The organism is Maribacter algae, assembly GCF_047345745.1.
In the GTDB taxonomy this organism is placed as follows: Bacteria; Bacteroidota; Bacteroidia; order Flavobacteriales; family Flavobacteriaceae; genus Maribacter.
Map to the genome: position 1 here is coordinate 57672 of NZ_JBLFES010000002.1, position 57671 is coordinate 115342.

Genomic DNA, 57671 nt, shown 5'->3' on the forward strand with positions numbered 1-57671 from the left:
GGTGGTTACGGAGAAGCAATCGGGTAAATTGGAGCGAATGGGACTTAGTACCGAAGACTTATTCTTAAAACAGAACAGTCTTATCAACAAGAAAATACGTGAAATTTCCAATATCGATATTGATTTTTCCCCGCAGAAAAAGCTTTTGGAAGAACAATTCAAGGAAATGTACGTATTGGCGGAGAAAACGGACAAATCCTTTTTGGGAGCTGTAAAAGCGCAAGAAGTAAAACAAAAAAAAGGACTGGACCATCTTGAAAAACGTCTTTTAAAGGCACAAAAAAAGAAGTTAAGGGAGCACGTTATACGTTTGACCGATATTCAAAACGAACTTTTCCCCGGTCAATCCTTACAGGAACGTAACCTGAATTTCTCGGAATTGTATTTGGAATATGGAGCCGAATTGATTCCCTACTTGATAGAGAACCTTGTCCCGTTAAGCAAATCTTTTACCATTCTTACCAAAAAGTAGCCTAATGGGCCTAAAACATATTTTTTCAAGCAGAATAAATATTCTTGCCCTACTATCTTTTTTTGCCATCACTGGGATACCTTTTTTTAAAAGTGCTATGGAACTGGAGGATGCCGAGCAGGCATACTATTCGCAATGGCTCCGATGGGGTTATGACGACCAACCGCCTTTGTACACTTGGCTTCAATTTGGTGTCAACCGTATTTTCGGAGTGTCTAAATTTTCCTTTTCCTTGTTAAGGGGACTCATTTTTTCAAGTATTTTAATCGCTTTACATCGGTTGGCCAAGCATACGTTATCAAATAGCGCTAAAGCAGAACTTTCTGTACTGTGTTTTGCGTTGGTGCCCGTTTTTATGGATTTTACATTTCGTAGGCTCTCCCATACTTCATTGTTATGCTTACTGATAGTGAGCTCGTTTTTGATCATCCAAAGATTGACGGTTAAAAAATCTATTTTGAACTATTCGGTTTTAGGACTGCTTATAGGTCTGGGTATGTTGTCCAAGTACAATTACGTTTTGTTTTTGGGTGCTTTGATGCTATCGGTGCTTTTTGACCGTAACCTGCGCCAGTTAATAGTACATCGTTATTTTGTAGTGACGATGTTGCTTGCCGCACTGTTGGTAGCTCCCCATTTTTATTGGTTGTTGGGGCCGGAAGGATATTTGGAAATCTTGAAGGAAAGTGTTGTCCTAAAAGTGGAAAGTAGCAATCCAAATACCATCCCCGTTGTTACACCGCTATTTTCCTATACAATGACCATGATAAAGCTTATTGGCATTTTGGGAGTCGGGTTACTCGTTGCTTTCCTGTTCAAAAAATTGAAGTTCATCACTTTTAAAAAGAATTGGTTTTCTAAATTCTTCTGGGCACAATTGGTAGTCTTGGCACTTTTCTTTATCGTATTGAATATTCAAAAAGTTGAACCAAGATGGCTTTTGCCATTGTTTTTGCCTTTTTCGATAGTATTAATGAGAACTATAGATTTTAAATCGATTGAAAAGTGGTCAAGGTTTGGGTTTGTTTTATTTCTAATAGTGATTTTTGGACAAACAGTAAGAACGCCTATTGAAAAGGTTTTGGATATTCCATCTTCCGTGCATTTTGGATTTGAACCGGTATCCGATAAACTGAACAGCAATTATCCCGAAAAAGAGTGGATTCTTCCCAATGTGACCTATGGTGGAAATGTACGCATCTTAAATCCCCAAAAAGAAATTTTCGCCCTAGATGATTTTTCATTGCCCAAATTCAAGTCAACCACAAAAAATAGTGTCAAATTGGTTTTTAAAAAAGAAGATCTTAAAAATGATATTTTGATCGATAGTTTAAAGGGTTTCGGAAAAGAAATGGAAGATTTATATTTTATTGTGGACTAAGGGACTAAAAATTCCCCGTTCCAACCCCTATTTTCTTTTGAAAACCGTACGCGGAGGTGGTTGGGCCGTTTTAATTTTAGATACTCAATCTTAATAGGTTCTATTTCCACCATACAGAAGTAATTTTCGTTTTCAAGATATTCTACATGATCAGGATTGTCTATTTCACTGCCCGGAGCATTTTTGGTGATATAATCCTTTCTACTGCTGGACTGTACACCGTTCCAATATTTATGTAACGTTTCCTTATCCGTGATTGGAGTAGCGGTTCCTTCGATTTTTAGCTGCATTAATTTCTTCGGATGGTAGAATAGCAGACTTACCTTGTTGTTTTCTTTGATATGGATTATTTTTTTGGATCGTCTATCCGTATAAAAGATTAGGCCCAAATCCGCCTTTACTTGTCTAAGCACTACTGTTCTTAAGCGGGCCATATTTCCCAAACCTACTGTAGCCAAAGTGAAATATCGAAAAGGATGTCCTTTTTTGATAGTTGATTTCTTTAGTTCTTCGGTCAGTTCTTGCCAGAAAGTCTCGGTCATAAAAAGTGCTTTTTTTAAAGTTATGAAAAATAAGAGGAAAAAGAAGTAGGGTATTCTTAAAGTGGATTGTTCTATATAAAATTGCGATGAAGAAGATTTAATCCACTTTGAAAAAGATAAGAGTTTAGGTTGGTTTTTGATTTTGATTAATAAGCTCGGGGTGGTTCCCGAGCTTTCCTTTTATAAGATAGTTTGTAAGTAATGGTAAAAATGTCCGTCTAAATTAAAGAATACAGATTGCTATGAAAAAGAATCTCAGATTCAGATTCTTCAACTGTATTCGGTTGTTTGATTGGTTGAATAGAAAGCCCGGCTGGTTACCGGGCTTTTGTGTTTATAAATCCTCTATTTCAGTTGTTCTTTAGGTAAGTGGGATATTTACAAATACAGTATTGCGCGAGGGTCGGTTTTATTGTATCCATTTGAATCATCTTACTTTCATTGATTTTTTCTTCGGTAGTAAATCGTTTTCTTTTGAGATCGATGTTGGAAAAGACAATCTAATTTTTTACGATTTTTGAATTTGTAGGAATAGATTTAAAGCTATAATAACCAATGATTTATATATCATTATATAAAGTTTAAGTTTCATTTTTTAGTTTCTATAAATTATTATAAAGATAATCACCAAATAATTGTTTGGTCGCTATTGGACGAAGTGTATCATGGTATTAATGGATTGTTGTAAATTGTTAACAAACAATATGTTTATTATAATTCTCCCTAACGCCAAAAAAGGAAAACCGATAGAAAACAGGGTAATTTTAAAAATAGAATTTGGTAATCATTTGGATAGTTTTGTATAGGGAAAGTATAGTCAAAATACTATTTCTTGCTCCTTGACCAGTTGTTAAAAAACCGTCACAAATATCCTATAAGATTACTTCCTTAAATTGCTAATTTTCCTATTTTTGCCCATGCAAAATAACGTCCTTATCCTAGATTTTGGTTCGCAGTACACCCAGCTTATTGCAAGACGCGTTCGAGAACTGAATATCTTTTGTGAAATCAAACCCTACAACAAACTACCGGAAGACCTCTCCATATATAAAGCGGTAATTCTTTCGGGTTCTCCATACTCCGTTAGGGCGGAAGATGCTCCCCATGTTAATCTATCAGAGATTAGAGGTAAAAAACCCTTACTTGGGGTGTGCTATGGAGCACAATATTTGGCTTATTTCAATGGAGGCAACGTAGAAGCTTCCAATACGCGGGAATATGGCAGGGCCAACCTATCACATGTTTCAGGAGATGAGCCGTTTTTTAAGGGTGTGTCAAAAGGAAGTCAGGTATGGATGAGCCATGCGGACACTATCAAGGCATTACCGGAGGGAGCGCAATGTTTGGCCAGTACCCACGATGTGGAGTTTGCCGCCTATCGATTTAAAAATGAAGATACCTACTGTATTCAATTTCATCCAGAAGTGTATCACAGTACCGATGGTAAACAAGTCCTTCAAAATTTTCTCGTAGATATAGCAGGTGTGGCACAGACTTGGACACCCGATGCTTTTGTTGAGACTACGGTGGCAGATCTACAATCTAAAATTGGGTCTCAAAAGGTAATTTTAGGATTGTCCGGTGGAGTGGATTCTACCGTGGCAGCAGTTCTTTTGCATAAATCCATCGGTGAAAATCTCCACTGTATTTTTGTCAATAATGGATTATTGCGAAAAAATGAGTTTACAGATGTGTTAAAACAGTATGAGGGGATGGGCCTTAACGTAAAAGGTGTGGATGCTTCGGCACGCTTTTTGGATGCTTTGGCCGGAGAAAGTGACCCGGAAAAAAAACGGAAAATCATTGGCAGGGTCTTTATTGAAGTCTTCGATGATGAATCCCACAAAGTAGAAAACGCACAATGGCTTGCACAAGGTACCATTTATCCGGATGTGATAGAATCGGTTTCCGCAACGGGAGGGCCTTCGGCCACTATAAAAAGTCATCATAATGTTGGTGGTCTGCCGGATTTTATGAAATTGAAAGTAGTGGAACCGTTAAAAATGATTTTCAAGGATGAAGTAAGAAGGGTAGGGGCCAGCCTTGGAATAGATAAAACATTATTGGGAAGACATCCTTTCCCAGGGCCTGGTCTTGGGATTCGTATTTTAGGGGATATAACCCAAGAAAAAGTAACCATTTTGCAGGAAGTTGATGCTATTTTTGTCAATGGATTAAAGGAATGGGGACTTTATGATAAGGTTTGGCAGGCCGGAGCCATGCTTTTGCCCGTAAATAGTGTAGGAGTTATGGGAGACGAAAGAACTTATGAGAAATGTGTAGCTTTAAGAGCCGTAGAAAGTACGGACGGTATGACCGCGGATTGGGTAAATTTACCTTATGAGTTTTTACAGAAAACGTCCAATGAAATTATCAATAAGGTCAGAGGAGTGAACAGGGTAGTTTATGACATAAGTTCTAAACCGCCCGCTACCATAGAATGGGAGTGATTTTAAGTTCTGAGTTAAGAGTTATGAATTGCAGTAATAATCAACGAAAAATAAACAACCAAGATAACACATGAATCGAGTTTTTAAAAATATGCTAGTATTGCTTTTGTTTGTTTTTATAGGTTGCAAAGCAACTGCCCAAAAGTTTACTACACATCCGGTCAAGGAGGGAGAAACGCTGGAAAGTATAGCTCAAAAATATGGGGTTACCGCAGAGAACATCCTAAAATACAATAGGGAGATACGTGCTAACGAACCATTGGAGAAAAATACTATCCTAGTAATTCCCGGAGAAAAGAAAGAAGCTATCGGCACCGATAATTCAGAAGGTGTAACCGATTTGCTAAAAGGTATCGTGCAAGATTCAGTGGTCAAAAGGGAACCGATAGGATTTACGACCCATAAAGTAAGAAAGCGGGAAACGCTTTATGGAATCACCAAGCGCTATAATATTACGGAGGAGGAGCTGAAAAAATACAACAAGCAGCTTTATGCCGCACAACTCAAAAAGAAAATGGAGTTGCGGATTCCGAAATATAGAACGCCCCAAGAAGACGAGGAAGTGCTAAATCCTAACAATTATGAGAAATATGTAGTTGCCCCAAAAGAAACGCGATGGAGCATAGCCCATAAATATGGAATCACAATTGATAGTATGCTGGTCTTGAATCCTAGTCTTTCAAAAACAAGCGATTATTTGGCAGAAGGGTTTGAGCTGTTGCTTCCAAAAATTCCTGGGAGTACGGTAGAAAATCAGGAAACGCAGCTTTTTATCTCTTATACCGTTCCTCCAAAGATGAATTTTTATCGATTGGAAAAGGAATTTGGAGTAAAATCGGATGAAATAGTCCGGTTGAATCCAGAAATAGTGGAAAAAGGAGGATTAAAGGAAGGAATGGTAATCAGAATACCCGAAACGAAAAGAGACCCAGGAGAAATCAATACGGAGAACTATATTTTTTATGAAGTAAAGCCAAAGCAAAATGAATTTCGCCTTACTCGAAAATTTGGAGTTACTTGGCAAGAACTCGTTCAATTAAATCCGGATTTACAGGAAGGTTTAAAAGCGGGCATGATTTTAAAGTTGCCTAAAAATCAGGAAGGTGATTTTGAGGTGAGAAATTCGCTCGTGCTGGACAAAATAAACTTATTGGACAGCATTAATGTGGAAAACAGACCAAAGGTGTTGTTTCTGTTGCCTTTTAGGTTGGATAAATTGGACCTGAGGGATAAGAAAGAAGTTGCCAAAACTATAGGTAATAGAAATAGTCTAAAATACAGTCTTGGTCTGTACTCCGGGGCACTGGTGGCATTGGATTCTGTTAAATCCTTGGGGATTTCCGTTGATGTTAAGACCATGGATAACCAATTGGACTTGGTTAAGACAAAACAAATTTTATTACAAGAAAACATCAATGAATATAATGCCATTTTTGGCCCTTTGGATGTAGCTTCGTTAAAAGAGGTTTCCGTGCAAGCCTCTAGAAATCAGATTCCCGTTATTGCTCCAGTTCCGGCCAAAAGCGATATTAGTTTAGATAACGTGTTTTTCTCCTATACGAATGAGGAGGTGCTGCGTGCACATATGCTAAAATTCGTTCAAGACAAAAGAGTGGACCAAAATATTCTGGTCATTGCCGAAGAATCCAAGAAAGCGGTATCCGATTCCATTGTGGCTCTTTTTCCGGACGCCAAAGTGGTCAGCGTAAAAGAAGAAGAGAAAAACATTGGCATTAATCGCGATAAGATGGCCACTTTATTATCGGAAGATGTCGAAAACTGGGTATTCGTAGAATCACGGAATTTCAAATTGATTTCCAGTGTCGTCTCCATCTTAAACGCATTTAATGGAACTCCTTTGGACCCCGAGAAATCAGATAAGGAGATAAAATTGAGAATGTTCACTACGGACATGAACAATGCCTTTGAAAATGATGTTATATCCAGTACACATCTGTCCAATTTAAATTTCACTTATCCGTCAGTATATAGAGAAGTACAAAGCAATGCTTTTGTAGAGCGGTATAGAAAAAGATTTGGTGACGATCCGGATAGATACGCCGTTAGAGGATTTGATCTTATGTACGATCTTTTGCTTAAACTTGCCTATAAAAAAGATTTGATGTATGTATCCAAATATGTTGGCTCTACGGAGTATAACGGAAATAAGTTCGATTATGAAAAAGATGCGACATCAGGTTATTTTAACCAAGCATGTTACATCATGTCTTATGAAGATATGAAAATTAAAGAAATAGAATAGAAATGACTTCTAAGGTTACTTACAACGGAGAATTAAGAACTTCATGCGTTCATTTAAAGTCCGGGGATACTTTCGTAACGGATGCCCCAACGGATAATAATGGTCTAGGTCAGGCTTTTTCACCTACGGATACCGTTGCAACAGGCCTGGCGAGCTGTATGCTTACCATGATGGGCATAAAAGCCCGCAATCTGGAAGTAGATATCAAGAACGCTACGGCAGAAGTGACCAAACATATGGCCTCCGCTCCGAGAAGGATTTCAAAAATTGAAGTAATACTTACTTTACCCGCATCCGTCTCCGAAAAGAACAGAAAAATATTGGAAAATACGGCCAATACATGCCCCGTGCATTATAGTTTGCATCCGGACATAGAAAAAGTGATTACGTTCCATTGGACTTCTTGAAAATTTGTACATGTATTTTTGTTTGCCTTCTGATAGGTTCGCAAAGCGTGTTCTGTCAGGAAGAAATGGCGTGGAATGAAGATAGGAGGCTACGTTGGGAAGATTTTAAAGGTAACGTTCCATTAGGCTCTTCCGCTGCGGCTACTACCGCTAGCGGAATAAGCTATCAATTTTCGACATATTATGAAAACGATGAATTAAAGTTAGACTACGAAGTAAACTCTTTTTTTTATCCAACGAAATCTTGGTACAAACCACAAATTTCCAATGAGATTATACTGGCCCACGAGCAACTCCATTTTGATATTACGGAAGTTTTCACTCGAAAAATGCGAAAAGAATTGGCTCAAAAACAGTTCACAAAAAATGTCAAGAAAGAAGTAAGGACCATTTACAAAAGAATATTAAAGGAACTCAACGACTATCAAAACGATTACGATAAAGAAACCGATTTCTCCCGAAATATTGAAAAGCAGGATGCTTGGGTCAAGAAAATTAAAAAGATTCTAGCTCAAAAATAATATTTGACCGCTTGTTTAATTTGCGGCAGCACAGGCCTCACGGAGCTCGTTGAACTGTTCTCTGTTGCTTTCGGAAATAATATCGCCACAGACCCTTTCTATCTCATCAATGTCCGCAATTACCTCATCGCACGAGCGATCTGGATTATTGTCGGTTCTTTCATCCAATGCTACGACAAGATTTGCGCATCTAACGGATAACGCAGTATCGTCAATGGCATCTTTAACACCACATTGAGTGTTGAGCATTAAAATCAATAAAAGACTACTGAGCAATAAAATTCTGTTTTTCATGGTAAAATATATTAAACGATTTATAATTTTTCTAGTTATACTTAACAAATAAGAAAAACCTGTTTTAATAACCCTAATTTTTCTCATGATACATTTTAAACACCTATCTCGAAATTACTTCGATGGATGTTTTGAAAAATATCTTTAATAAAAGTGTTTGTGTTTCTAAGTTAAATTTATTCGTGTTTTTTAAAGGTTAGATGTTCCATATCTACTTCCGATACCTTTTCCAAAAGATCTAATTTCGTATATACTTCTATAATGGGGTCGGTATAGTGGTAAGTATATGAAGGCCTATCTAAATATAGATTTCCTTTATATATTTCTTTAAAAACCAATTTGGTCTTTGTGGCAAAATATAAGGTTTTCGTATTCCATTCGCTCAATTGTGATTCAGCGATTTCAGGGTCTATTTTTACCAATACAATAGCATTGTAATATTCTGGTTCACTTATCTTGTTAAACAAAGTATTACCATACGTGGTCTGGGGGAGATACTCAAAGAAATAATTGCTATGATCAGAATCTTCTATACCACTAATGTGTTGCCGCATGGGTAGGGATACCCAATATCCCATATTGTCAAAATCATAATTACTGATTTTGTGGCTAGTTACGCTATATACTTCTTCGCCATCGTCCTCAAAGAAGGCATCGCTCCATTTTAGGATTGTGTCCAAATGCTCGTCTAGGAAAGCTATGTATTTTTCATTTTCAGTAAAGCTGTCGGCATCTTTTCCGCCCCACTTACCACTAAAAGTGCAGCTACCATCTGTACGAGGCTGGCTGCAAAAATATTTTAAGATAGTTTCTTGTGTGGCCATATTTGAAGCAAAACGAAGTATAAGTTGTTGTGCAATGTAAGATTCAACATCAACTTTCTTTGGACTTCTGCTTTGAGCGGTAAGGGCTGTTTTATCCATATTTTTAAAATAGTCTTTCATAAAATGGATTTTTACCAATTTCTCAAAACCATTATAGTCTATTCTTTGCAGCTTTTCTCCTATCTCGCGAGACCTATCCGGGTTTTGATAATCTGACATATAACGATTTTGTAAGCCAAATCTTGGCAGGCCATTGAACTTTTGAATTACAATATCCTTGAATGCTGTGGTGGGAGACTTAAAAACCAACAAGTCGGAATTATCTGTAATAACTGTGTTATGCCTGCCCTTTTTTTTGTTGATCGTTTGTGATTTAGAATTACTTTCCTTTGAAGTTTGGGACGTATGTTGCTGTTCATGGTCAGTGTTGTTCTTCTGTTTTGATTTTTCCCCGTTCAAGATTTCGTCCGTTTTCGTATCTGCCTTTTTAACTACTTTATCCTCTATTTTTTTCTTAAACTTTTTAAGAATTTGGGCATCAACGGGTTGGTATGCTAAAATGCTCATTAGAAGAAAAAGACCGAAGTAATATTTATTTTGATTTTGCATCTTTCTATTTATTTGACAATTAAGTTGTTAGTGTCTAACTCCCCAATTTTTTCGGTGAGGGCGATATCCTTGAATAGTTCAATTTTTGAATTTTCCAATTCATATTCAAACTGCACGTTAGTTTTATCTTGACCGGGTTCCCTATACCTGACTTTTACTTTGAAAACCGTATAAACAGATATTTTTCCTTTGATTTGACGTTCTTCCAGTTGTAAGGTTTTGGCTTTTGTTGGAGACATGGGAAGAAAAATAAGTTCTGAATCGTTTTTTAATAGTTTTTCTCCACTGGTATAGGCTAAAAAATTGGAGGGATGTATCAAAAACCCCCTAGTACTATGTTTTAGATTAGAGACCCAATATCCTTTCTTTTTGAAATCGTATTTTGCATTTATCCAACCTCGGTCAACATAATAAGCAACTTCATATCCGTTTTTGAAAAACGTAGCGGCCCAAGTCTGTAATTCTTCAAGATGATTTTTTACGAAGCCGGTATAACTACGCATTTGTTGAAATTGATTTTGTTGATTACCGCCCCAAGTGTTAGGAAGTATTCTATCCCCGTAGCGCCCAAAAAATTCGCAATTGGTCCCGGATTCAGAATCACAGGCATATTTTATCAATAATTTTTCCGAACCGATATTTGCTAAAATGTTGAATAAGTGCCGCTGCGCGAAGATGGAATGTTTTACGCTCGCATTTTGTTCGGAACTGTTCCTACTGCCTTTGGTCAATGTAGTGCGGTCCATATCGGCATACACATCGGTCAGATATTTAAGTTCCAACAGGGATTGATAACCTTTGTTGTTAGTGGGTGCGGTAACGTTCCTCCGAAAATAGAGGTCTCCAAATCTGGGCAAGCCATTGTGTGATTGTATGACTATATCGGTAAAATTTTCCGAAGGTGCTTTACAAGTGATGATATTGGCATCATTTACCGCAACTTCGTTACGCTCCAATGTATTTGTAGAGTCCTTGGTGTTTTGGTTTTTGGAAGCTGTATTGGCTTGCTTATGAACCAATTTTTGGTCATCCTCTTTTTCACCTTTGCCGTTTAAAAGTTGGTCGGTCTTTTCGTCCGCTTTTTTCTCCAATTTTTGTTCCATTTTTTTCTTTAAATTCTTGAGCAGCTGTCCATTGGCATTTTGAACGCCGCCTATCAGAAAGGAACCTATGAGTAGTGTGTGTACGATTCTTCTTTGTAACATTTTATAAGATTATCTTGTTCTTGTGGTCATATTGGTGATGTCCAATTCCCCAATATTTAGAGTAAGACTATCATCTGTATATAGATTTATTATTGGACTGTTAAGGCTGTAGGATGTTTTGAGGGTATCATTGCGATAACTTTTCACTCCCTTGATTTTTGCCTTTATATCAAAGACCATAAATATATATTCATGGTTTTTAGAAAATGATTCTGCCACTTCAGGCGACATTTTCAATAAAATTTGCGTCCCGTTTTTATGCAATAGTTTTCTTTCATAGGAATCAACAGGTTCCAGATTATAAAAGTTTACCAGAAAATTATTGCTTCCGTGAAAATCCCGTAACCAGTACCCTTTCGCCTTAAAATCATATTTTCCCAAAATGGATTTTGCCACAAAATAGCCGTCTACAACGTTATCGGGTATCACCTCTGCACTCCATTGCTGCAAGGTTTTTAAATTGGCGTTCACAAATTCTTTATAATTGCGCAATCGTTGAAATTCATTGGCGCCCATACCGCCCCAGTATATCTCTTGGCCAATAGAACGGTAGGAGTAGTTATCGTCCCCATATGTTCTTTCACATTTCTCCTTGGTAAGATCACTATTGCAGAAATAGCGTTTCATCTCTTTTCTGGTGGAAAGAGAATTGGCCGCTTTTAGTATGTGATTTTGTGCAGTGTAGGATTTCAAATCCTCTTCATACATATTGTTGGTTCTTTCGGTAAAATATTCTTTATCCATATTGTCAAAGAGATCAGCTTGAAATTTCATTTTCAAAAGCGTGATAAAACCTTGTCTTCCATACGCTACCTCGACTGTTTTCATGTCAACTTTCAGGTACTCCTCAGCCTTTGCATTTATGTAATCTCCGTGCGGTGTTATAAAGTAGTTATCTTGTTCGCCGAACCGTAGTTTTTGCTTATGGGTTTGTAGAGCCAGCGAAATCAGGTTGGGCGATGGGGATTTAAAAATTAACAGGTTTTCATTGACGGATTCACCTTGACCATGAGCAGAAATCCCAATTAATAAAATAATCAGCATATATTTTCTAAACATATTTGATCGTTATTTTTTGAGTATTAATTCTTCGAAAGAAATACTGGTTATTTTTTGTGTCAATGCCGCATCTTGGTATATATCTATTATAGGGCTTTCATGATAATAAGAGAATTTTAATAAGCTCAGGTTTTCCCTTGGTTCTGATGGTATGGAAAGCTTTATTTTGCGAACTAGGTAAAGCATATTCTTATTTTTTTGAAAGCTTTCGGCAACGGCCACATCTATAGGAATCAAAAACTGAATATTCTTGTATGGGCCAAGGTTATCGTTTATAGTACTTTCATACTGCGCTTTAGGTTCAAAATGCGACTCTAATTTAAGATTTCCTGATTGTCTTGGTCCAAATAAATTAAAAGACAAACTACCCCAAAAACCCTTTTTTTCAAAATCGTAAGATCTTGGGGTAACTCTGGATACGTAGTAGATGATCTGACTATCTTCTTTAAAAAATGTTTTAGACCATTTCAAAAGATCAGGAAGAACTTCTTTAGTGAAATTCCTATAATTTCTTAAAAGTTCAAATTCATTATCCCCTAAATACATATTCTTACAGGCATCAGAATTGCAAAAATTCGGGGCCACCATATTTCTAAGCATATGTTGTACCTCTTCATTATTTCTTGTTTTTTGATCACTGCTTGAAGGGCGATTTGTAGTAGGCTTTTCGGTATCCAGATTTTTCATAAATGTATCTGAATATTTTAGATTCACCAGACTTTTGAAACACTGAAAGCCGGTATTTATAAGTTTCATTTTTTTATGATACTCCTTTTCTTCGGCATAGCCTTTGTTGGCAGGATTGTAAAGATTCAAATCACCAAATCTGGGCGTTCCCTTATGGGTCAACAGAACAAAATCATTAAAATGCTCAGAAGGCGATGCATAGGTGATTATGCTCGGGTCCTTGGAGAAATCTTTGTTATTCTTTGATTTCTTTTGAACGGGCTCGACCGTTTTTTGTGTTTTATTTTCGGATGGTGTTTTAGTGGTAGGATTTTCTTCTTTTGATTTTATAGTTTTCTTGTCTTTTCCGTTCAGGAGTTCATCGGTTTTTTCATCAGCTTTTTGCTCTACTTTTTGCTCAATTTTTTTTTGAAGCTTTTTAAGGAATTGCGCTTGGGTATTTTGAACATTGCCCAATAGGAAAAAGGCAATAATCAATGTAAGGACAAATGAGTCTTTCATATATGATAATTAAATAATTACTTACGATAACTATCGTAGGTGTCAAACTAAACATTTACGAAGTTCTGTGCCACTATCAATTATTTAACGTCCCGTTTTTAGCGTTAACTGTTATCAAGTTCATAATGAATGTTTTTTGTGATATATTAAAACATGTATCATGAATAGTAAAAAACTATGTAGATTTGATTTTCAGTAAGACCAAATGATTACGGAAACCATCCAAAAGACTATACTTTCCTTTTTATTTTTTTTTGTTTCATTTTTGGGTATTTCCCAAGAAAAAGAACTGGATTCACTCTTAAGGGAACTAAAATTAAATCAAGAACAAGACTCTAGTAAAGTAAACATTTTGTTGGGTATTGCTCAAAAAATGCGGCATTCAAATCCGGGAGCCGCCTTTTTGCATGTGGATAAAGCCATTGATATTTCGTCTGATTTAAATTGGCAAAAGGGCTTGGGCCTTTCATATACTCAAAAAGGAAATTTATATTACATTGTTGCGGACAACTTAAATGCGCTGGACGCGTTTCAAAAAGCATTGGACATAGGTCAAAAAACCGGAGACGAGTCATTAAAGCTCAGCATGCTCAACAATTTGGCCAATATTCACGCTGATTTAAAGGAATACGATGAAGCCTTGGAAAAATATGGTACTTTTCTCTCTACCTCCGAAAATCTAGGAAATGTACCGAACCAAATACGGGGCTTGACAAATATTGCGATAGTGTACACGGACTCGGATAGACATGAAGAAGCAGTGTCCTATTTAAAGAAAGCGCTAAGACTTTCAAAAGAAGAAAAAAACGATTTTTTCATAGCCGCTATCACAAACAACCTGGCTTTGGCATATAAGGGTATGGGAGCTTACCAAAAGGCACTTGAATTTTATCAAATCGCCGTGGATATTTCAAGAAAAATAGAGAACAATTATATAGAAGCTTCGGCCCTAAATAGTATAGGTAAGGTAAACATATTGTTGAAAAATTATGACAAGGCCCTTATAAGTGGTGAAGAAGCCTTAAAACTTTCAGAAGAAATAGGTGCCGTAGAATGGCAGGCAGATTCTTGGAAGGTATTAAGTACGGTGTATGAAGAACAAAATAAAATGGAAGATGCACTTACGGCCTATAAAAACCACATAAAATTTAGGGACAGTGTTTTGAACGAGGAAAAAAAATCGGAAATCACCAAAAAGGAAATGCAGTTTAAGATGAAAATGCAACAAGATGTTGCAAATGAAGAGATCAAACAACAAAAAATAGTAAAAAACGGATATTTAGTCGGTGCCGTTCTTTTGATGATTTTCGCGATAGCCGGATATTTTTTCTACAAACGTAGACGTGACATTTTAGAAGAAAAAAAGATAGCCGATTTTAATACCAAGGTGGCAGAAACTGAACTCAAAGCACTTAGGTCGCAAATGAACCCTCATTTTATCTTCAATTCCTTAAGCTCCATTAGCGATTTTATGGTTAAAAACGATATAGAAAAGGCAAACGAGTATCTTATTAAATTTGCAAAGCTTACACGTTCCATATTGGAAAATTCTGAAAAAAAATGGATAACGCTCAAAGAAGATCTTGAGTTGATGGAGCTTTACATACAAATTGAGGCCATCCGCTTAAAGAACAAGCTTACCCATACCATAAGTGTTGGCAGGGAAATAGATGTAGAGAATACCTTGGTGCCACCTTTAATGTTACAGCCTTTCATAGAAAACAGTATCTGGCACGGTATTGCAAAAAATCAAAACGGCGGCCACATAAATATTGAAACCAAAAAGGAAGGGGATTTGTTGGTCTGTAGTGTAGATGACAATGGAGTAGGGAGAACTAAAAATGTAAAACTTAAAAGTGAAAATACCTCAATGGGCATAAGGATTACCAAAAATAGGCTGGATATTCTAAGCCGATTAAAAGAAACGAAGGGCAATGTCGTATTGATAGATAAAACTCAGGGATTAAGAGTTGAATTAAAATTACCGCTAGAACTTCAATTTTAAAACATATTATGTTAAAAGCCATTATTGTTGATGATGAGGAACATTGCAGGAACCGTTTGGTTCACTTACTGGCCAATTATGAAAATAAAATAATCTTGGTCGCGGTATGTAGCACGCTTACCGAAGCAAAAGAACAAATCGAATCAAAAACACCCGATATTGTTTTTTTGGACGTGCACCTGAATGATGAGACCGGCTTTGATCTTCTTAAACAATTGACCAAGATAAACTTCGAAGTGATTTTTACAACGGCATACGATACCTATGCCGTAGAGGCCTTTCGTTTTTCGGCGTTGGATTATCTTTTAAAACCTTTGGATGTTGATGAATTTGCAACAACAATACAAAAGTTAGTTGAAAAAACCGATCAAAAAGAAATAGCCAAAAAACTAGAAACGCTTTTCCATAACTTTGAACATAAGTTCAATGGAACAAAAAAGCTTGCCATTCCAAGACTATACGGGCATAGTTTTGTCAAGGTAGATGATATCGTTAGATGTCAATCCGATGGTAACTACACGGATATTTATTTGAATTCGAATAGAAAAATAACCGCAACCCGTACACTCAAATATTTTGAGGAATTATTGAACGCTCCACAATTCTTCAGGGCGCATAAATCTCATTATATCAATATGGATTACGTAGATAAATACGTAAAAGGTAAAGGAAGTTATGTTCAAATGGCAGATGGCGCCTCCGTAGAGATTGCAACACGTCGTAGAGAGGAATTTCTTAAGAAAATGAATTCTTAAAAAAATCTTTTTCAATACGGGAAGGCTTTTAAAACTTAAAATTTAAATATCACAAATAGTAAAAGCTGTCTTTAAAGAAGAAATTTTATCCTCTTTGGCAGGTATAAATTCCTGTGCCACATATCCCTGATATCCAGTTTTTAGGATGGCCTTCATAATAGCAGGGTAGTAAAGTTCTTGCGTGTCATCAATTTCGTGCCTTCCGGGGACTCCCGCAGTATGGTAATGACCAAAATACTGGTGATTATCCTGTATGGACCGTATGATATCACCTTCCTGTATTTGCATGTGATAGATATCATAAAGTAATTTAAAATTTTCGGAACCTAACGCTTTACAAAGCGCAATCCCCCACGCGGAAGTATCACACATGTAGTCGGGATGGTTTATTTGGTTGAAAAGTTCCATTTGTATGACAACGCCGTGTTTTTCTGCCAAAGGGAGTATCTGTTTTAAGCCTACCACGCAATTGGCCAAACCCGTTTCATCATCCATGCCCCTTCTATTGCCACTAAAACAAATTAGATTTTTATAGCCGGCCTCCGCTACTTTTGGAATAATTTCAGTATAATTTTTTATAAGTTCCTCGTGATATTTCGGGTCGTTCCACCCTTCTGTCAAACTAATTTCCGCACCGTTGCACATGGCGCAATGAATATCGTACTTTTTGAGCAATGGCCATTCGTTTGGCCCCATCAGATCTACGGACTTTATACCAAGTTCGTTCAATGTTTTTAGAAAATCCTCTAAGGGAATATCGTTAAAACACCAATGGCAAACACTGTGATTGATGTTGTTTTTTAGTTCAAATTTTTTGGAGATTTCCATTGCATTTCCAGTTTTACAGGCCAACAATCCCACAGAGGCCGCAGCGGATGTTCCAATAAAATTACGTCTTTTCATTTTGGATTTTTAAAAGGTTTCTAAAGATATATTTTTTAGTTTTAAAAATGGAAATTAAACCGGATAAGCAGAAATTAATTGAATTGGCACATTATAGGATGCCCTTTGGAAAATATAAAGGGGATTATTTGGTAAATCTGCCTGAAGCATATTTGATATGGTTTCGTCAAAAAGGATTTCCTGATGGTAAATTGGGCGATTTATTGCAAGCTATGCTGGAAATTAAAGTAAATAATCTGGAATCCATAATTTGGAAGATACAGAAAGATTTTCCCAGAGAAAACGGCTGATTTCCTTGGGCAATTTGTATTTTTGTTTCCCGTAACATAGAAACCCACAAATGGCACAAACCAAATACATCTTCGTTACGGGCGGTGTAACTTCTTCGTTAGGAAAAGGAATTATAGCGGCATCACTGGCAAAACTTTTACAGGCCAGGGGCTATAAGACCACCATCCAAAAACTGGACCCATATATTAACGTAGATCCCGGAACATTGAACCCATACGAGCATGGGGAGTGTTATGTTACGGATGACGGTGCCGAAACCGATTTGGATTTAGGCCACTATGAACGATTTTTAAATGTAAATACTTCACAGGCCAATAATGTGACCACGGGCAGAATCTATCAAAGTGTCATCGAAAAAGAACGAAGAGGTGAATTTCTGGGAAAAACGGTTCAAGTGGTACCCCATATCACCAATGAAATAAAGGAACGGGTACAGCTATTGGGAAATAGTGGGGACTATGATATTGTAATTACGGAAATTGGTGGAACCGTGGGTGATATAGAATCGCTTCCCTACATTGAAGCGGTGAGACAACTTTTATGGGAGTTGGGCGATAACAACGCCATTGTGATACATTTGACTTTAGTGCCATTTTTATCAGCTGCGGGCGAGTTGAAAACAAAACCCACACAGCATTCGGTAAAGACCTTAATGGAAAGCGGAATCAAAGCTGATATTTTGGTCTGTAGGACCGAACATGAGATTTCCGATGAGATAAAGGACAAATTGGCACTTTTCTGTAACGTTAAGAGAGAAGCTGTAATCCAAAGCATTGATGCATCCACCATTTATGATGTACCAGTATTGATGCAGGAAGAAGGTTTGGACACCGTAACGCTTCAGAAACTGAACCTGAAAAACAGCAATGAGCCAGATTTGACCCAATGGAAAGAATTTTTGAAGCGACATAAAAATCCAAAGAACGAAGTTGTCATCGGTTTAATTGGAAAATATGTGGAACTACAAGATTCGTATAAATCCATTTTGGAAGCTTTTATTCATGCCGGAGCCGTTAATGAGGTAATGGTCAAGGTGCGCTCTATCCATTCCGAATACATCACCGATAAGAATTATGAAAGCAAGCTCAAAGGGTTGGACGGTATTTTGGTCGCCCCCGGTTTTGGGGAAAGAGGAATAGAAGGGAAGATAAAAGCGGTGCGCCATGCACGTGAAAATGATATTCCGTTTTTAGGAATTTGTCTGGGCATGCAAATGGCAGTTATCGAGTATTCCAGAAACGTATTGGGTATAGCGGATGCCAGCTCAACGGAAATGGATGAAACAACAGCGCATCCGGTCATCAATTTAATGGAAGCTCAAAAAACTATAACCAATAAAGGGGGTACCATGCGTTTGGGGGCTTGGGATTGTACCTTGTCAGATGGCAGTCTGGCCCAAAAAATCTATGATGGCGCTCAAAATATTTCTGAACGTCACCGTCATCGTTATGAATTCAATAACGAGTATAAAACGCAACTGGAAGAAGCGGGACTTAAAGCATCCGGGATTAATTCTGTGACCAATTTGGTGGAAATAGTCGAAATTCAAGATCATCCTTGGTTCATTGGGGTGCAGTATCATCCGGAATATAAGAGTACGGTTGCCAATCCACACCCACTTTTTGTGAGCTTTGTAAAGGCTTCTTTAGCGCATAAAAAAACACAAACTAATGCCACTATGGCATAAAAACCACATTTGGGTATATATTTGCACATCGTAAATCGGTTTTAGGGCAAAAGCTGACCATTACCTTATTATTAATAGAATTTTAGATGGAAGAAAAGAAATTAGATGTTAAGTCTATCATCGGTTTTGTACTGATTTTTGGAATACTCATCTACATGTTTTACCAGAACAAACCTACTCCAGAAGCGTTGGAGGAACAGAAAGCCAAACAAGAACAGGTAGAAGCTAATGAAGCGGAAAAAACTGATTCCAATATTGTTGAAGAGACCAAACCGCCAACATTAAATCTTCAGGATTCCGTGGCGGTCGCTAATTATAAAAGCCAAATAGGTGCTTTTGGATTTACCGCCCCGAACGAAGGAAGCACGGTTTTGGAAAACGATGTACTTTACTTAAAAATAAGTAACAAGGGAGGGCATGTAGTAGAAGCGAAAATGAAGCATTTCGTCACCTATGATTCTGTGCCCGTTTATTTGATAAAAGATGGGAACGGTTCTTTTGGGTTGAATTTCTCGACATCGGATAATAGGTCGCTCAACACGAAGGATTTATTTTTTGAACCTTCATTGACCAATGAAAACGGAAATAAAGTACTTTCACTAAAAGCGAAGACTTCCAATAATCAATTTTTAGAATATCGATATGAAATGAAACCGGGCGAATACCTGGTAGACTTTACCGTTCGTAGCCAAGGTTTGGATAGAATAATCAATGAAAGTAAACCTGTAACCTTGGATTGGAGATTAAAGGGAATACGCCACTCCAAAAGTATTGCATATGAAAACAGGTACACACGTTTGACCTATAACCATGAAGACGATAAAATAAGCAAGCTTTCCGAGGGTAGTGACGATGAGGAAACGGAGGAATCCCTAAAATGGATATCCTATAGGCAACACTTTTTCAGTTCTATTTTGGCAACGGACGAGCCGTTCAAAACTGGGGAGCTAAGCTCTAAAAATTTGGTAGAGGAAGAAAGTCGCACTTTTGGTTTTACTAAAGATTATGCTTCCGTATTACCATTGGAAGTTAAAGGCGGAGAGCTTAGTAAAAATATGTATTGGTATTTTGGCCCTACTGATGTAAAAGTATTGTCCAAGTATGAAGATTTGGGCTTAGAGGATTCCATTCCTTTTGGTTGGGGTATTTTTGGCTGGATCAACAGATATGTTTTCACACCTTTCTACTCCTTATTAAGTTCTTATTTCCCGTATGGTATCGCCATTATTATCATGACGATATTGGTGCGTTTGGCCATGTCACCAGTGACCTATAAGTCTTATTTGTCTCAAGCTAAAATGAAGGTTTTAAAACCGGAAATCACGGAGCTTGGGGAAAAGTACAAGGACAATGCCATGAAGAAGCAACAGGAAACCATGAAACTTTATAGTAAGGCAGGCGTTAGCCCTATGAGCGGTTGTGTGCCGGCATTATTGCAAATGCCTATATTCTATGCCTTGTTCATGTTTTTCCCAACATCTTTTGCATTACGGCAAAAATCCTTTTTATGGGCAGATGACCTATCTTCTTATGACACTATTTTTGAGTGGACAACAAATATTCCTCTCATATCCACGTTTTATGGAAATCATGTAAGTTTATTCCCAATTTTGGCATCTATCGCTATTTTCTTCTATATGATGATGACCACAGGACAGAATATGCCCACACAACCAGGTATGCCCAACATGAAATTTATCATGTACCTGATGCCATTTATGATGCTAATATTCTTTAACAACTATGCAAGTGGTCTAAGTTTATATTACTTTGTTTCAAACTTGATTACTATTGGTATCATGCTGGTGATAAAGAACGTAATTCTGGATAACGACAAAATACACGCGCAGATACAGGAGAATAAAAAGAAGCCTAAAAAAGAAAACAAATTTCAGCGTAAGATGCGTGAAATGATGGAACAGGCCGAAGCGCAAAAAAAGAAGTAATTTTTCTTAGAAACTTCGCTATTGGACATAAAAAGCCCCTGAAAAGTTCGGGGGCTTTTGCCATTGATTAAGGTTTGGTTTGATAAGATTTGGGGTTACAAATATGTGTCTAATTCTGACCGGAAAAAAATTAGAGTTGTCACCAACGTAAATTTGTATGCTAAAGAGAACATACTTGATGTTTGCCTTAAGCCATAAAAAAACCTCGCAAGAATTTCCTTGCGAGGTTTTTGATTCAACAACCAATCAATAAATAAAATATTAGTGCGAGGCAGCAGGGTTCAAAAGGTCTACTACTTCCTGTGGTAACAATACCTTGTCTATAACGTGGACTATACCATTGCTCGTTGTAATATCTGCCGGGCCTACATTTGCATCGGTATCGGATTTATCCCTAATCCTGATGCCATGGTTTACAATGGCAAAAATCGCTTCACCATGATTGGCGGTTTCAATCCTTTGATGGTCTCTTAAATCCGTGGAAGCCACTGCTGCACCGACTACAACATGATATTTTAATACTCTGGCAAGCAAGGCTTTTTCTTGGTCTGTATCAAAATCGGCCAGGCTGTGATAATCATCGCCTAAAGCATCCAATAAATCGGCAAAAGCTGCATTTGTAGGAGCAAAAACCGTGAATGGGCCGTCACCACTTAAAATTTCTACTAGTCCTGCATCAGCTTGTATCAACGCATCTACCAATAAACTTAGATCCGCTACGCTCTGAGCAGTTTCTACAATATTTGGTTCTGCCGGAGTGAGGGCATCTAAAGCAGATTGTGGCAATAATACCTTATTGATTACATGTACTACACCGTTGCTCGCTTCCACATCTGGAGTAACGACGGTTGCATTGGTTTCCGTAGCATCCTCTATGTGGACCGTGCCACCTTTTAGATCGATACCAACGTTTTCCCCTTGAAATGTTTCTATGTGCTGCCCGTTGCTCAAGTCCGTTGAGAAAGCTGCTGTGCCAGCAACTACATGATATGTAAGAATATCAACTAAAAGTGCTTTTTCATCGGCAGTATCAAAATCGGAAAGGTCATTGTAATCATCGCCCAAAGTATTCAATAACTCCGCAAAAGCTTCATTTGTTGGGGCAAAAACCGTAAATGGACCTTCACCACCCAAAGTTTCAACAAGACCGGCATCAGCTTGTTGTAACGCACCTACCAATAGGCTCAGGTCATCTGTAGCTACGGCAATCTCAACAATTGTTTTAAGGCTCATTGCAGCTAAAGCATCCAATACTTCTTGTGGCAGCAATACCTTGTTGATTACATGAACTACACCGTTGCTTGCTTCCACGTCTGGAGTTACAACAGTTGCATTGGTTTCCGTCGCATCCACTATGTGAACCGTGCCATCTTTTAGGTTGATGCCCACATTTTCTCCTTGTACTGTTTCTATGTGCTGACCATTGCTCAAGTCCGTTGAGAAAGCTGCTGTACCCGCTACTACGTGATAAGTCAATACCTTGACTAAAAGTGCTTTTTCTTCGGTTGTATCAAAATCGGAAAGGCTGTTGAAATCATCGCCCAATGTATTTAATAACTCTGCAAAAGCCTCATTTGTTGGAGCAAAAACTGTAAACGGACCTTCACCGCCCAAAGTTTCGACCAGCCCCGCATCAGCTTGTTGTAACGCACCTACCAGAAGGCTTAGGTCATCCGTAGCCACTGCTATATCCACAATATTCTTTAACGTCAATGTCGCTACGAAATCGACAGCGGATTGTGGTAATAATACTTTATCTATAGTATGTGCAACACCATTGGAGGCCATAACGTCCGTTGCGGTAATATTGGCATTGGTCTCTGATGCGTCCCCTATCACAAAAGTTTCACCTGAAGCTATGATTTCTACGCTATTGCCTTTCAATGCAGTTTCCACCGCTCCTTCTGCTAAATCGGCCTCTTTTACTTCTGCACCGGCAATCACATGAAAGAGTAAAATATCTTTAAGTAATGCCAGTTCTTCTTCCGTATCAAAATCATCCAGACCATTATAATCCTCTCCTAAGGCTGTTAGTAAATCAATAAAGGCTTCATCGGTTGGAGCAAAAACTGTAAATGGTCCTTCGCTGGACAACGTTTCGGCTAAACCAGCCTTTATGACTGCCGCTTCTAAAATAGATAAAGCTTCCGTAGCAACGACAACATCTACCAACGTTCCTTCTTCATTTTCCATACCACTGTTCAAGGCATCAATAATGGCCTGTGGCAACAAAACTTTATCAATAACATGTACAATTCCGTTACTGGCCTCAACATCTGGTATGACTACCTTTGCATTTGTATCGGTAGCATCGTCTATGAATACTCCACCTTCAAGGGTAATAGCAACTTCCTCTCCCTGTACGGTCCCTATTTTTTGTCCTTCCTCTAAATCTGTAGATTTAGCAGCAACACCGGAGACTACATGATACGTTAATATCGTTTTTAGTATTTCCAATTCTTCGGCAGAATCAAAATCCTCTAAAGAATCAAACCCTTCCAATTGATCCAACAATGCTGCAAACGCTTCATTTGTAGGGGCAAAGACAGTAAAGGGGCCATCGCCGCTCAGTGTTCCTGCCAAATCGGTTTCTTCTAAGTTGTCCACAGCGGTCAATGCCGTTACCAAAGAGGATAATGCATCCTCTCCCGATGCGGTTTCAACAATGGTTTTTGTTTGTGATCTTTCTGTCATGGTATCCTCTTCTTTTTCGCAAGAGAGTACAACAGAAATCAAAGCAAAAAGTGCTAATAAATTTTTAATCGGTACAAATTTTTTCATTTTTAGTGTTTTACGTTAATGTTTAATTAATAGTTGTTTAATTAAAACAATTTAAAAGCATTGAATTTGATTTTTTAATTCGACATTAATATAATTTTGTGGAGTTATACGTCGATTTATACTAAAAATCATCTATAAAGTTCAACAATACTTCATTTTTGTTTAATTTATAGAAAAGATGTAAAAAATTAAAAAGGTTGCTTTTGTTTATAAATAATTTAGAAAAGTTTAACAAAATATAGAATACGGATTTCTGAAAAGAACTGCATTAACGAAAAAAAGAGCCGCTTTTTAGCGGCTCTTAATATTCGAATATGTATTCCTTGTTTACTAATTAGTCGTATCCGGAATCATGACTTTATTGATAGCATGGATAACTCCGTTTGCGGCTTGAACATCGACTGCAATAATTCCAATATCCATATTTCCAGAACCATCCGTAATGGTGACATTGCTACCGTCTATACTGAATGTTAACGTGTCTCCTTCTAATGTAGCAGGGGATACTAAACCATCACTTAAATCTCCTGAGACAATATTCGATTCTGAAATAACATGATGGTTTAATACAGCTGTTAATGCATCACCACTTGGTACTTCGGTTAGCGCATTGAAAGCATCGTTAATTGGTGCGAATACTGTAAAAGGAGCAGGAGTTGTACCATTTGCAGTACTTAAAGTACTTACAAAATCGGGCTGACCTTCAGCGGTCAATGCCCCGACCAATGAACTAAAGTTGGGATCGGCCGTAGCGAACGTAACCACAGTAGGTAAGTCTATTACAGTATCAACGGCATGAATAACTCCATTAGTGGCCACGATATCTGCAGCTGCAACAGTACTGGTCCCATTTAATTTGACTCCGTCGTCCGTATTGATATAAATACTCAGAGCATCACCATCTGTATTTGTGGCCGCAGTATTTGCATATGAATTGGATAAATTTGCTTCGAAAGCTGCAGTTCCGGAAATTACATGATTTGAAAGTATATCATTTATATCATTCATATTTGGGTTTTCAAAAGAAGTAAAGGCACTGTTTACAGGTGCGAAAACCGTGAAATCCGTCATAGCGTCCGAAAGCAAATTGGTGAACGTGGTATTTCCATCAGCTGTCAAGCTGCCAACCAATTCTGTCAAATCCGGGTTGGCCACTGCATGGTTTACAATGTTCGGTAGCGCAATAACACCATCAACAATATGGACTATACCGTTACTCGCCTTAATGTCTGAAGATGTTACCGCTGCTCCCCCATTAGTCAAGCCTCCATTTAATACAACACCATCAGCAGTGTTTATAAACATGCTAAGAGCGGCATCTTCAGGTCCTGAGGTTGCTAATGTAGATACATAGCCTGTAGTTAAATCCGTTGATAAATTTGTTCCGGTAACAACATGATTCAATAATACTTGCGTCAATACATCCACAGGGACGGCTGCTAAATTCTCGTAGTCATTAGCCTCTAAAAATGCTGCAAAGGCATTATCTGTAGGAGCAAATACGGTAAAAGGCCCTTCTCCGGCTAAAACTGTGGGTAAATCACCGTTTGCTGCTTGTAACGCCGCAACTAGATTGCTCAATGTTGGAGTGTCAATCGCTAAATCGGTTATAGAATTCAAAAGGACACCTTCCAAAGCATCTATTGCAGCTTGAGGGAGAACAACTTTGTCTATAATATGCACTACTCCGTTACTTACAATGACATCTGCCTCTGTTACGGTCGCGGTTTCTCCAGCTGCATCTGTAAAAGTCACATTGCTGCCAACACCTACGGCCAAGCTTTCACCTTGGATAGTTTCAACAGAAGAACCATCTGTTAATTGTGCAGATGTAACTGCCGTGCCTGATACTACATGATAACTTAATATGGTGGCTAATAGGTCTTGTAATTGCTGGGAATTGAAATCATCTAAGGAATCAAAACCGTCCAATCTATTTAGTAAGTTGGCGAATGCATCGTTTGATGGTGCTAACACGGTGTATACAGCTGTTTCGTCACTAAGATTGGTTACAAAATTGTTGTTTGTACTTTCATCCGCTTTTTGTAATGCTGCTACTAAGGTACTTAGGGAAGAAGTGGCTTGTGCAGCTTCAACCACATTAGATTCCATATTTTCGGGCATATCGGGTCCGTCATCATCACTACAGGAAAAATTGATAAGTAGGAGGGAAGCGAGTGTTACTTTTAAAATTTTTGAAAATCCTTTCATGTTAAAATGTTTTAGGGTTAAATGTTTAAAATATTAATTATTTAAATGAACAATTTATAGAATCACTATTATTTTGATTCTCAATATAATACTAGAAATATTTAAATTATCGAATGAGAATGACTGTTATACATTGAATAATAGATTGATTATTAAAATTATTTCGTTTTATTTTCTGTTAGATGATAATAGTAACGATAGGTTGCTTTTGTTTATTTATTTTTTGCAAAAGTTTAACAATAAATGATTAACCGCGTTATTTTTCATTGGATTTAAGCACAAAACAAGATTTTTTAGAAAATGAATACATGTATATCGGCGTCATAATTATTGAGCTAGTATATAGCGTCAAGTCTTTTTTTATAGTAAAGGAGCGTAATTTTGTATTTTTGCAAAGACTTAAAATAGGTTATGAAAAAAGTAGTTATCGGACTTTCCGGAGGCGTAGATTCCAGTGTTGCCGCTTATCTTTTAAAAGAGCAGGGATACGAGGTCATTGGACTATTTATGAAGAATTGGCATGATGAATCCGTGCTTATTTCCGAGGAATGCCCATGGTTGGAGGATAGCAATGATGCACTGATTGTAGCCGAAAAATTAGGCATTCCATTTCAAACTGTAGATTTAAGCGTTGAATACAAAGAGCGTATTGTGGATTATATGTTTCGGGAATATGAGATGGGGCGTACTCCCAACCCGGACGTGCTTTGCAATAGGGAAATTAAATTTGATGTATTCTTAAAGATTGCGTTGGAATTAGGTGCGGATTTCGTGGCCACTGGGCATTACTGCAGAAAGGGAACTATCGTTAATGCTGACGGTACGGAAACATACCAATTATTGGCAGGCAAAGACGGTAACAAGGATCAGTCGTACTTTTTATGTCAACTATCACAAGAGCAATTATCAAGGACCCTGTTTCCCATAGGGGAATTGACCAAACCTGAAGTACGAAAAATAGCCTCGCGGATGAATTTAATTACGGCTGATAAAAAAGACTCCCAAGGACTTTGTTTCATTGGAAAAGTACGATTGCCAGAGTTTTTACAACAGCAATTAAAACCTAAAACCGGGAAAATTGTGGAAGTCCCGGAATCGGTCGAACAGTATAAAAGGATATTGCCAGCGTTCGATTCCAAAATAGAGGAACTGGCGTTTTATGCCAAAAAACCTAATTATAACCCGGAGGACGGGAAGGTAGTAGGTGAACATCAAGGAGCGCATTATTTCACCAAAGGACAACGAAAAGGCCTACATGTGGGCGGTACCAAAGAACCGTTATTCGTAATTGAAACTGATGTTGAAGAAAATATCATATATACGGGACAGGGAAAATCGCACCCAGGATTGTACAGACGTACCTTATTTGTGAACGAGGAAGAAATACACTGGGTAAGACCGGATCTAAAGTTAAAAGCGGACGAAAGTTTGGCTGTGATGGCAAGAATCAGATATCGGCAAGAATTACAAAAAGCGACCTTGTACAAAATTGATAACGGACTTTATGTAGACTTTGAGGTAGCCCAATCCGCGATAACCGAAGGTCAATTTGTAGCATGGTATTTGAACGATGAGCTTTTGGGTTCTGGTGTCATTTCTTAATTTCCTGTCAGTTCTAGTGGAATCGAGAACAATATTCAGGATAAACATGCCTATTCTACTCAAGGCACAAAAACTCAAATAAATGCAAAATAGCGTCACGCAACTTTTTAATATTAAATACCCCATAATACAGGGAGGTATGATCTGGGCCAGTGGATGGCGATTGGCATCGGCAGTTTCCAATGCGGGCGGGTTGGGTATTATTGGGGCAGGCTCCATGTATCCAGAAGTGTTGCGGGAACATATTCAAAAGTGTAAAAAAGCCACTAAAAACCCTTTTGGAGTAAACATTCCTATGCTATATCCTGATTTGGACAAGCTCATGGATATCATCGTTGAAGAAAATGTAGGTATCGTATTTACTTCGGCAGGAAATCCAAAAACATGGACTGCTTTCTTAAAAGGGAAAGGGATAACCGTAGTACATGTGGTCAGTAGTGTCAAATTTGCTTTGAAAGCGCAAGATGCCGGTGTTGATGCCATTGTTGCGGAGGGCTTTGAGGCTGGCGGACATAATGGTAGGGATGAGACCACTACCATGGTCTTGATTCCTGCAGTTAAAGAGATAATCAAAATTCCGTTGATAGCCGCAGGTGGCATCGCTTCAGGAAAATCTATGTTGGCAGCCATGGTTTTAGGGGCGGATGGAGTTCAAATTGGGAGTCGGTTTGTGGCGAGCCTGGAAGCCTCTTCACACCTTAATTTTAAGGAAAAAGTTGTTGCTGCCAAAGAGGGCGATACACAATTGACCTTGAAGGAACTGGCACCCGTACGTCTTTTAAAAAATAAATTTTACCAAGATATTCAAGAGGCATACTCGCATTGTGCGTCACCGGAAGAACTTAAATCCCTTTTGGGAAGAGCGAGAGCAAAAAAAGGAATGTTTGAAGGCGATATGGTGGAGGGCGAACTGGAAATAGGTCAAGTTTCCGCTTTGATCCATGAAATAAAATCCGCAAAAGAAATCATAGAAGAAATTATGACAGAATTTGAAAGTACGGTCAAAGACATGAATTCCTTTCTGATCTAGTTTGATGAAGTTCTCTGACTGCCTTATATTTATGCAAAACAAATTCTTATGAAAAGTAGTGCCAAAGTGTATTTCTTACCCGTTTTGTTGGCTTTTTTGATGATGGGCGGTAGTACGGTTGCCCAACAAGTAGACCCGTTGGAAGGAAGATGGAACCTGACGATTTCCAAGGATGGAGAAGAACTACCTTCTTGGTTAGAAATAAATCATTCTGGCAACAGTACGCTTGTTGGAAGGTTTACCTACGCATTTGGTAGTGCCAGGCCTGTTGCCGAAATAAAGAAATTTGATGAGGTATTTTATTTTGCCATTCCCCCACAATGGGAAGAAGGTGCGGCCTATATGGAATTCCAAGGAAAGAAAGTGGGAGAGGAGCTTAAGGGCACTATGAACTATACCGATGGCACCACTGCAGAATGGAAAGCCGTCAAGGCCCCAAAATTAACCTACACCGCGAATCCAAAATGGAGAAAGACCAAAAAGATATTTAATGGTAAAAATTTAGATGGATGGAAGGCCGATAGGGAAAATCAATGGCAAGTAGTAGACGGAATCTTAACTAGTTCAAAATCTGGGGCAAACCTTATCACTGAAGAAAAATTCACGGACTTTAAACTTCATGCAGAATTTAGATATCCAGAGGATAGTAATAGCGGAATCTATTTGAGAGGGCGTTATGAAATACAAATAGCCGATAATATTGGTTTAGAGCCCTCTTCCATCTACTTTGGGGGTATTTATGGTTTATTGACACCCAATGAAAATGCAGCCAAAAAAGCTGGCGAGTGGCAAACGTATGACATTACTTTGAATGGGAGACGTGTGACCATTACGGCCAATGGGAAAACCATAATTTCCGAACAAAATATTCCGGGAATGACCGGCGGCGCATTGGATAATGATGAAGCTGCTCCAGGCCCCATTATGATTCAAGGAGATCATGGCCCTGTGGAGTTCAGAGTGTTGGAGATTACTCCAATTTCTGGAAAGTAGTAGTTGAGGGTTGGTTGACCACAGCAATTACCTATTCACTGTTAGTGTAACTTTATCCAAAGTTTTATTGGAAAATTTATCGACTGCGGTAAAAATCAATTCAAAATCTCCAGTCCGAGTTGGCAATCCGGATAATTTCATTTTATTAGTGTCAAACTCCAACCAATCGAATTCATTTTCATTACTGCTTAGAGTCAATTGTTCGTCATCTATATCTTTAAAATAATCCGAAGGAATAGGTAATTCAAATTTATCGCCCACTTGTACTACCATATTGGAGAGCGGATTGTAAACAAAAGGTTTGAACACTTTTGAGGTATTTACCCAATAAATATCCGATTCGGTCAAGCCCTTTTCTCCAATCTGTAGGCGCGTAAAAAATAAAAATTTGTTATCGATACTTATAAAAGGCCTCCTGTCCCAATCTTTTGAATTTATGGTCGCGTCAAGGATTTGTGGTTCTGTCCAATTATTGTTATGATCGCGATAACTGATGTATAGATCCATCCAACTTTCATTATCCGTAAATCTACAGAACAGGATATATTCTTCCTTGGGAGAAATGAATACACTTTCTTCATCATTTGAAGATTTGAACTTGGATATTTCTTGCGCACTTTGGTACTCGTCATCCATTAACTTTGAGTAAAATAAATCGGCGGTGTAACAATCTTCTTTTCCCAAACAATTTCTATTCGATGAAAAATAAATTGTTCCATCAGAGGTCATGCAGGCATTGGCTTCCCTACTTACGGAATTAACGGGAGCTTGAATTTTTTTAGGAGAATCCCAAATACCGTTACTCTTTTCAATTTTCCAAATATTGGTAGCTCCGTTAACGTCGTCGGGTTCACTTTGGGCATAAAGCAACGATTTTCTGTCTGGCGTAAAATAAGGCAGAAACACACTTTTGTTTTCCAAAGGCTCAAAGGCCTCGGGAACAGTCCATTTCTTGTTAACTTTTCTTGAATAATGGATAGCTCCACTTACCCCATCTTTGTTCAGAATTCCAAATGCAAGCTCATTTATATTAGGAGTAAACGAAATCCCGTGCTCAAATCTGCCTTTTTGAGAAATTGAACCTTCTCCGAATATGACCGGAGTTGCTCCAGGTTCAGGCTGTCCAAAGTAATTCACCGTTATATTATTTGTGGCACAGCCCATCATTCCGAGAAAAAGAATGAAGAGAAGAATATTTTTTGTCATAGTTTTAAAATCTGAGTTTCTACACCAACAAAGTTGCCAGCAACCAATAGTGTTACTTTTATAATTTTGGTTTATTTTCTACACATTTTTACCTACTGGATTTTCCGTACACTTTTCAAAAGATTTTACGAATTTTTTCAATTCTGTTTCTGTTTTCTTGTCCAATATTTTACCGTCTTTCCCTATTTTCCCCTTTACTCCTTTAATTAAAAGAGTTGTTTCATCCGTGAATTTAGTTTGTATGGTTTTCATAATCAATTTCAATTCCTCATGTCCTTTTTCCCCACTAGCAGAAGCGGTTATAAGTCCAATTGGTTTGTCGGAGAAAACAGTTGTAGATACGCACCACTCGATCATATTTTTTAGACCGCTTGGAATACTGAAAAGATATTCAGGTGTACAAATAATAATTCCATCTACATTTTTGATTTTACTTCTAAAGTCAACTATTTTTTCGGGTACATTTCTATCGGTCAGTTCCGTTTTAAAATGCGGTAATTCGGTTAAATCATCTATAATTTCCAAATTGAAATCAGATTTTTCGGATTCGGCTATCCATTTGAGAATCGATAGGTTTGCGGAGTTTCTACTGGCACTTCCACAAATTCCAACTATATTTTTAATTTTTAACATTTAATCTGTATTCTAACAGTTTTACTGGCTTGAGGATATTATTTTTATATGAAAAGCGAGGAAGTTTAAACGGGTTCAATTATACGTATAAATTTTATGCTGTATAATTTACTGCCTATCAATATAAATTGATATTGGCTTTTGTAGTTTTTTTATCATCTAGTTAAAAGTTAAAACCCTTCAATTTCATTGCAGTTACTTTTAATTTCCACAGACTTTTAAGAGTATCTGTCATTTCGTACGCAGTGGGAAATCCCATGATGAATCGATACCATGGGATTCCTCGTCGCCGCGCTCTGTCGGAACGACTCTCGCTCAAAAAGAATTCCGTTCCTTAAAGAAAACTATGGATTTTAATCTATAGTTGTCTATTTTCTAAAAATAAAAAACATCAAAGCTGTATTTATTTTGAAATAAGGTATTTTACTCATTTATACCAACTACCTGTTTTACAATTTCCTCGGCTTTGGCAACCTCGTCCTTGTTCACGTGAATTTCTACTGTATCTTTCATTGCGGTAGCAAAACCTGCCATCCGAGCAGATTCCCCTTCATTTTTTACAATAGGGGTAATCCCGATTTCTTTTAGTTTCGCTTCAATTTGTTTTCCTACGAATTGATTGCCCGTGAATATCTTATAATAGTCAGATTCCATAATATCGTTATTTAACTGCGTTTAATTCTTGGAGAAATATCGCTAAGTTTTTGAGGGTTTTGGTAAGCACTTCAATCTGTTCCTGAGCTTCTTTCCAGTTTTTTTCTTCTACCGCTTCTCGTACTCCCGGTAAAGTCTTTACCCCATATCCCGTATAAAATCCCGGAGCATAAATTTGATGTTTGTACCAAGGCCTTCTAGGTAACCCTTCTTCGCTCGTCAAAACATGCTCCGCCATCATTAATTTTTTGTTGCGCGTATTTTTAAGGATTTCCGATAATTTTGAAATATCAATCTTATTCGTATCGATCAACGTTTTTAATATGGCCATTTGATTTTGCAGCGGAGAGAAATCCAAATAAGGAACGGGCTCTTTTTTTTCAGGTTTCATAAATGGTTTCATTGGGTCTGCAGCCAATTCAAAGAGATTTTTATCGACCATCATATTGTGTTTTTCAACATCGGAACGCATATTTTCCGTAAGTGACATAATTTCATTCAGATACCTGTTGACGGTATTGTGCCACTGCTTAAAATCAAACGGTAATACATCTGCATTGGCCAACCGTAAACTTATGCGGCCAGCAGTATTGGCCAGTGCGACGCCGTAGGCAAACTCCGGGTCCTTAAATCTCTTGTAATGTGGATAGGTATCATAAATGGTATGATATTCTCCCCCGGCATTTTCTCCTCCAAAGCCTAGATTTAAAGATGGAATCCCGGCATGTTGTATAAAAGGTGTGTAGTCCGAACCGGAACCCAACGCATATAATTCAAAAGCATCTGTTCCTCCGTTAGTCATATCTCTGGCCATACTGCGGTCTTTGACGGAAACTTTCGTTTGCGGGTCCGTAACGACCTCCGTTACTTCACCTACCATGGCCTGTAGCGTATGGGAACCTCCGGCACGCAGAAAACCACGTCCATTACCATCGGTATTGATATAGGCTATCACTTTCTGTTGCAATTCCTTTTTGTGGTCCTCCACCCATTCCGTAGAGCCTATAAGTCCGGGTTCTTCCGCATCCCACGCACAATACACCATGGTTCTCTTGGGTTTTTGTCCTTTTTTCGCCAATTCCCCAACAACTCTTGCTTCTTCCATCAAAGCGACCATTCCGCTAATAGGATCATTGGCACCATGTACCCAAGCATCGTGATGATTACCGCGCATTACCCATTGGTCGGGATAATCGGCTCCCTTTAGCGTGGCGATGACATTATGTGCCGGGACCAGTTTCCAATCGAATTTTAATTTCAGATGCACCTTTGCAGGTCCAGGTCCAATATGGTAAGTGATGGGCAGCGCTCCACGCCACAAAGTTGGGGCAACGGCACCGTCCAAGGCTTCCAACAAAGGTTGTGCATCTTCATAGGAAATGGGCAATACCGGAATTTTGGTTATGGTGGGCGCATTTTTTCTATCCAAACGTTTGGCATCTTTAGTGGCGCCATATCCCGGCGTTAGTACATCTCCCGGATAGGTAGGCATATCCATCACAGAACCTCGCTGTACTCCGGTCTTATTCTTAAAGGCTCCTTTTGGATATACATCTCCCCGCCCATAACCATCATCTTGCGGGTCTGAATAGATGATGCAACCAATAGCCCCTTTTTCAGCAGCAAGCTTTGGTTTTATACCACGCCATGAACCTTGATATTTAGCGATGACAATTTTGCCTTTTACACTAATTCCCAACTTTTCCAATACTTCGTAATCTTTTGGGATACCATAATTCACAAATACCAATTCCGAGGTAACATCACCATCTATGGAAAAAGCGTTGTAACTGGGCAACAAAGCATCACCTTGAGCCGTAAAAGGGTCTCCTTCTACAGGAACTGCGGTGAGTTTTGCTTTGTATATGGTAGGTCCTGTTAGTTCCAAAACTCTTTCCGTTGGATATGGAAATAGTATTTGATAGGTCTCTATCTTGGTGTCATATCCCCAGGATTTAAACTGTTTTTGCATCCATTTGGCATTCTCTTCTCCATATTTAGTTCCTACCCAATGGGGTTCAGCGGCCATTTTTTGCATCCATTCCTCCAAATTCCGGGCATTCAGTTTGCTTTCAAAAGCAGTTTCCAGTTGAATTTGTTTTTTGGCGTTTTCAGGGGCAAAGCCCAAAATGGATTCTTGGGCCATCACGGTGGTTATTGACAGGAGGCCGAGTAATATTATCAGTGGTGTTTTCATTTTGGTAGAATTAGCTGTTTTTAAATGTACTATAAATTCAATTTTTTATGAAGTATTTTTATCAGGTGTTGGCTATGGTATCAAGTGCATCGATCAACATATCAATATTTTTTTTAGTGATGAATATGGCAAATGAGAGCCGCACCGCATTGAGTCCAAAAGTGGACATGGGCCTAGAATCAATTCCATAGTTATCGAATAATTGCTCTTTCACTATTTTCACATCCTTCCCTTTTAGTTCTACTACCTGTATCCCCGCAGAAAGTTCATCATTAACAGGTGTTTTGGAAATAATATTCGGGTTCCTCTTTATTCCTTCTAGAAAATAATGTTTTAGGGCATAGGTGCGCTGGTGGATATTACTTCCGCCTATGGCTTTACGATAATCTATAGCAGCTCCCAGGGCCAATAGCTCAGGAAGGTTTCTGGTATTATAATTTTCCAATCGCCTAATACTTTTGTCCTTATAACCACGGGCTACGATCAAAGGTTTGAGGTACTTTTGACTATCTTGCTTGGCATAGAAAATACCGATGCCTTTTGGGGCAAAAAGCCATTTGTGCGCGCTTACGGTATAAAAATCACAACCCATTTCCTTTAAGCTGGTTTCAACCATGCCTGCACCTTGTGCACCGTCCACGGCAACTAAAATTCCATTTTCATGTGCCATTTTAGAAATCTCCTTGATGGGGAACATCATTCCGTTGGTGTTTACGATATGGCAGATAGAAATTACCTTTGTCCTTGGGGTGATAGCTGCCTTGAAAATCGTTATTATTTCCTCTTTTGTCTTGGGTAAAATGGGAAGTACCGGTCTCACCAATTTTATTCCTTTTTCTTCTTGCCATACGGTCCAAGGGGCTACTGCACTTGTGTGCTCATGATCTGCTAAAATAACTTCATCATCCATATTCAGTTCCAGACTGCGGGCTATCAGGTTCATACCTTCCGTCGTATTATGTATAAGTGCTATTTCTTCTTTGGAAACAGAAAATAGATCGGCCACTTTTTCGCGTGTTTCTTCTTTTTCACCTTCCCAACCGCCCCACATGTATTTAGAAGGAAAATCATCTAGCGTATTTCTAAAATCATTAGTGGCCTTACGAATAGGCAAAGGACATGCACCCAATGAGGCATTGTTGAAATAGTTTATACCCTCGGCAAATTGAAATTGGGAAGCAACCGTTTCCCAATATTCTTCCGAAGTATCCGATTTGATTTTTAATAAATCGGTAATCGCAGCTTTTAAGGGAGGAGAATTCTGTGCCCAGTTTTGTAAAGGAAACGCTAAGGAAGCCGCAGCACTGGCTCCTATATTTTTGAGAAATTTTCTTCGGTTCTTTTGCATGTTCCTAAAGATAGGAATTTGCCCTAGACTCATCGAAAAAACAGTACCTGACTTTGATAATTCATGATTAAAATTTCAAGCTAGCTTACAGGCTCATGGGTACTTCCATAATGAGGATTTTTGTTTGGCCGGACACACTGATCTCAATATCCGCTATTTCCCATATGCCAAGGGCATCTCTTCTTGATAGAGAAAATTCACCAACTGTGGCATTTCCCTCAAGGACAAACAAATAGATTCCGTTATCTTCTTTTTTCAAAGTGTATGAGGTGTCGGTATCGGCATCAAATTCCCCAAGGTGGAACCAAGCTTCTTGATGAACCCAAACTCCTTGTTCATTAGGGTTAGGTGAAAGAATCTGGTAGAAACTGTTTTTTGTTTTAATATCCGATGTGGATATTTGGTCATACCGAGGTGTAACGTTTTCCTTGTTGGGAATAATCCATATCTGCAAAAATTTTACTTCCCTTTCCTTATTTTTATTGTATTCGCTGTGGGCAATCCCGGTACCAGCGCTCATGACTTGCACATCCCCTTCTTTGATGACCGTGGAATTGCCCAAATCATCCATATGCTGCAAATCGCCTTCCAACGGGATGGAAACAATTTCCATATTGTTATGCGGATGCTTTCCGAAGCCACGTCCTCCGGCAACCGTATCATCGTTCAGTACGCGAAGGGCACCAAAATTCATTCGCTGTGGATTATAATAATTGGCAAAACTGAAGCTATGAAAGGAATTTAGCCATCCGTGATTGGCATGGCCTCTCGTGTCAGAAGTATGGAGTATTGTTTTCATAGTTTTTAAAGAATCTTAAATTATTTAATCCAATGTTGGGCCATTTCTTTATTAAAGACGGTTTTTCTGAATTCGTTCGGTTTTTTATCGTTCAACAATTTTAAGCCACCGGATGCTTTTATAAGCTCCTGAAAGTGACTTTCCCTTGGTTTATACTTTTCCATATTCGCATAGGTCGTTACTAAAATAATGTGAAACGGAGCATCTTCGGTCGCTTTGGTTTCAATGATTTCAAAAGAATGAATGTATCCTTTTTCAAGAGCCGTTTGTCTCAATTTTTTCCAATTGTTTTTGTAATAGTATTCGGCTTCGGCATGATTTTTATTCAAGATTTCAACAAAATCGATGGTCGAAATTTTTTCTCCCTTTTGTGCATTGGTTTTAAAAGCAAGTAGCGCAAGTACAACTAAAAATTTAAATTTCATAATAAGATGCTTTTTTGATTGATGACTCCCATAAAAATAAGGAATGTCTCGTTTTACTTAATAGAACAAAACGTTAAGGATTAGCCAATCTTACTAATTCGGATGATTTTGATAGATAGGCGAACAACACTATCTATCTTGAATTTATAAGAGGCCTCTTGCCTTTATTTCCAAGTATTTGTTAATGGTGTTTATGGTCAATTGCCCAGGCTTTGTGAGGATGGTCTGGATGCCGTATTTCTGTAATTCTTTCTGCATTAGTTTTTTCTCCAAGGAGAATTTTTCCGCAATTGTTTTATGGTATATGGCTTGTATATTCTCGGCATCCGTAGCAATGAGTGTTTCAAGTTCCGAGTTTTCAAAGAAAATAACGACCAATACATGTTTTTTGGCCAACGCCAACAAATACGGGAGTTGCCTTTTGAGGGAAGAGATATGTTCAAAATTAGTATAGAGAAGTAACAGACTGCGTTGGTTCACTTTTCGTTTTACATGGCCGTAGAGCATACCAAAATCGGAATCGGTAAACTCGGTATCAATATTATAGAGTTTTTCCAGAATGGTATTCAAATGGGTGATTTTTTGGACTGCCGGGACGTATGTTTCAATCTGCTTGGAAAACCCTATAAGCCCGGTTTTTTCATTTCGCTTTAAGGCAACATTGGAAAACGCCAAAGCACTGTTAATGGCATAATCCAACAATTTGAGTCCGTTAAAAGGCATTTTCATAACACGGCCGGTATCGATGATAGAATAGACAGGCTGTGATTTTTCATCCTGATATTGGTTGACCATCAATTGATTTTGCTTCGCCGTTGCCTTCCAGTTCAGGGTGCGAATATCGTCTCCTTGCACATACTCCTTAATCTGTTCAAACTCCTGGGTATGGCCAATTCTTCTGATTTTTTTTAACCCAATTTGTGACAGCCTATTGTTTATGGCCAAAAAATCATACTGTTGCATTTGTATAATAGATGGGTAGACCGGCACCATTTGGTCTTTTTGGAACGTGAAACGTCTTTTCACGATTCTTAGGGGCGAAGAGGCATAGATATTCAGGTTTCCAAAAATATATTCGCCGCGGTCTACAGGTCTTACGGAATATTCAAATTCCCTGCTTTCTCCCTTTATGGCCGAGGTGATATAATTAAAATCGCGCTTTTGAAATTGTTCCGGTAGCTCATCGATTATGGAGGTAATGGTTTTAAAGGGATATTCGGTCTTAAACCGAATGAGGACCGGATTCATATCACTATTGGAAAATTTTTTGGGCAGCACCCTGTTCGCTACCATTCCTTTTCCTGTGGCGTAGAGCAGAAAAACATCGAATAAAAATAGCCCGACCAACACCAAAATCAATATCCAAGCGATAGGGTATAGGTTTTTAAACCAAAAGGAAACAATGAAACAGGCCGAGAGAATGGCCAAGTATTTAAAAAAAGTATTGTGTATGTAAAACGATTTTAGGAATTGCATCTATCGTGGAATTTCTACACTTTCCGTTATCATTGCTATAACGCTCTCCGTGGTCATGCCTTCCATTTCGCGTTCCGGGGTCAATATTACCCTGTGGTTGAGTACGGGGACCAATGCCTTTTTAACATCTTCCGGGGTTACAAAATCCCTTCCGTTCACGGCGGCAAAAGCCTTTGCGGTGTTCAATGCGGCAATAGAAGCTCTTGGGGAACCTCCCAAATACAAATGTGGATGCTTACGCGTCTTACCAATGATATCGGCAATGTATTTAAAGATTTTTTCTTCTACGATGATATCTTGGATCTGAGCTTTGAAAGCGGCTAGCTCCTTAGGTTTCAGCACGTCCTTTATTTGTGTTTGAGGCAGTTTTCCTTTTCGCTCGTGGTGCGTTTTTAAAACAAGTATTTCTTCTTCAAGCGATGGATAATCTACTTTTATCTTAAAAATGAATCGATCCAATTGTGCTTCCGGTAGCGCATAGGTGCCTTCTTGTTCAATCGGATTTTGCGTGGCCAACACCATAAAGGGAGCATCCATAGGGTAGGTAGTGCCATCCATGGTCATTTGGCGTTCTTCCATTGTTTCAAAAAGTGCCGCTTGGGTTTTGGCCGGGGCTCTATTGATTTCATCGATCAGTATGATATTGGAAAAAATAGGCCCTTTCTTAAACTCAAAATCCGAAGTTTTTGCATTGAAGACAGAGGTTCCTAAAATATCGCTGGGCATTAGGTCTGGCGTAAATTGAATACGGCTGAAATCTGTTTTCAAGGTCTTGGCAAAAAGTTTTGCGGTAACCGTTTTTGCGATTCCGGGGACACCTTCTATCAATACATGCCCGTCCACCAAAAGGGAAACGATCAGTAACTCCATAAATTTTTCTTGTCCCACGATGACCTTGGCCAGTTCCGCTTTAATGTCCGCAACTGCTTTTTGTAAGTTTTCCAGAGGTATGCGGTTGTCAAAATTTAAATCGTTTGTGTTTTCTTCATTATGCTCCATGTGCTCCGGATTTGAATTTTTGTATTAAGTTATTTAGTTTTATTAATTGGGAATCAGTTATTTCTGTACTATTCCTGATTTCTTCTATAAATATGAAAAGCGATTTTACCCACTCAAAGGAATGCCCACTTCTTGATGCCAGATTCTTGTAAAACTCGTCTTCCTTGGTAATTGTTCCCAAATAATAGGTTGAACGGATTTTGTGCAAAAAAAAGTTGATCTTATGTTCGGCAATGTTCTTTTGGTCACTCTTTTCAAAATACATGTCAGATATCGTTCGGGTAAACGCAAGTGTCTGATTTTTTAACGGAACAACCACCGGTATGGCCCGCTGTTTTCTTTTCCCCTCGAACAAAATATAGACAAACGCTCCAATGAGTGCAATGTAATAGGCCCATTTTAGTTCTTTGGTATTCAAAAAGATATACATGGGAGAGGTGTAGAAAGACTTTCCGCTTTTATAGTGGTTGTCCAGATATATTTGGTCCGCGTCACTAAAATAGGAGAGGAGCCCGGCCGTATATTGCTTATTGTCTTTTTTTAAAATAAAATAATTGGTAAAGGCTTCCGGAAAGGTAGAGAGTATAATTTCTCCATTTCCGAAAGGTTGGCGAATAACATTGAAATTTTTATAATTTTGCTTTCCACCACCTTCTGACGAGGTACTCACTCTTGCCAATAGTATCGTATTTAGAGTATCTATCTCACTGAAATAGGTGGCTTGTGTACTTTTTTCAAAAAGTATGGAATCCTGTAGCTTTAAATTGGGATTCACTAAAAAATGTTCTTGTTTTTGATTGGTCTCAAACCCTGAGTAGATATTGGCAACACCCAAATGCAACGTGTCCAATAATTTCGCCTCAAAGCTTTTTGAGGCGATAAAAGTTATATTTCCCTTCGCGGTCCATTCCAAAATTTTTTTCAGTTCACTTTCTTCAAAAGAGACGCGGTTGTTGATGAAAAGATAAGCACCTTTTATACTGTCATTTTTACCCAAAAATTCAAATGGGGGCAGCTGTATTTGCTGTACTTTGCCCGGAAACAACTTTGGAACCAATTCATTGAGAACAAAAGTGCCGTACGGAATCTTATGCGTTGCCACATAGGACTCGAACCAGTTTATTTTTTTTGGTTTATTGTACTGTAAAAGCATCAATATACCAATAGTGAGGACAGCAATAACAATATATACCGTAGACTTTTTAAGCATTGTTCAGCAAGTTTTGTAAGGACTCAAATGAAGATGCCGCCTTTTTGTATTTGTTTTCATCGATTGGAAAATCCCCATACCAGATGTAATCGTATAAACGTGTTATGCGCGTAAAAGGGTATTTAAGGTTCTCTTTTTTTAGTTCGGTTATATAATCGGTGTTCGTTTTTTGTTGTTCCCAGTCAATGAGTTCTTTATTGCTCATTGTTTGGAGTGTTAGTAGATAATAGTAACGTATGGCCAAGCGATAATTCTTCTCGGCCAACGCATTTTTTATCAGTTCTTGAATGTCTTCGTTTTTTATGATATGTTCTTCTTCGGATAACGTAACCAGGGCCTGATTCTTTTTTGCATAGCTCATGGACCTTGCATTCACGTTCAAGAAAAACTTGATCAATATAAAAAGTAGGACAAGAATCAAGAGGTATGGTAAAAATTGTAAAAATGTATTGAACGCTCCCGCTGCTTTTTCAACTCCAAAAAGCCATTCAAAAAACTTGAGTAAAAGATTGCCCAGCCAATTTTTAAAAGCCAACCACCACTCCGGTGCTTCACTTTTTACCTCTTCATAATCGAACTTTGGATTTTCTTTGAATGTGGTCAGGTCCTCTTCTGTTATCGTAAGTTTTTCAACATTGGAGGCATCGTACCTTACCGCGAGCGAGTCTTTTTGTCCTTGAACCAGTAGGGCATAAAGGCTTAAAAGAAGAAATATCCAAAGGGATTTAGGCATATTAATTATCTCGAATTTCCCCAAGGTTATCAATACGTTCATAGGTTCCGGTAAAGTTCTTTTTCTCATTTAAATTGAAATAGATAAAGGCACCGGCTATTATGATTATTATATTAAGTACAAATCTAAAAATTATCGAGGCAAGATATAATATGATATATATAGGATCTAAAAATATGCTAAATGGTGTAGATTCAGCATCATATTCACCAGCTGACGTTATTACTTTAATCCAGCTATACATCGTTGCTGGCATACTTAATGCAATCCCAGCTACCGCAATTATAATGCCTATAATCAATAGAGTTGCGAATGTAATCCACCATTCATCTTTTACTAACTTAAAGCAATAATTATAAGACTCAATCACACCTTTCTTACTAAATGCATATACGGCAAAAGCTAAGGAAAGAGGGACATAAAGAAATATACCCGGAATACAACAAAATAAAATACCTATACCAACACTTAGGACAAACAGAGAAAACAGTCCAAAAAAATTCCAAAAATTTTGATAAACTTTTTTCTTTATTTCCGAAAAATGCGTTTTTCCATTATTATCAATATATGATTCAATAAAATAGAGTATTGAAGATTGTGACATTATGATCGTAACGATAGCTGAAATTATCACTGAGATAACTAAAACGATAGTTAATAGGACTGAGTAAAATTCATTAGGAGACTCAATATTAAAATCAAAAATTGAATTTAGGACGTAAAAATAAAGCCCTGAAGAAATAAGCATTATCAAAATGTATGGGCTAACAATTTTAAAAAATGTAGTCAATAATGGTTTAAACTGACTTCTTAAAAAACCAAAAGAATCAGACAAAACATCGCCCAATTCACGTTGTTTTTTAAATTCGATATAATCGGTTTTCATGCTTGATGGTATTTTTTATGTAATCGATATGGATATATAACGTAGTAAAATAAAATGAGTGCCAATGACGCTGTAATGATAAAAATAGCCAGCCAATCCGGCATCTCGGTATGGCGTGTTACGAAACCTTCCAGAAATCCGGCCAAAATAAAAAAGGGAACGGTACTCACCATAATCTTGAGTCCGTTTTTGACCCCTCGTTTAAAAGATTCTAATCTCGTGAAAGTCCCAGGAAAGAGCATCCCGTTGGCCAATACCAAACCCGCGCATCCGGCAATGACAATGACCGAAATTTCAATCGTACCATGAATCCAAATGGTACGAACGGATTCCCACAACAGTCCTTTTTCATAAAAGAAATATTGAAAGCTCCCCAACATAATTCCATTTTGCAGCATGACCATTAAGGTGCCAATGCCTAGCATAATGCCATAAACAAAGGCCATCAACGCCACGCGAATGTTATTGATCGTGATTCCTAAAAACATATTGAATTCCCCCATTTGTTTGTATACGGCCATGGGGTCTCCTTTTTCAATATTGTCCAAGGTCATGTTCACATAGCCGTCCCCCAAAATGGACCGTACAAAATCACCTTCATTAGCGGCAGAATAAGCACCCACAAAAGAGAAAAAGAGAAAGACCAGAAAGGCGATCAACAATTCCCGATGATGTTGCTTGAACATCATGGGAAATTCGGTTTTCCAAAAACTAATGATCCTGTTTTTGGGTTCCCGCTTGGTTTTATAGATTTTTTGATGCGCTTGCGAAGCAAGGGAATTTAGATAGAATTCCGTATTGCTGGAAGGGTAAAAAGTTTTGGCGTAGCTGAGATGGTCCGTAATTTCAATATACAAATCGGACAATACATCCGATGCCAGATTCGTTTTGTTAGCCAATGCGTTTTCAAAAGTAGACCATTTGTCTTTATTTTGCTTTACAAAGGCAGCTTCGCGCATGTACGGATAGGGTTTATACCAAAGAAACAAAAGAATGGAACAATTTCAAATAGAAACCGCTCAAAATATAAGCATAGACCAAAACACCGCCCACTTGGGAGATCGTATGTTGGCTTATATTATAGATTCTTTGGTAATCGTCATTTATTATGTGTTGATGATCTGGCTATTATTGGCACTGGATGTGGAGCCTGGTGACCAATGGGCCATATACATGGTAGTGGGGTTGCCCGCGTTTTTGTATTATGTGTTGCTAGAAACGTTTATGGACGGTAAGACCATTGGTAAAAATCTCATGCAGTTGCGCGTAGTGAAAATAGATGGAACAAAACCCAATTTTGCGAGTTATTTTGTACGGTGGATATTGCGTATTCTGGATGTTTCCCTGAGTTCAGGCGGAGTGGCAGTCTTGACCATTTTAATACGTGGAAAAGGGCAACGTGTAGGTGATATTGCGGCTGGAACTACCGTCATAAGTGAAAAGAAGCGCGTATTCCTCAAAGACACTCTTCTTAGGGAACTGCCGGATGATTATAGTCCTGTATTTCCGCAAGTAACTGTTTTTAAGGACAGGGAGATGCAAACCATAAAAGATTTGTACGATGGGGCAAAAAGAAACGGAAACCATAACGTGATTCTCTCGCTTAGCGATCGTATTCAAAAAGTAATGGATATTTCTACGGATTTACAACCTATAGACTTTGTGGATATCGTAATAAAGGACTATAATTACTATACACAACAGCTATAAGTTCATGTTCTACTTGGTCATTGATATTTTAGGTACGGTCGCTTTTGCCATTTCCGGTGTATTGGTGGCCATGCAAAAGAAGCTGGATTTGTTCGGAGTATTTATCATTGCCTTTGTCACCGCCGTAGGAGGAGGAACCTTACGTGACTTATTGATAGGCAATACACCCGTGGGTTGGATGAAAACGCCTATTTATATTCTTACGATTACCATCACGGTCATTATCGCAATTCTATTTATAAATCAAATAAAACATTTGCGTAAATCCCTATTTCTGTTCGATACGATAGGTATAGGCTTGTATACCATGGTGGGGATTGAAAAAGGCCTTGCTGCCAATCTTTCCCCTATCATGTGCATTGCGTTGGGAACCATGACCGCCAGTTTTGGGGGAGTTATCCGGGATATTCTTTGTAATGAAATTCCGGTAATTTTCAGGAAGGAAATCTATGCTACCGTTTGTATTCTAGGGGGGCTCGTTTATTTTATCTTGATACAATTTTCTGTGGATACCCAGATCGCTTATGTCTTTGGTATTTCTTCCATCATTGCCATGCGATTGATCGCCGTAAAGTTTAAAATTAGTCTTCCGAATATTTATAGAAGATAGTAGTTAGTAGTTAGTAGACAGTAGTCAGTATTAAGTAATAAGTTTTTTGTGTTTATAATTTTAAAATAAGTTTCTTACTCTCAACTCTCAACTCTCAACTCTCAACTCTCAACTCTCAACTCTCAACTCTCAACTCTCAACTCTCAACTCTCAACTCTCAACTCTCAACTCTCAACTCTCAACTCTCAACTCTCAACTCTCAACTATTCACTCGACCACCTCCGCCTTTTCAATATAGATATTCTGTGAGGGCCAATCACCTTTTTCTACAGGTTGGGAATTTATTTTATCAACAATGTCCATTCCTTCTATAACTCTTCCGAAGGGCGTATAATCACCGTCCAAATGATAGGAGCCTGGCTTGGTTACCACAATGAAAAATTCATAGGGCGAGGCCAACATATGTGGATTATTGATTTCGCTACTGGGCATTGAGATGGTGCCTCTGTGATGTTTGTGTCCTTTTCGGGTATCCGGTGGAAGAAGATATCGGCCAATTTCCCTTCTTTTTTTGGCCGTTTTTTGATCGTCCGAGTTGCCTCCTTGTATAATAAAATCCTTTACCACTCGATGAAATTGGGTCTCGTCAAAATATCCCTTTCTCGTGAGGTAAATAAAATTGGCTTTGTGGTACGGTACGTTATCGTATAATTGAACGGTAAAGCTACCAAGACTCGTGGTGATTTTTACTTTGTCTACTTTTAAATCTTTTTGGTAATCAAAGAAGAAATCTATGGCATTAACTTCGGTAAGCTCAAATTGTTCTTCCTGAGCGGTTGCCACGGTATCCACAGTAATCATAGTGTCCTTTTGAATTGTAGATTCTGTTTTAACGCTTTCCGGTTTGTTAGGATTATCTTTGCAAGTCCAATACAAGAGTGGGCAAAAGAATAAAAAGGACCATAATTTAAGCAGACGCATGGATTTCAACATTTTTGAGCAACGAATTTCAAAAATAAAAAATCTGCCCCTACCGGGCGAAGCTTCGCACTATAAAATGGCTCCCGAAATGCGGATTAAAGAGTTGGCAGCGGCACAATTTGATAAAAGCAACGCTAAGAAAGCCGCGGTGATGGCTTTATTTTATCCCGATTTACAACAAAAGACCAACCTTTTGTTCATTCTGCGAAAAACATATAAGGGCGTACATTCCAATCAAGTGGCTTTTCCGGGTGGAAAAGCGGAAAAGGAAGATGAGAGTTTGGCGGTTACCGCACTCAGGGAGACCCATGAAGAAGTTGGGGTACATCCGGGCGATGTTTCGTTGATTAGGGAACTTACGGAAGTGTACATTCCCCCTAGTAATTTTGAAGTGGCGCCTTTTATCGGCCTTTATAAAGAACCGAAACCCTTTATACGCCAAGAATCGGAAGTGGAGCTGCTTTTGGAAGTCGCCTTAACGGATTTCCTGTCGGAAGCCAACATTGTTTCTAAAAAACTGAACACCTCCTACGCAAAGGAAATAGACGTACCTGCTTTTAAATTAAACGGTTATATCGTCTGGGGAGCGACCGCAATGATGATGAGCGAGATTAAAACCTTGTTGAATCAAGTGTTGTAATGCTTATTTACTATTTTAGCATTTATGGGATTGTTTAAAAAGAACCCTTTTGGACATAATCTGTTTCTTAAAAAATGGCTTATCCGTATTTTGGCGGTATTGTCCCATCAACGCTATAAACGCTTTAATAAATTAGAGATCGAAGGTTCCGATATTATCAGAAACTTACCGGATACCAATGTACTTTTCGTCAGCAATCACCAGACTTATTTTGCGGATGTAGTGGCCATGTTCCATGTGTTCAATGCAAGCTTAAGTGGGCGGGATGATTCCATTAGGAACATCGGTTACATTTGGCAGCCTAAATTGAACATGTATTACATTGCTGCGGCAGAAACCATGAAAAAGAGTCTTTTGACCAAAATCTTGGCCTATGCAGGTTCTATTAGTGTTGAACGTACTTGGCGTTCCGAGGGAAAAGAAGTCAACCGACAGGTAAAAATGAGTGATATCACCAATATTGGAATCGCTTTGGACGACGGATGGGTCATTACTTTTCCACAGGGAACCACTACGCCGTGGAAACCGTTAAGAAAAGGTACGGCCCATATCATCAAGAAATATAAACCTTTGGTCGTGCCGGTGGTCATCGATGGTTTTAGACGCTCTTTTGATAAAAAGGGATTACGTGTCAAGAAAAAGGGCATCCTTCAATCCATGGTCATCAAAGAGCCATTGGAAATAGATTACGAAAACGAGACGAACGAGGCCATCATTGAAAAGTTGGAGTATGCCATTGAACAACATCCATCTTTTTTAAAAGTAATTTCCAAGGAAGATTTATTGGCGTACGAAGAGGAAAACAAACAGCGTAAATGGCGCTCTGGTTAAATTTCCAATCGCTTTAGTTCCCCGTAGTTTTTATTCAATTTTCGCAGTAACAGCCCGTAAAGCAAAAAGTAGATACCACCCATAAACAGCGTTAAAAGTACGCCACCAACACCAACGGTAAGCATGAGCGTTATCTTAAGTTGTTCAGGTGTAATCTTATCAATATTCTTGATATCATCAAAAGCACCGACAAGATTATCGTTTAGATAAATACCGATGACCATCATGATAACGGTAACCATAATCATGGACAGTGAGAAAATAACATAATGTTTTACCGTTTTACGGGTCTTTATAATTTTTTTCATTAAACTCCTAGAGTCGTCCAAGACCGATATCTCCTTAAATCTTTTGTAAAACTGAAATATAAAATAAGCGGCCACACCGTAGGTAATGATTGAAGCTATCCACAGGTATTTGGAAATTCCAAGATTATCATAGATTTCCATCCCTTCCCTCATGGAAGGCAATAGATATAATAAGTGGGGAATGGTAAATTCTAAAATACTGATAATCAATATCCAACGAACAATAGATGATGATTTTTTCCATATCATCTTATGTATATCGGAATAGGACAATTTAGGCACGTCAATTTCCTTTTTCTGCCAGTCTTTTTTTAATAATTCCAATTCGTCCGTCATAACTTCAAGGATTCAAAATGGTTCTTAATTTTGTTTTGATACGGTTCATCTTCACTCTTGCATTTACCTCTGTGATACCCAAAGTTTCCGCTATTTCCGTATAATTTTTATCTTCCAAATACATAAAGACAAGGGCTTTGTCAATATCGCCCAATTGTTTTACAGCTTTGTACATCAACTTCAACTGTTGTTCTTCGGTTTCATCATATTCGTCGGCCTTTATCTTAAAAATTACCGATTCATAATCCTGGGTGTCAATTCTTCTTTTGGATTTTCGGTACAGCGTGATTGCAGTATTTAGCGCAACTCTGTACATCCAAGTGCTGAATTTGGCCTCTCCCCTAAATTTTGGATAGGCTTTCCACAGCTGAATCGTTATTTCCTGAAACAAGTCGTTATGGGAATCACGGTCGTTCGTATATAGCGTACAGACTTTGTGAACAATGTTTTGATTGTTCTGCAATTCCGTCACAAATTGATGTTCCAGTTCTTTGTCCACTCGTGGTTGGTAGTTCTTACGGAATAAGTAGCAAGTTATACTGCTTTGTTACAGCGGAAGTGAAATTATTTCGGTCTGGGCAGGTCTTTTAATTTCTGTAATCCAAAGCGGGAGCCCTATCCCCAAGGAGTGGAATATATTTAAAATCCGCCCCTCTTTTTTCTTGAAATTCCTTTTGTGCGGCCATCACCAATTTTTGGTCCTTGAATAGATCTATAGCTGTTAGGGTCAGTGTTTTTGCGGCGACCATCATTCCCTTTTTACCAATGCTTGTACCACCGGCCGCCACCGCTTGCCAACTATGTGCGGGTGTTCCGGGAACCCAAGTTGCGGTGCCCATCCCAACGGTAGGTACTTTAAAGCTTACATCACCCACATCCGTGGAGCCATAAGCTCTTGCCTCCGTTTTGTAGGGTTGGATGTTTTTTGCGGTGGCCAAATCCGCTTTTTCATAACCTAGGCTCATGGCAATTTTATCGGCAAATTCTTTTTCCTCTGCGGTATATTCTATTCCTCCGATTTTGGAAAGGTTATTATGCATTAATTCCTGCAGCGTTAGGTTGGGCAACAATTCATGGGTACCCCCGATCATTTCGTAAGTCATGCTGGTTCCGGTCCCCAAGGCCGCTCCTTCTGCCGCTTTTACGATTCGGTCAAAAATATCGATGACAACATCTCTTTTATTGTGTCTGGCGTAGTAATATACCTCTGCAAAATCGGGAACCACGTTCGGCGCTTTTCCACCATCGGTAATGACATAATGTATTCTGGCCTCCTGTGGAATATGCTCCCGCATCATATTCACCATCATGTTCATGGCCTCGACACCATCCAAGGCAGAACGTCCTTTTTCCGGTGAACCTGCGGCATGTGCCGAGATTCCGTTGAATCTAAATTTAGCCGATTTGTTGGCCAACGCAGCACCGGCACTTGCCGCGTTTTGCGCACTGGGATGCCAATGCAGTGCCACATCAACATCATCAAATAACCCGGCTCTTACCATATATACTTTTCCCGAACCACCTTCTTCGGCAGGTGTTCCATAAAAACGAATGGTTCCGTTCTTCTTATTTGCCGTAAGCCAATTTTTGGTGGCGATAGCGGCAGCTGTAGATGCCGTACCAAAAAGGTGATGCCCACAGGCATGGCCGGCCGCTTTTCCGGCCGATTTCTTTTCTGGAACAGCCTGTTGGGAGAGACCCGGCAAAGCGTCGTATTCTCCCATAATGGCAATGATCGGGGAGCCGCTCCCGTATTCCGCTATGAAGGCGGTGGGGATATCCGCTACACCGGTCTTTATGGTAAAGCCCGCAGCTTCTAAGGTATTTTGTAATAACTTGGAACTTTTCTCTTCTTGATAACCCATTTCAGCCAAATCCCATATGCTTTGGGCTATCGTATGATACACTTCACTATTTGCGTCGAGTGCTTTTATGACATCATCTACTTTTTTTTGTGCGATGGATTGACCTGTAAAAACGAATAAAAAAATAGATAATAGTATTGGGTTTTTCATCTGAAGGTTTTCTTTAAAGAGTTCGTTGATAAATATACTAAAAACCCCATATTCTTTTTAATTGGAAAAGCGATTGATTAATTTTACAAAATAGATTTAGACTATGAACATACCACGCTCTAGCTCCCCCAGAATCGTAATCATTGGCGGTGGCTTTGGAGGAATTTCCCTTGCCCAGAAGTTAAGTAAAAAAGACGTTCAGGTCGTATTGCTGGACAAAAACAACTACCATACCTTCCAACCCCTTTTGTACCAAGTGTCCACGGGAGGATTGGAGCCGGATTCCATTGCCTATCCTTTGCGAAAGGTTCTTATAGGTTACGAAAATTTCTTTTTTCGCTTGGCGGAGGTTACAGAAATCATACCCGAAAAGAAAATCCTGAATACCACCATTGGGGAACTGTGTTATGATTATTTGGTCATCGCTACGGGTTCCAAAACCAATTTTTTTGGAAATACGGAATTGGAAAAAAACGCCATGGCGATGAAATCCATTCCCCAATCCTTGAACCTTAGAAGTCTTATTCTTGAAAATTTTGAGCAAGCTTTACTTACGGATGATTATCATGAACGTGCCGCTTTAATGAATTTTGTTATCGTAGGAGGAGGCCCCACAGGAGTTGAGTTGGCGGGAGCATTGGCAGAAATTAAAAAAGGAATTTTGCCTAAGGATTATCCTGATTTGGATACCCGGCGCGCCCAAATAAATTTGATACAAGGGGGCGAAAGACTTTTGGATGCCATGAGCGAACAGGCCTCTAGAAAGGCCGAAGAATTTTTGGAGAAATTGGGTGTACAGGTATGGAAAAATACGCGGGTTACCGGATATGATGGAAAAACCGTGACCACTAAAACAGACCTCACTTTTGAAAGTGCCACCTTAGTTTGGGCAGCCGGAGTGATGGGAGCTACTATTAAAGGTTTGGATGCCAAGGAATTGATTGCGGGCGGTAATAGGATTAATGTAAACGAATTCAATCAAGTTGAAGGATATCCCGAAATTTTTGCCGTAGGTGATATTGCCTGCATGCAAAGCGATGATTATCCTAGAGGTCACCCTATGATGGCGCAACCTGCCATTCAACAAGGAAAACACTTGGGCAAAAATCTAATACGCCTGCTCGATGGCAAACCCATGGAGCCATTTAGTTATTTTGATAAGGGCAGTATGGCAACGGTCGGCAGAAACAAAGCGGTTTGTGATTTAAAGAGAATCAGGTTTCAGGGAGTTTTTGCCTGGTTTGTTTGGATGTTCGTGCACTTATTTTTTCTAATAGGCTTTAGGAATAGAATGGTAGTGTTCATCAATTGGGTCTATAATTATGTTCGCTTTGACCGTGAGGCACGTTTAATTATAAGACCTTACAGAAGAAATTATAGTCAGTTTAAGGATTAAAACTTATCTAACTTTATAAACAATTGCTTGATACGGCATTAGCTGGAATTTTCCATCTCTAATCTTAGAAACGGCTTTGCCATTCGAGATTACCGGTTCCAAATGTATATTGCTAAATTGTTCCAAGAACAACTGCTCCTGATTTATAGAAAAACTTAATAGAATTAAGTACTGTTCGTCTTCAAAAGTCCGAGTATATGCATAAATTTTTTCGTTTTCAGGTATTAAAAGTTCATAGTCACCGTAAACGAGTGCAAGATGATTCTTTCGCACTTGAATCATAGCTCTAAAATAATGCAATACGGAGTTAGCATCTTTTTCTTGAGTGGCTACGCTTATGCCTTGAGTATAGTTATCATTGACCTTTAACCACGGGACTACTTTTGAAAACCCGGCATTTTCTGTAGTATCCCATTGCATGGGCGTTCTGGCATTGTCCCGACTCGCTTCTTTTTCATTCTCCAAGAATGCCTGTAAATCGCCGTCTTCGTTTTGGATTGTTTTGTATCGGTTTATCGTATTGATGTCTTTGTACTCTTCTATGTTTTCAAACTTTATATTGGTCATACCTATCTCTTCGCCATAATAAAAATAGGGTGTGCCACGCATGGTCAATAAGAAGGTGTGTAACATGGTAGCGGAATTATACCAATGCTGTTGGGAGTCATTGCCCCACCGGCTTACGCTTCTAGGGAAATCATGATTGTTCAAAAATAGGCTGCCCCATCCTTTTTCTGTAAAAACGTTATTCCACTGGCTATGTATCTTTTTGAATTCGGTTAGCTTCCAAGGCTTATCATTCATTTTAAAGACTTCATTGCCATCCCTGTCCAAAGCCATTAAATCAAAATGAAAGAACATATTCAGTTCTTTCCGGTCCTCGTTCACAAAGTCCAAGGCCTGTTCCAGATTTACTCCTGGGGCTTCGCCAACGGTCATAATATCGTATTTTGAAAGAACTTCCGTGTTCATCTCCCGTAGGTATCCGTGCAATTTTGGACCTTCTGCATAAAAGGGGACAAAATTACCACAATACCGCTCTGGGAGTTCAGGATATTCCGTATCCTTTGAAATAAAGGAAATCACATCCATCCGGAAGCCGTCAACGCCTTTGTCGAACCAAAACCGCATACAGTCATATATCTCTTTTCTGAGCTCTGGGTTTTCCCATTTTAAGTCGGGCTGTTTTTCAGAAAAATAATGCAGGTAATACGCATCTGTAGTTTTGTCATATTTCCATGCGTTTCCTTCCACATCAAAATAGCTCCAGCGTTTGGGGGGCGTTCCTTTTTCGGCTGGCCACCAATGGTAATAGTCTCTGTATTTATTGTCTCGGGATTTTCTGGATTCTTGGAACCAAGGATGTTCGTCACTGCTATGGTTTACTACAAGGTCCATAATGAGCTTTAACCCTTTTTGTTTCATGTCCTTGAGCAGTTGGTCAAAATCTGCCATAGTACCAAACGCTGCCATGATGCCTCTGTAATCACTAATGTCGTAACCGTTGTCGTCATTTGGTGATGGGTATATAGGATTAAGCCAAATGATATCTACCCCCAGGCTTTTTATGTAGTCCAGTCTCTTGCGAATACCTTGAAGGTCACCAATTCCATTACCGGTGGTATCTTGAAAACTACGCGGATATATTTGATATACGACACCTTCTTTCCACCATTTTCTATGCATATAGTCTTTCAATTCCGTAATGTTTTAAGCTAAAATATCATTTTGGACTCTAAAAATGAACATTAGAATGCACTAATAAAAACTATAACGTTTGAGAAGCCGAGAAGGTTATATTATTCCGTTGGATAGTTGTAATCCATGGGGTTATAATGGCGAAAAATTCTATAAATTATTTTTGACTTAACATTTTAAATTTTTATCACTTCAAGAAGGGATTTAACGTTAAACTGGTCATAAGGGAGTAGGCCGATCTGATTTTTTGATATACCTTTCTTTTCATTCAATCATCAAAACCAATGACTGCCAAATCAATATTCATTTGGTCTTTTCCTTTGTTTTTTACTTTCGCTTCTGCGCAGCTTGTCGAAACCCCTCCTGTTTCTTCGGATAGTGTAAAGACAGGATTGTCCATAACGGGTTTTTCCTATCCCATATTTTTAAATGGGGAGGAACACAGTAGTTTTGCGGTGGAATATCGGTTTAATAGTAAGTTGGCGGCAGAGCTACAAGGTTTCTATGATACGTATCTCCATGCAAATCGTATTCGCGGTAATGTCAGATTAAAATATTATCTCACAAAGAAGTTATTTGTTTTTGGCGGGCCAGAGGTGGAAGGCGACCAGAATAAGTATATAGGTTTACAGGTCCAACCGCCAAGAATCGGTTTGATTATGGGTGTAGGATATGAAGTGGATAAAAACTTTATGTTGGAAGCAGGTAGCAATCTTCAAATCAATAATTCTCCTATGGGAGCTTATGGCGAGCCTTTGATCAATATGCCCAGTGTTTGGACTTTAGGCGGCAAAGTAAAGTTCTAATTTCTGGGGTGAAATTTCTGGAGCACATCCGCTAAATGAGAGCGGTCTACATGCATGTAGACTTCCGTTGTGGTAATGCTCTCATGTCCCAACATTTGTTGAATGGCTCTTAAATCCGCACCATTTTTCAACAAATGGGTCGCAAAAGAATGCCTGAAAGTATGGGGGCTGATGTTTTTATTTAGTTCAATTTCCTTGGCAAGATTTTTTACAATCGTAAAAACCATGGCTCGGGTTAGTTGTTTTCCCCTTCGGTTTAGAAAAAGAATATCCTGAAATTCCTGTTGTACTTTTTGATGCACGCGAACCTCGTTTCTGTAAATATTGATATATTTTTTGTTGATGGCGCTTATAGGGACAAAACGTTGTTTATCGCCTTTGCCCGTAACTTTTATGAAATCCTCATCAAAATAGAGGTCGGAAAGTCGTAAACCGATCAATTCCGAAACGCGGAGTCCACAGCCATATAAAGTCTCCAACATGGCCCTATTTCGCTCTCCCTCCTGTTTACTTAAATCTATAGCTGCTATCAAAGTGTTGATTTCGGTCAGGGAAAGTGTATCCGGAAGCTTTCTGCCAATTTTTGGGGATTCAATTAAATCTAACGGATTATCAACCCTATAATCTTCAAAGACCAAATAACCAAAGAAGCTTTTTAGCCCAGAAATGACACGGGCCTGTGATCGCGGATTTACAACTTTGGCCATTTCGTAGATAAAACGTTGAACAGTATTTTTTGAAATGTGAATCGGAGATTCCGAAAGGTTATGATCATTTAAAAAATGAATTAACTTTTCAACATCCAATAAGTAGTTTTTAATGGAATTTTCAGCCAGACCTCTTTCTAATTTTAAATAATGGCCATAATCTTTAAGTGCCTGATTCCAATTCATAATTAAAGATACATTTTCTGTTAATAAATGTATGGATGACCGTTTTTATATTATAAAAAGCATCTAGTATCGTTTACCTGCCAAGTAAAGATTTATATCTTTGCGGCATCAATCGTAACACACATATAAAATGAAAAAATTAAGTTTATTTATTGTTCTTTTTTCAATCGGTATTTTCGGCTTGTCCGCTCAAGATGATATGCGTTTTGGGGCAAAGGCAGGTTTGAATGTCTCCAGTCTAGGAAACGATTTTGGGGCAACACCCGGTTTTCACGTAGGTGGTGCCTTGGAAATTCCTTTTAGCGATAAAATTATTTTACAGCCGGAGGCCTTGATTTCTTTTCAGGGGAGTGATGGTATTTTTCAAGATAATTTAAGATTTACCTATTTGACTATCCCTGTAATGGCCAAGTATAATGTTTGGGATGAATTGTATGTGGAAGCAGGACCATATCTTGCTCTCTTGCTTGCCGATAACTTAGACGGAGATAATTTTGGAACTATCGGTGCTTTCGAAGAATCCAATAGTATCGATTTTGGATTGGGCGTGGGCGCGGGCTACAGACTTAACGATAATTTTTATTTTCAGTTAAGATTTAGTGCAGGTGCTATCAATGCTATAGAAGACGTTTCTTCAAAGAACAATGTATTTCAGGCTTCCGCTATTTACTTTTTTTAAGTAAATCCATAATATTATTAAGTAAGGCGAAAGAAATTCTTTCGCCTTTTTTATTGCCATTTTTTAAAGGATATAATTTCATTTCTCACTAAAATATAGGGTTTTACAACAGTAACCGGGAAACTGACAACTTAAAATTAAGTTTTGAAGGTCAAGATGTTATGTTTGTACTGTAACCATATCAAACCAATATTTTAAGATGAAACGTTTCACGACTCTTTTCGCCTTTGTGGCTGCCTGTTTTTTTACCCAAGCGCAATTTGTAGATAGAACCAATTTTAGAGCCGGGATCAATGGCGGAATTGTTGTTGGGGATTTTTCGGAAGCCTATAGCCTTACACTTGGCTTGGACGTCTACCATCATTGGGGCATTTCCAAGGCAATTGATATAGGGGTAGCTACAGGATACATGAACTCCTTTGGAGAAAAAGAAGGTGTGCTCCCTAGCGGTGGCAGTATTGTGACAGAAGATAATTTTCAGTTTATTCCCGTTGGAGGTTCCTTTAGGATTTATCCGGCAAAAAAAGGCTTTAAGTTTGGTGCGGATGTTGGCTATGCGGTGGGGCTTAACCAAGGAAACAATGGCGGTCTATATTACAGGCCTTCCATAGGTTTTGATATTACCCGTGGCACTACGGAAATGAACATTTCCTATTTTGCCGTAAACGATGAGGTAACTTTTTCAACGGCCTTGGTGGGGATTCTCATCCTCTTTTAGAACATTTCAAAATACCGATATAAATTTTTTAGAGCGATGGTCCCCCGGGTTATCGCTTTTTTTGGATTTAAAAATAATAGTACTTTTACGCCATGCGTATCATCATCATCAATGGCCCCAATCTTAATCTGTTGGGAAAACGAGAGCCGGAAGTTTACGGAAATAAAACCTTTGAGGACTATTTTTCCGAGTTGCAGGCGAAATTTAAGAATGTGAACCTTGAGTATTTTCAATCTAACATAGAGGGTGAGCTTATTGGTAAAATTCAGGAAACCGGTTTTACCTATGATGGCATTATTTTAAATGCGGCGGCATACACGCATACTTCGGTAGGAATAGGGGATGCGATAAAAGGTGTTAAAACGCCGGTAGTCGAGGTGCATATTTCCAACACACACAAAAGAGAGGATTTTAGACATGTTTCCTACATATCTTCTGGGGCAAAGGGCGTAATTCTTGGTTTTGGCCTCCAGAGTTATGATTTGGCCATTGAGAGCTTCCTCTGACTACATCCAAAGGGAATTCTTTTTGCGTACATAGTATAAACCCCCACAGCTATGAACAGATTTTCTTTAACAGTTTTGAGCCTTATTGGCATACTCTTTTTTTCGTGTAGTAATGATACGGATGTAGCACCAAAGGATATCCCCGAGAACGCGATAAATCTTGTAAATGCCTTTCCGAATCTAAGTTTTTCAAGGCCATTGGATTTTCAAAGTCCGGATGACAATAGCAATCGCATATTCATAGCAGAACAGGGCGGAACCATAAAGGTTTTTCCGAATGATAGTACCGTGACCGAAGCGAACAGTTATTTGGATATAAGTAACAGGATAATCAGTTCTGATGAGTTAGGACTTTTGGGTTTGGCCTTTCACCCTGATTATGAAAACAATGGATTTTTCTATATCATGTACACTCCGTCCGATGATGTTTCCGTACTCTCCAGATTTAAAGTCTCGGATACGGATGCAAATAGCGCAGATGCTTCCAGTGAAACGATTCTGTTGCGAATTCCGCAGCCTTTTGCCAATCATAATGGTGGCCAATTGGCTTTTGGTCCGGACGGTTTTCTGTATATAGCATCGGGCGATGGTGGTTCCGGTGGAGACCCGCAAGGGAATGCTCAAAATTTGGAAAACCTCTTGGGTAAAATACTGCGCATAGATGTTGATAATCCCGAGAATGGATTACAATACGGAATACCGAGCGATAATCCTTTTGTAGCAACTGAAAATGCCCGAAGTGAAATTTATGCGTATGGTTTGCGCAATCCTTGGCGGTTCAGTTTTGATGTACAAACCAATAGGATTTGGGCCGGTGATGTAGGTCAAGGGGAATTGGAGGAAATAGATATCATAGAAAAAGGAGGTAATTATGGGTGGAATATTTTAGAAGGTACCTCTTGTTTCAATGCGGAGACTTGTGACCCGGCCAATACTATTTTACCGGTTTTCGAATACAACCATGATACAAACGATAAATCCGTTACCGGAGGATATGTCTACAGGGGTTCGGAAATAGCTACCCTCAACGGACGCTACATTTATGGGGATTTTATTTCTGGCCGAATTTGGGCACTCAGTACCAACTTAGGAAATCCGTTGGACAATCAATTGATTATCGAAACCGGTCTTAACATAGCATCTTTTGGTACGGACAACGACAATGAAATCTATTTCTGTAGTTTTGATGGCGTTATTTACAAGTTAGTCGAGAATCAAAACCTTTAATGGATAGCTTCCTCTTTTATCCTTTTAAGCTCTTTGGTTTTGTGCCATCCGGCGAAGATTCCTCCAAGTCCCAATAACGAAAAAAGGCCTAAAATGGCATTTTTACCACCCAAATCATAAATTTCCCATAGAATTAGGTGCATACTATGTTCTTCCGTTGGGTCTGTAGTAACCTCCCATGCGGCAATATCAAAATATTCGTAAATACCGAAACCGATTAATGCCAGACCCAAAAGACCGTAATAGATGAAGGGCATATTAGGGTTTCTTGACGATTTTCCTGTGTACATCTCGCTCATTGGTTTGTATTTTTAATTAATTTTTTGGTGAATCCTGAAAATGGTGGGTCACTACTGTTCCATTCGGTCAAATACCCAATTTTAAAGCTATCG

General features: G+C 38.6%; 54 protein-coding genes (2 of these 54 cut by a window edge). 24 read left to right on the forward strand and 30 right to left on the reverse strand.

Annotated features, from left to right (window positions below; translation table 11 throughout):
• Positions 1-472, forward strand: the 3' end of a protein-coding gene (bshC, locus tag ACKWBX_RS07500) for a bacillithiol biosynthesis cysteine-adding enzyme BshC (protein ID WP_413968052.1). The gene continues 1133 nt to the left of window position 1, outside the view; the window shows 472 of its 1605 coding nt (coding positions 1134-1605); the start codon falls outside the window, past its left edge; the stop codon is at positions 470-472.
• 4 nt (positions 473-476) lie between these two features.
• A complete protein-coding gene (locus ACKWBX_RS07505) occupies positions 477-1853 on the forward strand; it encodes a glycosyltransferase family 39 protein (protein WP_413968053.1) in 1377 nt (458 codons plus the stop codon).
• On the opposite strand, the gene ACKWBX_RS07510 is transcribed toward ACKWBX_RS07505, so the two are convergent.
• The gene (locus tag ACKWBX_RS07510; protein ID WP_413968054.1) at positions 1850-2395 is read right to left on the reverse strand and encodes a pyridoxamine 5'-phosphate oxidase family protein; all 546 of its coding nucleotides are present in this window, start codon (positions 2393-2395) and stop codon (positions 1850-1852) included. The genes ACKWBX_RS07505 and ACKWBX_RS07510 overlap by 4 nt on opposite strands.
• Positions 2396-3312: 917 nt before the next feature.
• Here ACKWBX_RS07510 and guaA point away from each other — a divergent pair.
• The 4 genes from guaA (at position 3313) to ACKWBX_RS07530 (ending at position 8036) form a co-directional block, all read left to right on the forward strand.
• The gene (gene guaA, locus ACKWBX_RS07515; protein WP_413968055.1) at positions 3313-4845 is read left to right on the forward strand and encodes a glutamine-hydrolyzing GMP synthase; all 1533 of its coding nucleotides are present in this window, start codon (positions 3313-3315) and stop codon (positions 4843-4845) included.
• 91 nt (positions 4846-4936) lie between these two features.
• Positions 4937-7108, forward strand: coding sequence for a LysM peptidoglycan-binding domain-containing protein (locus tag ACKWBX_RS07520; protein ID WP_413968056.1), 2172 nt, complete (start codon positions 4937-4939; stop codon positions 7106-7108).
• A gap of 2 nt (positions 7109-7110) precedes the next feature.
• Positions 7111-7515, forward strand: coding sequence for an OsmC family protein (locus ACKWBX_RS07525; protein ID WP_413968057.1), 405 nt, complete (start codon positions 7111-7113; stop codon positions 7513-7515).
• Between the two features lie 47 nt (positions 7516-7562).
• Positions 7563-8036: a DUF922 domain-containing protein gene (locus tag ACKWBX_RS07530; protein ID WP_413968059.1), complete on the forward strand. Its 474-nt coding sequence runs from the start codon at positions 7563-7565 to the stop codon at positions 8034-8036.
• A gap of 15 nt (positions 8037-8051) precedes the next feature.
• On the opposite strand, the gene ACKWBX_RS07535 is transcribed toward ACKWBX_RS07530, so the two are convergent.
• The 5 genes from ACKWBX_RS07535 to ACKWBX_RS07555 all read right to left on the reverse strand — a co-directional run bounded on the left by ACKWBX_RS07535 (position 8052) and on the right by ACKWBX_RS07555 (position 13215).
• Positions 8052-8330 carry a MerR family transcriptional regulator gene (locus tag ACKWBX_RS07535; RefSeq protein ID WP_413968060.1) on the reverse strand — a complete coding sequence of 93 codons (279 nt, stop codon included), beginning with the start codon at positions 8328-8330 and terminating at the stop codon, positions 8052-8054.
• 176 nt (positions 8331-8506) lie between these two features.
• A complete protein-coding gene (locus ACKWBX_RS07540) occupies positions 8507-9763 on the reverse strand; it encodes a hypothetical protein (RefSeq protein WP_413968061.1) in 1257 nt (418 codons plus the stop codon).
• An 8-nt stretch (positions 9764-9771) separates the two neighbouring features.
• Positions 9772-10968 (reverse strand): hypothetical protein, encoded by a 1197-nt coding sequence (locus tag ACKWBX_RS07545; RefSeq protein ID WP_413968062.1) that lies wholly within the window; start codon positions 10966-10968, stop codon positions 9772-9774.
• Between the two features lie 9 nt (positions 10969-10977).
• A complete protein-coding gene (locus ACKWBX_RS07550) occupies positions 10978-12027 on the reverse strand; it encodes a hypothetical protein (protein ID WP_413968063.1) in 1050 nt (349 codons plus the stop codon).
• Positions 12028-12036: 9 nt separating this feature from the next.
• Complete coding sequence (locus ACKWBX_RS07555; RefSeq protein WP_413968064.1) at positions 12037-13215, reverse strand: hypothetical protein; 1179 nt, start codon at positions 13213-13215, stop codon at positions 12037-12039.
• A gap of 205 nt (positions 13216-13420) precedes the next feature.
• On the opposite strand from ACKWBX_RS07555, the gene ACKWBX_RS07560 reads away from it, so the two are divergent.
• Both ACKWBX_RS07560 and ACKWBX_RS07565 read left to right on the forward strand, forming a co-directional pair.
• A complete protein-coding gene (locus tag ACKWBX_RS07560) occupies positions 13421-15220 on the forward strand; it encodes a tetratricopeptide repeat-containing sensor histidine kinase (protein ID WP_413968065.1) in 1800 nt (599 codons plus the stop codon).
• 8 nt (positions 15221-15228) lie between these two features.
• Positions 15229-15975, forward strand: coding sequence for a LytR/AlgR family response regulator transcription factor (locus ACKWBX_RS07565; protein WP_413968066.1), 747 nt, complete (start codon positions 15229-15231; stop codon positions 15973-15975).
• Between the two features lie 42 nt (positions 15976-16017).
• Here ACKWBX_RS07565 and ACKWBX_RS07570 read toward each other — a convergent pair whose 3' ends face one another.
• A complete protein-coding gene (locus tag ACKWBX_RS07570) occupies positions 16018-16878 on the reverse strand; it encodes a hydroxypyruvate isomerase family protein (RefSeq protein ID WP_413968067.1) in 861 nt (286 codons plus the stop codon).
• A 47-nt stretch (positions 16879-16925) separates the two neighbouring features.
• Between ACKWBX_RS07570 and ACKWBX_RS07575 the strand changes: the two genes are divergently transcribed.
• The 3 genes from ACKWBX_RS07575 to yidC all read left to right on the forward strand — a co-directional run bounded on the left by ACKWBX_RS07575 (position 16926) and on the right by yidC (position 20802).
• On the forward strand, positions 16926-17168 hold the full coding sequence (locus ACKWBX_RS07575; RefSeq protein WP_413968068.1) for a DUF3820 family protein: 243 nt from the start codon (positions 16926-16928) through the stop codon (positions 17166-17168).
• A gap of 50 nt (positions 17169-17218) precedes the next feature.
• Entirely contained in the window at positions 17219-18856 is a 1638-nt protein-coding gene (locus ACKWBX_RS07580; protein ID WP_413968069.1) for a CTP synthase, read from the forward strand.
• A gap of 86 nt (positions 18857-18942) precedes the next feature.
• Positions 18943-20802: a membrane protein insertase YidC gene (yidC, locus tag ACKWBX_RS07585; RefSeq protein WP_413968070.1), complete on the forward strand. Its 1860-nt coding sequence runs from the start codon at positions 18943-18945 to the stop codon at positions 20800-20802.
• Positions 20803-21063: 261 nt separating this feature from the next.
• On the opposite strand, the gene ACKWBX_RS07590 is transcribed toward yidC, so the two are convergent.
• Both ACKWBX_RS07590 and ACKWBX_RS07595 read right to left on the reverse strand, forming a co-directional pair.
• Positions 21064-23583 carry a fasciclin domain-containing protein gene (locus tag ACKWBX_RS07590; protein WP_413968071.1) on the reverse strand — a complete coding sequence of 840 codons (2520 nt, stop codon included), beginning with the start codon at positions 23581-23583 and terminating at the stop codon, positions 21064-21066.
• Positions 23584-23913: 330 nt separating this feature from the next.
• Positions 23914-25794: a fasciclin domain-containing protein gene (locus ACKWBX_RS07595; protein ID WP_413968072.1), complete on the reverse strand. Its 1881-nt coding sequence runs from the start codon at positions 25792-25794 to the stop codon at positions 23914-23916.
• A gap of 411 nt (positions 25795-26205) precedes the next feature.
• Between ACKWBX_RS07595 and mnmA the strand changes: the two genes are divergently transcribed.
• From mnmA to ACKWBX_RS07610, 3 genes are all read left to right on the forward strand, one after another.
• Entirely contained in the window at positions 26206-27396 is a 1191-nt protein-coding gene (mnmA, locus tag ACKWBX_RS07600) for a tRNA 2-thiouridine(34) synthase MnmA (protein ID WP_413968073.1), read from the forward strand.
• Positions 27397-27478: 82 nt separating this feature from the next.
• Positions 27479-28426 carry an NAD(P)H-dependent flavin oxidoreductase gene (locus ACKWBX_RS07605; protein WP_413968074.1) on the forward strand — a complete coding sequence of 316 codons (948 nt, stop codon included), beginning with the start codon at positions 27479-27481 and terminating at the stop codon, positions 28424-28426.
• Positions 28427-28474: 48 nt separating this feature from the next.
• Positions 28475-29419 (forward strand): 3-keto-disaccharide hydrolase, encoded by a 945-nt coding sequence (locus tag ACKWBX_RS07610; protein WP_413968075.1) that lies wholly within the window; start codon positions 28475-28477, stop codon positions 29417-29419.
• Positions 29420-29446: 27 nt separating this feature from the next.
• On the opposite strand, the gene ACKWBX_RS07615 is transcribed toward ACKWBX_RS07610, so the two are convergent.
• The 13 genes from ACKWBX_RS07615 to ACKWBX_RS07675 form a co-directional block, all read right to left on the reverse strand.
• A complete protein-coding gene (locus tag ACKWBX_RS07615; protein WP_413968076.1) occupies positions 29447-30625 on the reverse strand; it encodes a putative Ig domain-containing protein in 1179 nt (392 codons plus the stop codon).
• A 78-nt stretch (positions 30626-30703) separates the two neighbouring features.
• The gene (locus tag ACKWBX_RS07620) at positions 30704-31258 is read right to left on the reverse strand and encodes an NADPH-dependent FMN reductase (protein WP_413968077.1); all 555 of its coding nucleotides are present in this window, start codon (positions 31256-31258) and stop codon (positions 30704-30706) included.
• A 423-nt stretch (positions 31259-31681) separates the two neighbouring features.
• Positions 31682-31912, reverse strand: a complete 231-nt coding sequence (locus ACKWBX_RS07625) for a putative signal transducing protein (protein ID WP_413968078.1) — start codon at positions 31910-31912, stop codon at positions 31682-31684.
• Positions 31913-31919: 7 nt separating this feature from the next.
• Entirely contained in the window at positions 31920-34109 is a 2190-nt protein-coding gene (locus tag ACKWBX_RS07630; protein ID WP_413968079.1) for a M28 family metallopeptidase, read from the reverse strand.
• A 61-nt stretch (positions 34110-34170) separates the two neighbouring features.
• The gene (locus tag ACKWBX_RS07635) at positions 34171-35457 is read right to left on the reverse strand and encodes an aminotransferase class V-fold PLP-dependent enzyme (RefSeq protein ID WP_413968080.1); all 1287 of its coding nucleotides are present in this window, start codon (positions 35455-35457) and stop codon (positions 34171-34173) included.
• An 85-nt stretch (positions 35458-35542) separates the two neighbouring features.
• Positions 35543-36256, reverse strand: a complete 714-nt coding sequence (locus ACKWBX_RS07640; RefSeq protein ID WP_413968081.1) for a pirin family protein — start codon at positions 36254-36256, stop codon at positions 35543-35545.
• 20 nt (positions 36257-36276) lie between these two features.
• On the reverse strand, positions 36277-36681 hold the full coding sequence (locus ACKWBX_RS07645; protein WP_413968082.1) for a hypothetical protein: 405 nt from the start codon (positions 36679-36681) through the stop codon (positions 36277-36279).
• 144 nt (positions 36682-36825) lie between these two features.
• Positions 36826-38157 carry a DUF58 domain-containing protein gene (locus ACKWBX_RS07650; RefSeq protein WP_413968083.1) on the reverse strand — a complete coding sequence of 444 codons (1332 nt, stop codon included), beginning with the start codon at positions 38155-38157 and terminating at the stop codon, positions 36826-36828.
• Positions 38158-39156, reverse strand: a complete 999-nt coding sequence (locus ACKWBX_RS07655) for an AAA family ATPase (RefSeq protein WP_413968084.1) — start codon at positions 39154-39156, stop codon at positions 38158-38160. It lies immediately after the preceding gene.
• Positions 39146-40366, reverse strand: a complete 1221-nt coding sequence (locus tag ACKWBX_RS07660; protein WP_413968085.1) for a DUF4350 domain-containing protein — start codon at positions 40364-40366, stop codon at positions 39146-39148. The genes ACKWBX_RS07655 and ACKWBX_RS07660 overlap by 11 nt, the downstream gene beginning before the upstream one ends.
• Entirely contained in the window at positions 40359-41168 is an 810-nt protein-coding gene (locus tag ACKWBX_RS07665; RefSeq protein WP_413968086.1) for a DUF4129 domain-containing protein, read from the reverse strand. Before ACKWBX_RS07665 ends, ACKWBX_RS07660 begins: the two co-directional genes overlap by 8 nt.
• Positions 41101-41985 (reverse strand): hypothetical protein, encoded by an 885-nt coding sequence (locus ACKWBX_RS07670; protein ID WP_413968087.1) that lies wholly within the window; start codon positions 41983-41985, stop codon positions 41101-41103. Before ACKWBX_RS07670 ends, ACKWBX_RS07665 begins: the two co-directional genes overlap by 68 nt.
• Entirely contained in the window at positions 41982-42944 is a 963-nt protein-coding gene (locus ACKWBX_RS07675; RefSeq protein WP_413968088.1) for a stage II sporulation protein M, read from the reverse strand. The genes ACKWBX_RS07670 and ACKWBX_RS07675 overlap by 4 nt, the downstream gene beginning before the upstream one ends.
• Positions 42945-42978: 34 nt before the next feature.
• On the opposite strand from ACKWBX_RS07675, the gene ACKWBX_RS07680 reads away from it, so the two are divergent.
• Positions 42979-43695, forward strand: a complete 717-nt coding sequence (locus ACKWBX_RS07680; protein ID WP_413968089.1) for an RDD family protein — start codon at positions 42979-42981, stop codon at positions 43693-43695.
• Between the two features lie 4 nt (positions 43696-43699).
• Complete coding sequence (locus ACKWBX_RS07685; RefSeq protein WP_413968090.1) at positions 43700-44305, forward strand: trimeric intracellular cation channel family protein; 606 nt, start codon at positions 43700-43702, stop codon at positions 44303-44305.
• A 207-nt stretch (positions 44306-44512) separates the two neighbouring features.
• On the opposite strand, the gene ACKWBX_RS07690 is transcribed toward ACKWBX_RS07685, so the two are convergent.
• Positions 44513-45238 (reverse strand): peptidylprolyl isomerase, encoded by a 726-nt coding sequence (locus tag ACKWBX_RS07690; protein WP_413968091.1) that lies wholly within the window; start codon positions 45236-45238, stop codon positions 44513-44515.
• On the opposite strand from ACKWBX_RS07690, the gene ACKWBX_RS07695 reads away from it, so the two are divergent.
• Positions 45225-45866, forward strand: a complete 642-nt coding sequence (locus ACKWBX_RS07695) for an NUDIX hydrolase (RefSeq protein ID WP_413968092.1) — start codon at positions 45225-45227, stop codon at positions 45864-45866. The genes ACKWBX_RS07690 and ACKWBX_RS07695 overlap by 14 nt on opposite strands.
• 24 nt (positions 45867-45890) lie before the next feature.
• Positions 45891-46697: a lysophospholipid acyltransferase family protein gene (locus tag ACKWBX_RS07700; RefSeq protein WP_413968093.1), complete on the forward strand. Its 807-nt coding sequence runs from the start codon at positions 45891-45893 to the stop codon at positions 46695-46697.
• Here ACKWBX_RS07700 and ACKWBX_RS07705 read toward each other — a convergent pair.
• The 3 genes from ACKWBX_RS07705 to ACKWBX_RS07715 all read right to left on the reverse strand — a co-directional run bounded on the left by ACKWBX_RS07705 (position 46694) and on the right by ACKWBX_RS07715 (position 49356).
• Positions 46694-47341, reverse strand: coding sequence for a hypothetical protein (locus ACKWBX_RS07705; protein ID WP_413968094.1), 648 nt, complete (start codon positions 47339-47341; stop codon positions 46694-46696). The two genes, ACKWBX_RS07700 and ACKWBX_RS07705, sit on opposite strands and share 4 nt — an antisense overlap.
• A gap of 4 nt (positions 47342-47345) precedes the next feature.
• Complete coding sequence (locus ACKWBX_RS07710; RefSeq protein WP_413968095.1) at positions 47346-47840, reverse strand: RNA polymerase sigma factor; 495 nt, start codon at positions 47838-47840, stop codon at positions 47346-47348.
• An 88-nt stretch (positions 47841-47928) separates the two neighbouring features.
• Positions 47929-49356: an amidohydrolase gene (locus tag ACKWBX_RS07715; protein ID WP_413968096.1), complete on the reverse strand. Its 1428-nt coding sequence runs from the start codon at positions 49354-49356 to the stop codon at positions 47929-47931.
• A 103-nt stretch (positions 49357-49459) separates the two neighbouring features.
• Here ACKWBX_RS07715 and ACKWBX_RS07720 point away from each other — a divergent pair, with 103 nt between their 5' ends.
• Positions 49460-50752: an NAD(P)/FAD-dependent oxidoreductase gene (locus ACKWBX_RS07720; RefSeq protein WP_413968097.1), complete on the forward strand. Its 1293-nt coding sequence runs from the start codon at positions 49460-49462 to the stop codon at positions 50750-50752.
• 3 nt (positions 50753-50755) lie between these two features.
• On the opposite strand, the gene ACKWBX_RS07725 is transcribed toward ACKWBX_RS07720, so the two are convergent.
• Positions 50756-52450 carry a glycoside hydrolase family 13 protein gene (locus ACKWBX_RS07725; protein ID WP_413968098.1) on the reverse strand — a complete coding sequence of 565 codons (1695 nt, stop codon included), beginning with the start codon at positions 52448-52450 and terminating at the stop codon, positions 50756-50758.
• A 284-nt stretch (positions 52451-52734) separates the two neighbouring features.
• Here ACKWBX_RS07725 and ACKWBX_RS07730 point away from each other — a divergent pair, with 284 nt between their 5' ends.
• On the forward strand, positions 52735-53256 hold the full coding sequence (locus ACKWBX_RS07730) for a hypothetical protein (RefSeq protein ID WP_413968099.1): 522 nt from the start codon (positions 52735-52737) through the stop codon (positions 53254-53256).
• Here ACKWBX_RS07730 and xerD read toward each other — a convergent pair.
• Positions 53253-54149: a site-specific tyrosine recombinase XerD gene (gene xerD, locus ACKWBX_RS07735; RefSeq protein ID WP_413968100.1), complete on the reverse strand. Its 897-nt coding sequence runs from the start codon at positions 54147-54149 to the stop codon at positions 53253-53255. The two genes, ACKWBX_RS07730 and xerD, sit on opposite strands and share 4 nt — an antisense overlap.
• Positions 54150-54279: 130 nt before the next feature.
• Between xerD and ACKWBX_RS07740 the strand changes: the two genes are divergently transcribed.
• The 4 genes from ACKWBX_RS07740 (at position 54280) to ACKWBX_RS07755 (ending at position 57279) form a co-directional block, all read left to right on the forward strand.
• Positions 54280-54828: a porin family protein gene (locus ACKWBX_RS07740; protein ID WP_413968101.1), complete on the forward strand. Its 549-nt coding sequence runs from the start codon at positions 54280-54282 to the stop codon at positions 54826-54828.
• A 199-nt stretch (positions 54829-55027) separates the two neighbouring features.
• Positions 55028-55546 (forward strand): hypothetical protein, encoded by a 519-nt coding sequence (locus tag ACKWBX_RS07745; protein WP_413968102.1) that lies wholly within the window; start codon positions 55028-55030, stop codon positions 55544-55546.
• A 92-nt stretch (positions 55547-55638) separates the two neighbouring features.
• Positions 55639-56052, forward strand: a complete 414-nt coding sequence (aroQ, locus tag ACKWBX_RS07750) for a type II 3-dehydroquinate dehydratase (protein WP_413968103.1) — start codon at positions 55639-55641, stop codon at positions 56050-56052.
• Positions 56053-56103: 51 nt separating this feature from the next.
• A complete protein-coding gene (locus ACKWBX_RS07755) occupies positions 56104-57279 on the forward strand; it encodes a PQQ-dependent sugar dehydrogenase (protein WP_413968104.1) in 1176 nt (391 codons plus the stop codon).
• Here the strand turns inward: ACKWBX_RS07755 and ACKWBX_RS07760 are convergent.
• Both ACKWBX_RS07760 and ACKWBX_RS07765 read right to left on the reverse strand, forming a co-directional pair.
• A complete protein-coding gene (locus ACKWBX_RS07760) occupies positions 57276-57578 on the reverse strand; it encodes a hypothetical protein (protein ID WP_413968105.1) in 303 nt (100 codons plus the stop codon). The genes ACKWBX_RS07755 and ACKWBX_RS07760 overlap by 4 nt on opposite strands.
• Positions 57575-57671, reverse strand: partial view of a hypothetical protein gene (locus tag ACKWBX_RS07765; RefSeq protein ID WP_413968106.1) — the end only. It continues 608 nt past the right edge of the window; only the last 97 of its 705 coding nucleotides appear in the window; its start codon lies beyond the right edge, outside the window — the gene reads right to left on this strand; the stop codon is at positions 57575-57577. The genes ACKWBX_RS07760 and ACKWBX_RS07765 overlap by 4 nt, the downstream gene beginning before the upstream one ends.

Bases quoted from the DNA above. Each gene is read 5' to 3' on its own strand.
- mnmA (WP_413968073.1), top strand. From the start codon at position 26,206: ATGAAAAAAGTAGTTATCGGACTTTCCGGAGGCGTAGATTCCAGTGTT.
- xerD (WP_413968100.1), bottom strand. From the start codon at position 54,149: ATGAATTGGAATCAGGCACTTAAAGATTATGGCCATTATTTAAAATTA.
- yidC (WP_413968070.1), top strand. From the start codon at position 18,943: ATGGAAGAAAAGAAATTAGATGTTAAGTCTATCATCGGTTTTGTACTG.
- ACKWBX_RS07745 (WP_413968102.1), top strand. From the start codon at position 55,028: ATGAAACGTTTCACGACTCTTTTCGCCTTTGTGGCTGCCTGTTTTTTT.
- ACKWBX_RS07630 (WP_413968079.1), bottom strand. From the start codon at position 34,109: ATGAAAACACCACTGATAATATTACTCGGCCTCCTGTCAATAACCACC.
- aroQ (WP_413968103.1), top strand. From the start codon at position 55,639: ATGCGTATCATCATCATCAATGGCCCCAATCTTAATCTGTTGGGAAAA.
- ACKWBX_RS07535 (WP_413968060.1), bottom strand. From the start codon at position 8,330: ATGAAAAACAGAATTTTATTGCTCAGTAGTCTTTTATTGATTTTAATG.
- ACKWBX_RS07740 (WP_413968101.1), top strand. From the start codon at position 54,280: ATGAAAAAATTAAGTTTATTTATTGTTCTTTTTTCAATCGGTATTTTC.
- ACKWBX_RS07760 (WP_413968105.1), bottom strand. From the start codon at position 57,578: ATGAGCGAGATGTACACAGGAAAATCGTCAAGAAACCCTAATATGCCC.
- ACKWBX_RS07675 (WP_413968088.1), bottom strand. From the start codon at position 42,944: ATGCGCGAAGCTGCCTTTGTAAAGCAAAATAAAGACAAATGGTCTACT.
- ACKWBX_RS07660 (WP_413968085.1), bottom strand. From the start codon at position 40,366: ATGCTTAAAAAGTCTACGGTATATATTGTTATTGCTGTCCTCACTATT.
- ACKWBX_RS07635 (WP_413968080.1), bottom strand. From the start codon at position 35,457: ATGCAAAAGAACCGAAGAAAATTTCTCAAAAATATAGGAGCCAGTGCT.
- ACKWBX_RS07755 (WP_413968104.1), top strand. From the start codon at position 56,104: ATGAACAGATTTTCTTTAACAGTTTTGAGCCTTATTGGCATACTCTTT.
- ACKWBX_RS07580 (WP_413968069.1), top strand. From the start codon at position 17,219: ATGGCACAAACCAAATACATCTTCGTTACGGGCGGTGTAACTTCTTCG.
- ACKWBX_RS07575 (WP_413968068.1), top strand. From the start codon at position 16,926: ATGGAAATTAAACCGGATAAGCAGAAATTAATTGAATTGGCACATTAT.
- ACKWBX_RS07505 (WP_413968053.1), top strand. From the start codon at position 477: ATGGGCCTAAAACATATTTTTTCAAGCAGAATAAATATTCTTGCCCTA.
- ACKWBX_RS07555 (WP_413968064.1), bottom strand. From the start codon at position 13,215: ATGAAAGACTCATTTGTCCTTACATTGATTATTGCCTTTTTCCTATTG.
- ACKWBX_RS07595 (WP_413968072.1), bottom strand. From the start codon at position 25,794: ATGAAAGGATTTTCAAAAATTTTAAAAGTAACACTCGCTTCCCTCCTA.
- ACKWBX_RS07655 (WP_413968084.1), bottom strand. From the start codon at position 39,156: ATGGAGCATAATGAAGAAAACACAAACGATTTAAATTTTGACAACCGC.
- ACKWBX_RS07525 (WP_413968057.1), top strand. From the start codon at position 7,111: ATGACTTCTAAGGTTACTTACAACGGAGAATTAAGAACTTCATGCGTT.
- ACKWBX_RS07510 (WP_413968054.1), bottom strand. From the start codon at position 2,395: ATGACCGAGACTTTCTGGCAAGAACTGACCGAAGAACTAAAGAAATCA.
- ACKWBX_RS07640 (WP_413968081.1), bottom strand. From the start codon at position 36,256: ATGAAAACAATACTCCATACTTCTGACACGAGAGGCCATGCCAATCAC.
- ACKWBX_RS07610 (WP_413968075.1), top strand. From the start codon at position 28,475: ATGAAAAGTAGTGCCAAAGTGTATTTCTTACCCGTTTTGTTGGCTTTT.
- ACKWBX_RS07625 (WP_413968078.1), bottom strand. From the start codon at position 31,912: ATGGAATCTGACTATTATAAGATATTCACGGGCAATCAATTCGTAGGA.
- ACKWBX_RS07685 (WP_413968090.1), top strand. From the start codon at position 43,700: ATGTTCTACTTGGTCATTGATATTTTAGGTACGGTCGCTTTTGCCATT.
- ACKWBX_RS07665 (WP_413968086.1), bottom strand. From the start codon at position 41,168: ATGAGAAAAAGAACTTTACCGGAACCTATGAACGTATTGATAACCTTG.
- ACKWBX_RS07720 (WP_413968097.1), top strand. From the start codon at position 49,460: ATGAACATACCACGCTCTAGCTCCCCCAGAATCGTAATCATTGGCGGT.
- ACKWBX_RS07700 (WP_413968093.1), top strand. From the start codon at position 45,891: ATGGGATTGTTTAAAAAGAACCCTTTTGGACATAATCTGTTTCTTAAA.
- ACKWBX_RS07565 (WP_413968066.1), top strand. From the start codon at position 15,229: ATGTTAAAAGCCATTATTGTTGATGATGAGGAACATTGCAGGAACCGT.
- ACKWBX_RS07545 (WP_413968062.1), bottom strand. From the start codon at position 10,968: ATGTTACAAAGAAGAATCGTACACACACTACTCATAGGTTCCTTTCTG.
- ACKWBX_RS07550 (WP_413968063.1), bottom strand. From the start codon at position 12,027: ATGTTTAGAAAATATATGCTGATTATTTTATTAATTGGGATTTCTGCT.
- ACKWBX_RS07680 (WP_413968089.1), top strand. From the start codon at position 42,979: ATGGAACAATTTCAAATAGAAACCGCTCAAAATATAAGCATAGACCAA.
- ACKWBX_RS07615 (WP_413968076.1), bottom strand. From the start codon at position 30,625: ATGACAAAAAATATTCTTCTCTTCATTCTTTTTCTCGGAATGATGGGC.
- guaA (WP_413968055.1), top strand. From the start codon at position 3,313: ATGCAAAATAACGTCCTTATCCTAGATTTTGGTTCGCAGTACACCCAG.
- ACKWBX_RS07645 (WP_413968082.1), bottom strand. From the start codon at position 36,681: ATGAAATTTAAATTTTTAGTTGTACTTGCGCTACTTGCTTTTAAAACC.
- ACKWBX_RS07560 (WP_413968065.1), top strand. From the start codon at position 13,421: ATGATTACGGAAACCATCCAAAAGACTATACTTTCCTTTTTATTTTTT.
- ACKWBX_RS07705 (WP_413968094.1), bottom strand. From the start codon at position 47,341: ATGACGGACGAATTGGAATTATTAAAAAAAGACTGGCAGAAAAAGGAA.
- ACKWBX_RS07605 (WP_413968074.1), top strand. From the start codon at position 27,479: ATGCAAAATAGCGTCACGCAACTTTTTAATATTAAATACCCCATAATA.
- ACKWBX_RS07670 (WP_413968087.1), bottom strand. From the start codon at position 41,985: ATGAAAACCGATTATATCGAATTTAAAAAACAACGTGAATTGGGCGAT.
- ACKWBX_RS07590 (WP_413968071.1), bottom strand. From the start codon at position 23,583: ATGAAAAAATTTGTACCGATTAAAAATTTATTAGCACTTTTTGCTTTG.
- ACKWBX_RS07690 (WP_413968091.1), bottom strand. From the start codon at position 45,238: ATGTTGAAATCCATGCGTCTGCTTAAATTATGGTCCTTTTTATTCTTT.
- ACKWBX_RS07650 (WP_413968083.1), bottom strand. From the start codon at position 38,157: ATGCAATTCCTAAAATCGTTTTACATACACAATACTTTTTTTAAATAC.
- ACKWBX_RS07540 (WP_413968061.1), bottom strand. From the start codon at position 9,763: ATGCAAAATCAAAATAAATATTACTTCGGTCTTTTTCTTCTAATGAGC.
- ACKWBX_RS07520 (WP_413968056.1), top strand. From the start codon at position 4,937: ATGCTAGTATTGCTTTTGTTTGTTTTTATAGGTTGCAAAGCAACTGCC.
- ACKWBX_RS07730 (WP_413968099.1), top strand. From the start codon at position 52,735: ATGACTGCCAAATCAATATTCATTTGGTCTTTTCCTTTGTTTTTTACT.
- ACKWBX_RS07570 (WP_413968067.1), bottom strand. From the start codon at position 16,878: ATGAAAAGACGTAATTTTATTGGAACATCCGCTGCGGCCTCTGTGGGA.
- ACKWBX_RS07715 (WP_413968096.1), bottom strand. From the start codon at position 49,356: ATGAAAAACCCAATACTATTATCTATTTTTTTATTCGTTTTTACAGGT.
- ACKWBX_RS07620 (WP_413968077.1), bottom strand. From the start codon at position 31,258: ATGTTAAAAATTAAAAATATAGTTGGAATTTGTGGAAGTGCCAGTAGA.
- ACKWBX_RS07695 (WP_413968092.1), top strand. From the start codon at position 45,225: ATGGATTTCAACATTTTTGAGCAACGAATTTCAAAAATAAAAAATCTG.